Origin of the sequence: Micromonospora sp. AMSO12t (assembly GCF_008806585.1) — a bacterium.
Classification (GTDB): domain Bacteria; phylum Actinomycetota; class Actinomycetes; order Mycobacteriales; family Micromonosporaceae; genus Micromonospora; species Micromonospora reichwaldensis.
The window spans coordinates 1-53,321 of sequence record NZ_WAAS01000015.1 but is presented as its reverse complement, the minus strand read 5'-3'; the positions used below and the strand labels follow the sequence as shown (position 1 = coordinate 53,321).

The following is a 53,321-nucleotide window of genomic DNA, read 5'->3' as shown; positions in this document are numbered from 1 at the left end:
ACCGGCGGCGGCGGGCGAAGCCCACCCCCGTAGGCGTCGCCCGCTCGCGCCGCCGGTCCAAACAGGTGGCCACCGTCCCCCAACGGTGTTGTTCCACCCGTCCCCCGCGCCTCACTCGGTGCACGGATCTGATCGATCCACCGCTCCCCCGAACGGTTCCAAGCGTGGCGCGGTGCAATAAAGTTAGTTCGCCCGGGATTACGAAGACAACCTGGACGGGCTGTCTCGCCGGTCACAGCTCCGATTCCCACCGGGAGTACCGTCACTTCGGGCCTCGGTGGTGGCCAACAGCGGTTACCCGTCGACCATTCCCCCAAACACGTCAGGCGTCCTCACGATCGGGCGATTCCGTACGGAAGAAGTTGCTCGGCCGGCCGTCACGGAGCTGCTCCTGGTAGATCAGGTTCAGCTTCCGCTCGTCGAAGGTCCGGAACCACTCGTCCCAGGTGATCTCACGTACCCGGCTGCTCTCGCGGTAACCGGGCATGTTGAAGGTGAGTACGCCGGGCCGCCCCTCCCGCTCGGTTCCCGCGATCGTCGCCGGTGCGGCGCCGCGCTCCCGCGCCCAGTTGCGGATCACGTCGTGGTTGGTGGTCACCAGGCTTCGGCCGGGGCGCTCCGGCCGGTCGGCGGTGGACGAGATGAGCTGCGAGGAGCGCACCGACCGCGAGGTGCTCCGCCCGGTCCGGACACCGGTCGCCGTACCGCCGCGCGCCGTGCCCGCCCGCGACGACGCCGACGCGGACGTACGGGCCGCCGTGGACTTCCGGGCCGCCGACGTGGTCTTCTTCGCCGGGGCGGCCTTCCTGGCCGGAGCCCGCTTCGCCGCCGCCTTCGCCGGCGGAGCGGTCTTCCTCGCCGCCGCCTTCTTCGCCGCCGGAGCTCTCTTCGCAGCCGGTGCCTTCTTCGCAGCCGCCGTCTTCTTCGCCGCAGCCTTCTTCGCCGCCGGGGCCGTCTTCTTCGCCGCAGCCTTCTTCGCCGGAGCGGCCTTGTTCGCCGCCTGTGCCCGGCCCGGGGCTGCCTTGTTCGCCGCCCGGCCCGACGCCGCCTTCTTCGTGGCGGCGGCCCGTCCGGCGGACGCCCGCGTCCCCGTCGCCCGACCGGCGGGCCCGGTGCTGCGACGCGCGGCACCGCCCGAGGGACGCTCCGCCCGCAGGGTCTTCGCCAGCGTCTTCACCAGTTCCGGCTTGCGCAGGGCGGAGATGCCGGAGACCCCGCGCTTGCGCAGCTGCCCCCGGATCTCGTCCACCTTCATCCCGGAGATCTCGGATTCGGAGATCGACGGGGTGTTCGGGGTCTGGTTGCCCGGCTGCCGTTTCGTCCTGGTCGCAGTCCCGCCGCGACCTGAGCTGTTCCGCTGAGCCATGGGACGCTCACGCTCCTCGACAGTTGGTCCTCGGCGCGCGGCGGGTCCCAGTGCCGCACCGCGCAGTGCGGCATACCCGTCAGGACCGGTCCGAACCTCCGACCGGGGCACCCGTGGTCCAGGCCGGTCGACGAGCGCGGCCAGGACCCTCCCGGCGAGCACGACCCGAGGCGGTCGTCGGCGGCACCCCCGATCGGCCCGGCGACACCGGTACGGCCCGACGGCATCCGACTGCCCGGCGGGCACCAGGCTGCCCAACGGCACAGGGCTGCCCGACGACGCCCGACCTACCCTGCCGTGCCCGGCTGCCCGGCCGCGCCCGGGGAGGGCTCGAAGAGGTGGGCGAACGCCGCGAGGTTGGCGGTGGACTCGCCCCGCTTGACCCGCCACTCCCACTCCCGCCGGATCGAGCTGCCGAAGCCGATCTCCAGCATCGTGTCGAAGGACTCGTCGGCGTACGTCAGCACCGCGCCCAGGAGCCGGTCCAGCTCGTCGGCGTCGATCCCGGCCGGGTTGACGCGACCGGTCAGGTAGACGTCGCCGACCGCGTCGACGGAGAAGGACACGCCGTACATGCGGGCGTTGCGCTGCAACAGCCAGGCCCACAGCTCCTCGCGCCGCTCGTCCGGCTGGCGCATCACGAACGCCTCGATGCGCAGCGCGTGCTCGCCGAGGATGAGGTTGCAGACCGTCTTCAGCTTGTGGGTGCCCGGCAGCGTGACCGCGTACGAGCCCGGGCCGGTCGACTCCCAGGCCAGCTCCCGCTCGTCGCAGACCGACTCGATCAGGGCCGCAAGATCACTCTTCCCGCTCATCGGATCCACTCTACGGCCGGCACCGCCCCGGCACCGGACGACGACGGCCGGCACGACAGCAGCCGGCACCAGGCGACGACGGCCGGCGACGACGGCCAACGCGACAGCGGCGGGCGCCAGGCGACGACGGCCGGCACGAGAGCGGCCGGCCCAGGCAACGACGGTCGGCATCAGCGACGGGGGTCGGCGCGCGACCGTAGGCCGGCAGGCAGGCGCGCGAGCGGTCACCAGGAGCAGGACATCGCCGGGCCGCAGGCCAGCTCGGAGGCGAGCCGGGCCCGGTGTGCGGCGATCGCCTCGCCGTAGACGGTGAGCAGCCCGGAGGCGGTGCGGTGCCAGGAGAAGTTGCGGGCGTGCCGCGCGGCGCCCCGGGCCAGCTCGGCGCGGTGGGGCCGGTCCGGCAGCAGGCGGCCGAGCGTACGGGCCCAGTCGGCCGGGTCGTGGCCGTCGATCAGCACGCCGCTGACCTGGTCCCGCACGGCGGTCACGAGGCCGCCGACGGCGGCGGCCACCACCGGCGTACCGCAGGCCTGTGCCTCCAGCGCGACCAGGCCGAAGGACTCGTTGTACGACGGCACCGCGACCAGGTCGGCGGCCCGGTACAGGGCGGGCAGGTCGTCACCGGTCTGCGGGGGCAGGAAACACACCCGGTCGGCGACGCCGAGCGTGCCGGCCAGCTCCATCAGGGCGGTCGGCCGGTCCAGCCCGCTGCCGCTGGGGCCCCCGCAGATCACCACGGTCACCTCGTCGGCGAGAACCGGGTCGCGCTCGCGCAGCGCGGCCACCGCGCGGATGAGCACGTCCGGGGCCTTCAGCGGCTGGATGCGGCCGACGAAGGCCACCACGTACCCGGTGGCGGGCAGCCCGAGCCGGCGGCGGGCCTCGACGGCGACGCGGTCGCGGCTGCCCGGGGCCGGGCGGAACCGGTCCAGGTCCACGCCGGGCTCGACCACGGCGACGCGGGCCGGATCGGCGTCGTACCGGTCGATGAGGTCACGGGCCTCGACCGTCGTGTTCGCGACCAGCCGGTCGGCCTCGGTGACCACCTGTTCCTCGCCGATGACGCGGGCCTTCGGTTCGGGCCGGTCCCCGGCGGCGAGCTGGGCGTTCTTGACCTTCGCCAGCGTGTGCGCGGTGTGCACCAGCGGCACCCCCCAGCGCTCCTTGGCCAGCCAGCCGACCTGGCCGGAGAGCCAGTAGTGGGAGTGGATCAGGTCGTAGTGGCCCGGGGGCCGGGACGCCTCGGCGCGGAGCACGCCGGCCGTGAAGGCGCAGAGCTGCCCCGGCAGCTCCTCCTTGGTGAGCCCTTCGAGGGGGCCGGAGGTGACGTGCCGGACGTGCACGCCGGGCGCCGTCTCGACCACCGGGGGCAGGTCGCCGGAGGTGGCCCGGGTGAAGATCTCCACCTCGACGCCCGCCTCGGCCAGCCGCCGGGCGACCTCCAGGATGTAGACGTTCATGCCGCCGGCGTCGCCGGTGCCCGGCTGGTGCAGGGGTGAGGTGTGCACCGAGAGCGTCGCGATCCGTCGGGGGCGGGGCCACGGGCGCGCACCGCGCTGTCGACCCACACCGGTGTGCAACTCCGCCACGTCCGCTCCCCTTTGTCACGGTTGATGCCGTCCGCACGCCCGGCGCCCTTCGGACAACGTCCCCGGCCGATGTCATCTTCCCCATCGGGCACCTGTAATGCGCCGGGGCGGCGCCCGGGCGTGACGGACCTCATCACCACGCCGCCGGCACCCGCCCCGGTGGCCCGGGGGAGAATGGCCGGATGACCTCTGTCGCCGTCGTCACCGGAGCCTCCAGCGGAATCGGGGCGGCCACCGCCCGCCGGCTCGCCGCCGAGGGGTTCCACGTCCTCGCCGCCGCGCGGCGTACCGACCGGTTGGCCGCCCTGGTGGCCGAGATCGAGGCCGCGGGGGGCGCGGCCACCGCCGTGGCCTGCGACGTCACCTCCGACGAGTCGGTGGCCGGCCTGGCCGGGGCGGCGACGGCCCTGGGCCCGGTCACCCTCCTGGTCAACAACGCGGGCGGCGCGCGCGGCCTGGACCCGGTCGAGTCCGGGTCGGTCGGCGACTGGCAGTGGATGTACGACGTCAACGTGCTCGGCACGCTGCGTGTCACCCAGGCGCTGCTGCCCGCGCTGGAGGCGTCCGGGGCCGGCACCATCGTGGTCGTCTCCTCGACCGCCGGCTTCACCGTGTACGAGGGCGGGGGCGGCTACGCCGCCGCGAAGCACGCGCAGACGGCGATCGCCGGCACGCTGCGGCTGGAACTCTGCGGCCGACCGGTGCGCGTGATCGAGATCGACCCGGGCATGGTCCGGACCGACGAGTTCGGGCTGGTCCGCTTCGCGGGGGACGCCGAGCGGGCGGCGGCCGTCTACGCCGGGGTCGCCGAGCCGCTGGTCGCCGAGGACGTCGCCGACTGCGTCGCCTGGTGCGCGACGCGCCCGCAGCACGTCAACGTGGACCGCCTCGTCGTACGGCCGCTGGCCCAGGCCGCCCAGCACAAGGTGCACCGGGTCGGCTGAGCCGGCCCGGACGGTCGCGGACGATGACGGGCACGGCGCGGCACCGGCCGCTCGGCGTGGTGACCCGGGGGACGACGAACCCGAACCGGCTCCGCCGGGTGGACAACTGGATCGTCGAGACCTGCCGGGAGGCGCTGCGCGAGGCGGCCGACCCGCTGGTGGTGGACCTCGGCTACGGCGCCAGCCCGGTGACCGCCGTCGAACTGCGCGCCCGGCTCGCCACCGCGGTCCGCCCCGACGTGCGGGTCGTCGGGCTGGAGATCGATCCGGTACGCGTCGCCGCCGCCCAGCCGTCCGCCGACCCGCCCCGGCTCACCTTCGCCCGGGGCGGCTTCGAGCTGGCCGGGCTGCGGCCCGCCCTGGTCCGCGCGTTCAACGTCCTGCGCCAGTACGACGAGCGCGAGGTCGCCGATGCCTGGCGCACCATGACCGCCGGGCTGGCCCCGGGCGGGCTGCTGGTCGAGGGCACCTGCGACGAGTTGGGGCGGCTCGGCGGCTGGCTGCTGATCGACGCCGACGGCCCCCGTACGCTCACCCTCGCCGCGAAGCTCACCACCCTCGACACCCCGGCGGAGCTGGCCGAGCGGCTGCCCAAGGCGCTGATCCACCGCAACGTCCCCGGCGAGCGGATCCACGACCTGATCCGCGCGCTCGACGACGCCTGGCACGCCGCCGCCGGCTACGCCCCGTACGGCCCGCGCCAACGCTGGCTGCGCGCGGTCGCCACGGTACGGGCGGCGGGCTGGCCGGTCCTGGACGGCCCCCGCCGCTGGCGCCACGGCGAACTCACCCTCCCCTGGCCCGAGATCGCCCCCGCCTGACGGCTGCCCGGCGGCGGGTCAGATGGTGCAGTTGATGAGGATCGGTTCGGGGTGCAGGGTCACGCCGAAGTGGTCGTGGACGCCGTCGCGGATCTCCCGGGCCAGCTCGACCAGGGACGCGGTGCTGGCGGTGCCGCTGCGGTTGGTCAGGGCGAGGGTGTGCTTGCTGGAGATGGCGACGCCCTCCGGCCCCGGGTGGCCCTTGCCGAAGCCGGCCCGGTCGATGAGCCAGGCGGCGCTGACCTTGACCATGTCCCCGGGGCAGGGCCAGGACGGCGGCTCGCCGATGTCGGCGGCGCGCTCGCGCAGCAGCTCGTACGCGGCGGCGTCGAGCACCGGGTTGGTGAAGAACGAGCCGACCGAGCGGGTGTCCGGGTCGGTGGCGTCGAGCACCATGCCCTTGCCGGCGCGCAGCCGCAGGACCGTGGCCCGGGCGTCGGCCAGCGGCACCCGGTCCCCCACCTGCACGCCGAGCGCCCGGGCCAGTTCCGCGTAGCGCACGGGGCCGGACAGCGGCGAGCGGGCGAGCCGGAAGTCGACGGAGAGCACCACCCAGCGGTCGCTGTACTTGAAGATGCTGGACCGGTACGCGAACCCGCAGTCGGCGGCGTCGATCCGCCCGACGGTCCCCTCGACCCGGTCGTGGACTCCGACGCCGACGATGGTCTCGGCGACCTCCTGGCCGTACGCGCCGACGTTCTGGATGGGGGTGGCGCCGGTCGAGCCGGGGATGCCGGAGAGGCACTCCAGGCCGGACCAGCCGTTGGCGACGGTGGTGGCGACCAGCTCGTCCCAGGGCTCGCCGGCCTCGACGCGTACGGTGACGGTGTCGGCGTCCTCGGCGACCACCCGCACGCCCCGGGAGCGCACCAGGACGACGGTGCCGGGGAAGCCGGCGTCCCCGATCACGACGTTGCTGCCCCCGGCGAGGAGCAGGACCTGCTCGTCGCGTCCAGCCGCCTCCCGTACGGCCCGCACGATCGCGTCGGCGTCGGTGCCGGCGACGACACGGGCGGCGGGACCGCCCAGGCGTAGGGTGGTGTATCGCGCCAGGTCGCACGTCGTGGCGGGTTCGGTTCCGGTTGTCGGCTGGGCGTAGACGTCTGACACGCCTTTCACCCTAGGCTGAGGGGTAGCCGCGGCGCCCACTGGTGGCCCGGTCACCCCCGGGAGGATGGCGATGAGCAGACTGCACGCAACGAAGGACTTCTGGTTGGGAGCGCTCCGGGCGGAGGGCCCGGCGTTCGCCGCCGCCGTGGCGGAAGCCCCGCCGGAGACACCGGTGCTGTCCTGTCCCGGCTGGACAGTCGCTGATCTGACCCTGCACCTCACCTCCCTCTACCGCTGGGTGCACGCGTTCGCGGGCACCGGCGCGGCCACCCCCTCGCCCGGCGGGTCCGAGCCGGTCGAGCTGGAGCCGGGCGTCGCCCCGCTCCAGCTCTGGCAGCAGGCGTACGACCGGCTGATGACCCTCTTCGACGGCCTCGACCCGGAGGCCCCGGCGTGGAACTGGGCGCCGCAGCCGAAGAAGGCGGGCTTCTGGCCGCGCCGGATGGCGCACGAGACCGCGGTGCACCGGTGGGACGCCCAGCTCGCCATCGCGGCGGGCGAGCCGGTCGAGGCGAAGCTCGCCGCCGACGGGGTGAGCGAGATCCTGGACACCTGGCTGCCGGCCGGCCGGCGCCGCACGGCCGGCCAGTGGCGCGGGGTGGTGCAGATCTCCGCCGTCGACGCCGGTCAGGAGTGGTTCCTGCGGCTGCGCGGCGAGGGCGTGGCGCTGCTCGACACGGCCACCATCTTCGACCACGACGACCACCACGCGCGGGCGCAGGTCAGCGGCACCGCGAGCGACCTGCTGCTGGCGCTCTGGGGCCGGGTCGGCCTCGACACGCTGGACGTGGCCGGCGACCGGGCCCTGCTGGAGGGCCTCCGCGTCGGCTGATCCACCGCCGCGCGGAGCCGGGCCCCGAGGGCTCCGCGCAGTTCCCACCGCACGTACGACGAGAGTGGCCGCCCGGCACAGGCGGCCACTCTCTTTGCGTCCGGTCTCGATCCGCAACCAGCGGAGAGCGCTCTCTTGACACCGGACCGGACCAACCACCACCCTGTCGTGAGAGCGCTCTCTCAGCTCTGCTCCACCACCTGCCTCACCACCTCAGACGACCTGAGAGGGGTCCGACCGATATGGGTGTCTTTCCGCGCCGCCGCCTGGCGGCGGTGGCCCTCGTCGCCGCCACCGCGCTGTTCGCCACCGCCGGCTGCGCCGGCGACGAACCCGCCAAGGACGGCAAGATCACGTTGACCGTGGACGTGTTCAGCCAGTTCGGCTATGAAGAGCTCTACAAGGAGTACATGGCCAGCCACCCGAACGTGAAGATCGTCGAGCGTGGCACCGGCACCAACCTCGACGACTACTCGCCGAAGCTGACCCAGTGGCTCGCCGCCGGCAAGGGCGCGGGCGATGTCGTCGCCATCGAAGAGGGGTTGATGGTCGAGTACAAGGCCAACCCCGACAACTTCGTCAACCTGCTCGACCACGGCGGGGCCGAGCTCCAGGGCAACTTCCTGGAGTGGAAGTGGAAGGGCGGGATGACCCAGGACGGCAAGCTGATCGGTCTGGGCACCGACGTCGGCGGCATGGCCATGTGCTACCGCACGGACCTGTTCGCCAAGGCCGGCCTGCCCACCGACCGCGAGGCCGTGTCGAAGCTCTGGCCGACCTGGCAGGACTACGTCAAGGTCGGTGAGCAGTTCAAGGCGAAGAACACCGGCGCCTCGTTCCTGGACGCCGCGACCAACATCTTCAACACGATCGTGCTCCAGTCGGCCGGCAACGCGCAGGGCTACCACTACTACGACACCAGCGGAAACCTGGTGGTGGACAGCAACCCGGCGGTACGGCAGGCCTGGGACACCACCATGGACATCATCGACTCCGGCCTCTCCGGCAAGTACGGCTCCTGGTCCGAGGAGTGGGTGTCGGCCTTCAAGCAGGCCAAGTTCGCCACCATCGCCTGCCCGGCCTGGATGACGGGCGTCATCGAGGGCAACGCCGGCGCCGAGGCCAAGGGCAAGTGGGACATCGCCCGGGTGCCCGGCAACGGCGGCAACTGGGGCGGCTCGTGGCTCGCCGTGCCGACCCAGAGCAAGCACCGCGCCGAGGCGATCGAGCTGGCGAAGTTCCTGACCAGCGCCAAGGGCCAGATCGGGGCGTTCAAGGCCAAGGGCCCGCTGCCCTCCTCGCCGCAGGCGCTGGCCGACCCCGCGATCGTCGACGCCAAGAACGCGTACTTCTCCGACGCCCCCGTCGGGCAGATCTTCGGCGAGGGCGCCAAGACGCTGAAGCCCGTCTACATGGGGCCGAAGAACCAGGCCGTCCGCACCGAGGTCGAGAACGCCGTCCGGACGGTGGAACTGGGTCAGCGCAAGCCCGACCAGGGCTGGACGGACGCGGTCAACAACGCGAAGAAGGCCGCCGCCAAGTAGCCCGAGCCGGAGTGCGGGCGGGAGGGCGCCGGGGGCGCCGGTCCCGCCCGCACCCGGGAAAGGAGTGGTCCGGGCATGACCGTCCAGCTCGACCCGCGCCCGCCGGTCGCACCGGCGCCCCGCACCGGTCGACGCACACCGGCGATGCGGTTCAGCCGCCTCGACACGAAGTACTCGCCCTACCTGTTCATCGCCCCGTTCTTCGTGCTCTTCGGGGTGTTCGGGGCGTACCCGCTGATCTACACGTTCTGGGTCTCCCTGCACGACTGGGACCTGCTCGGCAGCAACCACCCGTTCGTCGGGCTGGAGAACTACAGCCGGCTGCTGGAGGACCCCGACTTCTGGCACGCCGTCGTCAACACCCTCGGCATCTTCGTCATCTCCACCGTCCCGCAGCTGCTGGCCGCGCTCTGGCTGGCCAACCTGCTCAACCGGCAGCTGCGGGCCCGGACGACGTTCCGGATGGCGGTGCTGATCCCGAACATCACGTCGACGGCGGCGGTCGCGATCGTCTTCGGGGTGCTCTTCGGCCGCGAGTTCGGCATGGTCAACTGGCTGCTCGACCTGGTCGGGATCGACGCGATCGAGTGGAAGTCGAACCGGTTCGCGTCCTGGGTGGCCATCTCCACCATGGTCGACTGGCGGTGGACCGGCTACAACGCGCTGATCTTCCTGGCCGCGATGCAGGCCATCCCGCGCGACCTCTACGAGTCGGCCGCCATCGACGGGGCCGGCCGGGCCCGTCAGTTCTGGTCGATCACCGTGCCGCTGCTCAAGCCGACGATCATCTTCACCGTCATCATCTCCACCATCGGCGGGCTCCAGCTCTTCACCGAGCCCCGGCTGTTCCACTCCGGAACCAACCCGATCCGGGGCGGAACGCTACGGGAGTCGCAGACCGTGACCATGTACATGTTCGAGAACGCCTTCGCGCCCCACTACAACTTCGGCTACGGCTCGGCGGTGGCGTGGCTGCTCTTCGCCCTGATCGCGGTCGTCGCGGCGATCAACGTGCTGCTCCTGCGCCGGCTCGGCGGCGCGAAGCCCCCGAAGGATCACGCGAAGTCGAAGGAGGGAGCGCGATGACCCGCCTCTGGGCCGCCAGCCGGCTCACCTACGCCGCGCTGATCGCCGCCGGGGTCCTGTCGATCTTCCCGATCTACTGGATGTTCGTGGTGGCGAGCCGCTCCAACGACGCGATGGGCCAGCTGCCACCACCGGTCACCCCCGGCGGCAACTTCGGCGCGAACGTGTCCCGGCTGCTGAACAACACCGACGCGTACTTCGTCGCCGGCCTGGTCAACTCGGCGATCGTGGCGGTCACGGTCACCGTCTCGGTGGTCTTCTTCTCCACGCTGGCCGGGTTCGCCTTCGCCAAGCTGCGGTTCCGGGGGCGCAACGCGCTGCTCATGGTGATCATCGCGACGATGATGGTGCCCACCCAGCTCGGCGTCATCCCGCTCTACCTGCTGATGACGAAGCTGAACTGGAACGACCGGCTGCCGGCGGTGATCGTACCGGCCCTGGTCACCGGCTTCGGGGTGTTCATGATGCGGCAGTACGCGGGCCAGGCGGTCAGCAACGAGCTGATCGAGGCGGCCCGGGTGGACGGCTGCAACACCGCACGGATCTACTGGAACGTCGTGCTGCCGGCACTGCGCCCGGCCGCCGCCGTGCTGGGGCTGCTCACGTTCATGACCACCTGGAACGACTTCCTGTGGCCGTACGCTGTCCTCAACGACCCGGAGAACCCCACCGTGCAGCTCGCCCTGCGCACGCTGTCCGACGGGTACTACACGGACATGTCCCAGGTGTTCACGGGAACGGCCATCGCCACCCTCCCGCTGTTGCTGGTCTTCGTCCTGTTCGGCCGCCAGATCATCGGCGGCATCATGGAAGGTGCGGTCAAGGCGTGAGCACTCTGCGATTCCCCGACAACTTCGTCTGGGGGGCGGCCACCGCCGCGTACCAGATCGAGGGGGCGGCCACCGACGACGGTCGCGGCCCGTCGATCTGGGACACCTTCAGCCGTACGCCGGGAAAGGTCCACCACGGCCACACCGGCGACGTCGCCTGCGACCACTACCACCGCTACGTCGACGACGTGGCGCTGATGGCGGAGCTGGGGCTGAAGGCGTACCGCTTCTCGGTGGCCTGGCCCCGGATCCAGCCGGACGGCACCGGCCCGGTCAACCCGCGCGGCCTGGACTTCTACGACCGGCTGACCGACACGCTGCTGGCCCGGGGCATCGACCCGATCGTCACCCTCTACCACTGGGACCTGCCGCAGGCCCTCCAGGACCGGGGCGGCTGGACCAACCGCGAGACCGCTGAGCACTTCGCCACGTACGCCACGGCGGTGCACACGCGGCTCGGCGACCGGATCCGCACCTGGACGACCCTCAACGAGCCGTGGTGCTCGGCCTACCTCGGCTACGGCAACGGGGTGCACGCCCCCGGCGAGCAGGACGCGGGCGCGGCCTTCACCGCCGTACACCATCTGCTGCTCGGGCACGGCCTGGCGGCCCGCGCGCTGCGCGCGGCCGGCGCGCAGACCGTCGGGATCACGGTCAACCCGGCCGACGTACGCGCGGCCGACCCGGACAGCGCCGCGGACGCGGCGGCGGTCCGCCTCGTCGACGGCCTGCACAACCGGATCTTCCTCGACCCCCTGCTGCGCGCGGCCTACCCCGACGACGTGCTGGAGCACGTGGCCCGCATCGTCGAGCCGACGTTCATCCGCGACGGCGACGAGAAGCTGATCGCCGCCCCGATCGACCTGCTCGGCGTCAACTACTACGCCCCCACCTACGTCGCCGGCCGGCCGGACGGCGCGGGCGGCAGCGCCTACCCGGGCACCGACGGCGCGGTGGAGTTCCTCCCGCCGACCGGGCCGCTGACCGACATGGGGTGGATGATCGAACCGGCCGGGCTGACCCGGCTGCTGGAACGCATCGCCACGGACTACCCCGGCGTGCCGCTGATGGTCACCGAGAACGGCGCGGCGTTCCCCGACAAGGCCGACGCCGACGGTGCCGGGCAGGTGACGGACGCGGACCGCATCGCCTACCTCGACGGGCACCTGCGCGCCGTGCACGAGGCGATCTCCCGGGGCGTGGACCTCCGGGGCTATCTCGTATGGTCGTTACTCGACAACTTCGAGTGGGCCGAGGGCTACCGTCGACGGTTCGGCATCATCCACGTCGACTACCTGACGCAGCGACGCACACCGAAGTCCAGCGCCCGGTGGTACCAGGAGGTGATCTCCCGGAACGGGCTGTGACGAGGGTGGTAACGGGGATGACGACGGCGCAGCGGCCGACACTGGAGGCGGTGGCCCGGCGGGCGGGCGTCTCGCGGGCAACCGTGTCCCGGGTGGTGAACGGCTCCACGACGGTCGCCGAGCCCATCCGGGACGCGGTCCGCCGGGCGGTGGCCGAGCTGGGGTACGTGCCGAACCTGGCCGCCCGCAGCCTGGTCACCCAGCGGACCGACTCGATCGCCCTGGTGCTGCCGGAGGCCGCCACCCGGGTCTTCTCCGACGACCAGGTCTTCCCCGGGATCATCCGGGGCGCGGCGCAGGAGCTGGAGGCGGCCGACAAGCAGCTCGTGCTGATGCTGGCCGGCTCGCCCGCCGGCCACGACCGGGTCGAGCGCTACACGACCGGGCGACACGTCGACGGGGTGCTCTTCGCCTCGCTGCACGGCGAGGACCCGCTGCCCGGCCGGCTCGCCCGGCTGGGCATCCCGGTCGTGTGCAGCGGCCGGCCGCTCGACGGCGCCGACGTGCCCTACGTCGACGTCGACCACGTCGGCGGGGTGGCCACGGCGGTGCGGCACCTGCTCGACAGCGGACGCCGCCGCATCGCCACCATCGCCGGCCCGCAGGACATGGTGGCCGGCATCGAGCGCCTCGCCGGCTACCGGAACACGGTCGCCGAGGCCGGCCTGCCGGAACTGGTGGCGACCGGCGACTTCACCCGCGAGTCCGGGGCGACGGCCATGCGGCAGCTCCTCGCCGAGCACCCCGACCTGGACGCCGTCTTCGCCGCCTCCGACCTGATGGCGCACGCCGCCCTGCGGGCGCTGCGCGAGGCGGGGCGGCGGGTGCCGGACGACGTGGCGGTGATCGGCTTCGACGACATCGAGACGGCGGCGTACACCGAGCCGCCGCTGACCACCGTCCGGCAGCCCATCGTGCAGCTGGGCCGGCAGATGACCCGGCTGCTGCTGCGGCTGGCCGCCGGCGAGGCCATCGAATCCGTGGTGCTCCCCACCGAGCTGATCCTCCGCGAGTCGGCCTGAGGGGCCGGCGGATAACCGGTCGAGCCGCGCGGGGGTCCGGCGGTAGCGTCACCGCCGTGACCCCACCGACCCGGCTGATCCGCGTACCCGCCCTCTCCGACGTCGCCGAGTACGCGTACGCGGCCACGGTCGAGCCACCGGCCCGGCTGGTGTTCACCGCCGGCGCCTGCCCGCTCGACGCCGAGGGCCGGACCGTCGCGCCCGGCGACCCCGTCGGCCAGGCCCGGCAGGTGATGGCCAACCTGGAGACCGCCCTCGCGGCGGCCGGGGCCCGACTCACCGACGTCGTCAAGACCACCGTGTACGTGGCGTCGTCCCGCCAGGAGGACCTGGTGGCCGTGTGGGAGGTGGTCCGGGACGCGTTCGGCGACCACGAGCCGCCCAGCACCCTGCTCGGGGTGGCCGTGCTCGGCTACTCCGACCAGCTCGTCGAGGTCGAGGCCGTCGCCGCCGTACGCGGGGAGGGCTGACATGCGGATCCGGACCGCCCGCCCCGACGACGCGCCCGCCGTGGTGGCGCTGCGCACGCTCGTGTACCCCTACCTGGTGCGCGGCGTCGAGTCGACCCGGAAGATGATCGCCCAGCCCCCGCCCGGCGAGCAGTGGACCGCGTACGTCGTCGAGGTGGACGACACCGTGGTCGGCTGGGTGTCGGCGTACCGCAACGACCGGACCTCGGAGCCGGACGTCGGCGAGATCTCCACCCTGCACGTCCACCCGGAGCACCGGGGCCGGGGCGCCGGCACCGCGTTGCTGACCGCCGCGCTCGGGCACCTGCGGGACATCGGGGCGCGCCGGATCCGCACCTGGGCGCTGCCGGAGTCGCTGCCGTTCGCCCGCCGGCACGGCTTCACGCCGAGCCGGGAGATGCGCTACTCGGCCCTCGACCTGCGGCCGGCCCCGCCGATGCCGGAGTCGCCGCCGGGCGTACGGCTGCTTGCGCTGACCGACGTCGAGCCGCGTCGGGTCTACCTGGCCGAGGTGGCCGCGGCGGCCGACGAGCCGGAGGACGTGCCCGCCGACGCGATCAGCTACGAGAGCTGGCGCTCCGAGATCTGGGACAGCCCGGGCCTGGACCGCGCGGCCAGCACGGTGGCGGAAATCGGCGGCGAGGTGGCGTCCTTCAGCCTCGTCCAGCGCGACGGCGACCGGATGTGGTCGGACTACACCGGCACGCTGCCGGCGCACCGGGGGCGCGGGCTGGCCCGCCTGGTCAAGACGGCGGCGCTGCACCGCGCCGCCGCCGGCGGCGTACGCACCGCCTACACCTCGAACGACGAGGCGAACGCGCCGATGCTGGCGGTCAACGTCGGGCTCGGCTACCGCCCGGTCGGGTCGAGTTGGTCCTGCCTGCGCGAGCTTTCCTGACGGTCCGATTCAGCCGACGGCCCGCACCAAGGTCCAGGGTCAGCCGGCGGCCCGCCCCGAGGGCTGGGGTCAGCCGGCGGCCCGCACCCGCTGGGCGACCGCCAGGGTCTCGGCGCCGAAGAGCACCAGCCGGGCCTCGGTGACGTGCGCCGGGGTGGCCGAGTTGAGCACGGACAGGGCCTGCCGGACGGCGTCCTCGACCGGCCAGCCGTAGACGCCGGCCGAGATCAGCGGGAACGCCACGGTGCCCGCGCCCATCTCGTCGGCGACCTGCAGGCTGTTCGTGTAGCAGTCGCGCAGCAGCGGCGAGCGGTCCTCGTCGGCCGACCAGACCGGCCCGACCGTGTGCACCACCCAGCGGGCCGGCAGGTCGCCCGCGGTGGTGGCCACCGCCCGGCCGGTCGGCAGGCCCCGGCCGTACCGGGAGGCGCGCAGCGCCCGGCACTCGTCGAGGATGGCCGGCCCGCCCCGCCGGTGGATGGCGCCGTCCACTCCCCCGCCGCCGAGCAGCGACGAGTTGGCGGCGTTGACGATCACGTCCACCCGCTGCGTCGTGATGTCGCCCCCGACCAGGGTGATCTCCACGTCAGCCCTCCGTGACGGACTGGCCGAGCGAGCGGCGGGCCAGCAGGGTCGCCCCGGCGACGGCGGCCGGCATGACGAGCACCGCGCCGAGCGGGATCAGGAAGCAGACGAAGACCGCCACGCCGAAGCCGAGCGTGGTCGGCCGGTCCGCCTTGAGGTGCGCCCGCCGCTCCGGCAGCCGCATCCCGCGCCGGTAGAAGGGGGCTCCGACCAGCTCCACGGCGAGCAGCCAGCCGCCGACCGCCGCCCCGATCACCGGCACCACGGTCTGGCCGACCACCGGGATGAAGCCGGCGGCGAAGAGCGGGATGCCGAAGAGGATCGACAGGCCCACCAGCCGCACCGAGTCGGCGATGCTGCGCCGCAGCGACGGCCAGAACGGCACGTCGACCGCGCCGGGCGTGCCGCCGAGGCGCTCCTCGACGCGTTCGGAGATCTTCTCGTAGAACGGGTCGCCGATGACCAGGGTGACGGCGGTGAAGGTGACCACCGCGAGCAGGCCGCCGAGGCCGAGGAAGGCCAGCCCGGCGATCACCCGGACGAGGCTGCGCCCGGTGGTCGACCAGTCGTCGGCGAACGGCGTGACCAGCGCGGCCAGGTCCTCGACGAAGTACGCCAGGGTGGCGAACGCGGCCACGAAGATCGCGCCCGAGATCAACGCCGGGATGACGCCGAGCAGCATCAGCCCGGGGCTGCGGACGTAGAGGCCGAGGCCGCGCAGGAGCAGGCCCACGCCGGTGAAGAACCGGCCGGCGGCGCCGGTCACGGGCGCGGCGATGCGGGGTGCGTTCACGACCGCAGAGCCTAGTTGTACCCGGTCATGAGGGTCATCGCAGCCAGCCGACTGACGGCGGGCCTCCGGACCCGCGCTCTACTGCCAGGTGGCGGTGTCGGGGTCGATGTCGTGGGCGCGTGCGCTGGCGTCGATGCTCTGCCGGAACCACGTGGTGAGGCCGGCACGGATGCCGTCGTAGTGGGCGGCGAATGCCGGATCGGCCTCGTACCTGCGGCCGAGACAGACCTGCATCTGCCTGGTGAGGGGAAAGTACGAGGAAAAGACCTCGCGGTGCCGCTCGACGAGTCGATTCGCCTCCGGGCTGCCAGGGGTGACCCCGGCGTCCATCGCGTCGCCGAGGGCACGGTCGAGGTCGGCAACGGTGTCGGCGACGGCCTGCCATTCCTCCGGGCTGCGAGAGGCTGCGCGTTCGGCGTACTGCTGCCACTGCGTCGTGTCTCCGTAGCGGTGACGGGCCTGGGCGTGCCGGTCCGGGTCCCACTGGGGGCCGAAGATCGCGGCCTGCTGCTCGACGGTCAGCAGCAGGCCGCGCTCGTGGGCGTCGATCATGCGATCCAGTCCGGCGCTGAGCTGCTGGAGACGGTCGATCCGCTGGGCGACCTGGATGCGCTGCGCGCGCAGTGCGCCGGGCACGTCCGCGGTCGAGTCGTCCAGGATGGCCCGGATGCTGTCCAGACCGAGGCCGATCTCCCGGTAGACGACGATGCGGTGCAGGCGTTCCAGGTCGCCGGCGGTGTAGAGCCGGTAGCCGGCGGTCGTGCGCAGCGACGGTCGCGCCAGACCGATGTCATCCCAGTGGTGCAGCGCGCGGACCGTCACGCCCAGCCGCGTCGAGACCTGGCCGACGGTCAGGCCATCGGCGTCGGTGGCATCAGGCATGCTCCTCATTGTCGCCGCGACCGCCGCCCGGTGGGGTGATCCCGATGGCTTCAAGGTTCCGCGCCTCCTGGCTGGCCGGATCGAAGGGCTTCGCCGCCGTGAAGACGATCCGTGCGTTCTCGGGGGTGATCACCTCCACGTCGCGGGTGTTCCAGGGGGTGTCCCGGGGGCCGTCGACCGAGTCCGGGTTCAACGCGCGACAGGCCTCGACAAGGGGATCGATCTGGCTGAGCACGCCCGAGAAGCTGAAGCTCATCGCTGGTGGCTGCGCCGGGACGCTCTCCGCCGAGCGGAGGAGCACGTCCTGGAACGCCCACCGGCGCAGGTGCACGAGCGTGCCGGGGATGCTGAACAGCTCGAAGAACCCGAGCCCACGAGTCCAGAAATCCACCGACGCCGCCAGGTCGCTCGTGGGGATCGTCACGAACGCGGGCATCCCGTAGATGCCCCGGAACGGCTCAGGCGCAACCGCGTCCGGGCCGGGATCGGGCACGGGACTCATCTCGAAAGCGTCGTAGTAGTCACTCATGTACCCCACCCTGGGGCCTTACGCAGCGTGAGGGTCAAGCCGCATCGGTGCCGGTCCTACCGTTGGCCGCGGCCAACGTCGTGGCCGCCGTACACCCGGTAGGCGGACCGCCGGCTGGGGACGTCGAGCGGGCACGGCAGGATGGATACGTGCGGGCGGCCCGGTTGATCTCGTTGGTCCTGCTGCTCCAGGCGCGGGAGACGATGACCGCGGCGGAGCTGGCGCGGGAGTTGGAGGTCTCCGAGCGGACCGTCTACCGGGACGTGCTGGCGCTCTCCGCCGCCGGGGTGCCGGTCTACGCCGACCGGGGCCGGGCCGGCGGCTACCGGCTGCTCGGCGGCTACCGGACCCGGTTGACCGGGCTGACCCGGGACGAGGCGGAGGCGCTCTTCCTGGCCGGGTTGCCCGGACCGGCGGGCGACATGGGGCTCGCCGACGCGGTGGCCTCGGCCGAGCTGAAGGTGCTCGCCGCGCTTCCACCGAGCCTGCGCGACGCACCGGTGCGCACCGGTCAGCGCTTCCACCTGGACGTGCCGGGCTGGTTCCGGGAGGCCGGGCCACCGCCGTGGCTGACCGAGCTGGCCGGCGCGGTCTGGCGGGACCGGGTGGTCGAGCTGCGCTACCGGCGCGGCGACCGCGAGGTCGAACGCGAGGCGCACCCGTACGGGCTGGTCCTCAAGAGCGGGGTCTGGTATCTCGTCGGCCGGGTCGGCGGCGCGTACCGCACGTACCGGGTGGACCGGGTCACCCACGTCGGGGTCCAGACCGCGACCTTCGACCGGGACGCCGGCTTCGACCTGGCCGGATACTGGCGGGAGCAGGCCGAGGAGTTCCTGCGCGGCATGCTCCGGGCCGAGGTCACGATGCGGCTGAGCCCCGTCGGCCTGCGCCGGCTCCGCTTCGTCGCCGACGCCCCCTTCGCGTACGACGAGGCGCTCGCCGCGGCCGGCGAGCCCGACGGGCAGGGGTGGGTGGTGACCCGCCTGCCCGTCGAGTCCGTCGACGTCGCGTACCCCCAGTTGCTGTCCCTGGGGCCGGAGGTGGAGGTGCTCGGCCCGCCGGACCTGCGGGAGCTGATGGTCGACGCCGCCAGGCGGTCCGCCGCGGTCTACCGGGTGGCGCCCGGTCAGCGGTAGCCGGTCACGTCGGCCGGTCTGTCCGTCTCCACCACCTCTGTGATGTAGCGGAACCCGTCCGGCCGGCTGCCGTCGACGTCGGTGAACCCGTACACCTGGGACAGCTCGCCGGCTGAGACGGACGCCTGGTTCCAGCGGGCCCGGTCCTCGTCGGCGGCGAGCGCGGCGACCGCGCGCCCGACGAAGGCCGGGGTCTCCGAGATGAGGAAGTGCGGATCCTTGGCGGCGCCGTCCCGCCAGTTCTCCTCGGTGACCCCGAAGTGCTCCAGCATCGCCTCGGACCGGATCCAGCCCGGTGTCAGCGCCACGGCGGTGCCGCCGTGCGGCTTCAGCTCGTGCCCCCAGACGTACGCGAGCCGGTTGACCGACGTCTTCGCCAGGTCGTAGAAGACCGACAGCCGGTAGTGGTCGTCGTTGTACGCCTTCGTGCCGTCGCCGACCTCCACCACCAGGCCGCCGGGGCGGCGGATCAGCAGCGGCAGGGCGAAGTGGGCGGTCACGACGTGCGTGTCGATCGCCAGGCGCAGGCTGCGGAAGCCGGCCTCCAGCGGCTGCTCCCAGACCGGCTTCTCCCAGGTGGTCAGGGGATCGCCGCCCCAGATGTCGTTGACCAGCACGTCGAGGCGGCCCTGCTCGGCGTCGATCCTGGCGACGAGGTCGCGGACCTGCTCGGGGACGAGGTGGTCGACCCGGACCGCGATGCCGGTGCCGCCGGCGGCGGTGACCAGCTCGGCGGTCTCCTCGATGGTCTCCGGGCGGTCCATCTCGGAGCGGCCGGCCCGGCTACTGCGGCCGGTGGCGTAGACCGTGGCACCGGCGGCGCCGAGCTGCACCGCGATCTGCCGGCCGGCGCCCCGTGTCGCCCCGGCGACGAGCGCGATCTTTCCTGTCAGCGGTTTCGTCATGCGGCGAGCCTGTCAGCGATACCTGACAGCCGAAGTCCGGTTTCGCGAAGCCGTGTCGTCCGGCATGCTCGCCGGCATGCACCTGCTGCTCTCCGGGATCGTCGGCTCGGTCGCGTACGGGCTGGCCGGGCCGGGCTCCGACGTCGACCGGATCGGCGTCTTCGCCGCGCCCACCGTCGCCTTCCACGGGCTGCGCCCGCCCCGCGAGTCGGTGGTGACCACCGATCCCGACATCACCCTGCACGAGGCGGCGAAGTGGTGCCGCCTGGCGCTGAGCGGCAACCCGACCGCCACCGAGCTGGCCTGGTTGCCGGAGGACTGCTACGAGACCCGTACGGAGTTCGGCGACCGGCTGGTCGCCATCCGCTCGGCGTTCCTCAGCGCGCCCCGCGTCCGCGACGCCTACCTGGGCTACGCCGGCCAGCAGTTCCGCAAGCTGGAGTCCCGGGGCGACGGCACGTTCTCCGCCGACACCCGGCGGCGCACCGCCAAGCACGCCCGGCACCTGGCCCGGCTGGTGCACCAGGGCCGGCTGCTCTACGCCACCGGCGTGCTGGAGATCCGGCTCGCCGACCCGCAGTGGTTCCGCAGCTTCGGCGAGCGGGTGGCCGGCGGCGCGTTGGCCGAGGCCCGGACGCTGATCGCCGAGGCGGAGCGGGACTTCGACCGGATCCGCACCCCGCTGCCGGACCGCCCGGACGAGGCGGCCGTGGAACGCTGGCTGCTCGACGTGCGCGCCGCCCACCTGCCGCCGGGTCCCGCCACGCCCTGACCCCCCGGGCCGATCCTGGCGGGGCGGCGCGGCGGACAGCCGCTGGCCAGCATCGCCCGAGACGCGGTGGACCTGTTCACCGGCCCGTACCGCGACCGCATCCGCGAGTGCGCCACGCACGACTGCTACCTCGTCTTCGTGGACACCTCGCGCCCCGGCCGGCGACGCTGGTGCGCGATGGAGCGCTGCGGCAACCGGCACAAGGTCCGCTCGCTGCGCGCCCGCCGCGCCGAGTAAACCCGTTGCCCGGCGGCCGCGGTCCGCTGTTAGGGTTCCGGCACGCCCTCGTCGAGGAAAGGGAGGTGAGCGCCGTGTCCACGACATCGCTGTGCTCCCGCCCGGCCACGAGGGCACCACGGTTCTGAGCCGGGGGCACGAAACCCGGAAGGACCTCATGACCGACCTGGTCATCCGCCCGCTCACCGCGGGCGAGGAAGCACTGTTCGACTCCCTGCCCCACACCAGGCTGGTGGGGCGCGCCGCCTTCGGCGACAACTACTCCGACATGGCCGCCGACGGCCAGTACCGTCCCGAGTGGAGCTGGGTCGCCCTGCGCGCCGGCACCGTGGTGGCCCGCGCCGCCTGGTGGGGTGGGCCGGACGACGAGTCTCCGCTGGCCCTCGACTGGCTCGACTTCACCGACCACGAGGCCGCGGTCCGGCTACTGCGCGCCGCGCCGCTGCGGGCCGAGTACTCCCTCTCGTTGCCATCCGGCTGGCGGAACGACCCGGCCGTCCGGGCGGAGGCGCAGGCCCGGATCGACGCGGCGACCGCCGCCGGCATGTCCCCGCTGGTCGCGCGGTACCGGTACCGGTGGACGCGAGAGCACGGGCTGCCCGCCCGGCCCGGCCGGTTGGAGTTCCGCCCGGAACCCGACGACGCCGTGATCCTCGACGTGCTGCGCCGCATCGGCGAGGGGAGTCTCGACGCCCACACCCGCCGCGCCGCCGCCGAGCACGGGCCGGAGGCGGCGGCGCGGGAGGAGCTCGACCTGTTGCGCTGGCTGCCGAGCCCGCGCGACTGGTGGCGGCTGGCCTGGACGCCGGCCGGTGAACTGGTCGGCGTCACCGTGCCGGCCCGCAACCACAGCGATCCCGTCGTCGGCTTCGTCGGCGTGGTGCCCGAGCAGCGCGGGCACGGCTACGCGTACGACCTACTGGTCGAGGCCACCCACCTGCTCATCGAGGCGGGAGTGACCGAGATCGTGGCGGCCACCGACCAGACGAACCACCCGATGGCCGCCGCCTTCGCCCGGGCGGGCTACCCGATCGAGCGGGAACGCATCGATCTCGTGTGACGGCCCGGCTCCCGGCGCCGACGACCGGCGCCGGGAGCCACCCGGTTCAGTCGGCCAGGCGTACGCGGACCCGACGGTTGGCCCGCCCCTTGCTCTCCACCTTGACCACCTGCACCTTGCCGATCTGCGCGGTGGAGGCGACGTGCGTGCCGCCGTCGGCCTGGACGTCCAGCCCGACGATGTCGACGATCCGCACCTCCTGCTCCTCCGGCGGGATCAGGTTCGACTGGGTACGGATGATGTCGGGCAGGGCGAGCGCCTCGTCGCGGGGCAGCACCCGCACGGCCACCGCCCGGTCGGCGGCGACCTCGGCGTTGACCAGCTCCTCGATGCGGCTCTTGAAGTCGGACGGCACCTCGGGCAGGTTGAAGTCCATCCTGGCCTCGCCCGGCTCCATGTTGCCGCCCGTGACGAGCGCGCCGAAGTCGCGGAACACCACCCCGCAGAGCACGTGCAGCCCGGAGTGGGTCCGCATCAGCCGGGTGCGCCGGTCGTCCTCGACCGCGCCGGTGACCGCCGTGCCGGCCGGCGGCAACGGGTCGCCCTCGACCGGGATCAGCCAGAGGTCGTCGCCCTTGCGGGTGCCGGCGATGCGGGTCTGCACCCCCTGCCAGAGCAGTACGCCGTGGTCCGGCGGCTGCCCGCCGCCGCCCGGATAGAACGCCGACCGGTCCAGCACGATGCCCTGCTCGGGATCGGCGTGCAGCACCGTGCACTCCCACTCCCGCAGTGTCGGATCGGCGAGGTCCAGCCGGTGCGTACGGCCGTGGTGTGTGACGCCCATGTCAGGGCACGTTACTCGTTGAGGAAGGCGGATATCCGGCTTCGCAGGTCGGCGCGTTCCGTCCAGAGGACGCCGGGCCGGTCGTACACGTGCAGGGTGGCCCGGGGCAGCGCGGCGGCGAGCTGCTCGGCGACCTCGACCGGGTGCAGGTCGTCACCGGCACAGCCGATCACCAGGGCCGGCGCGGTGACGGCGGCCAGCGAACCGGCGTCGCGCAGGGGTGCCTGCTCGGGCAGGCTCGCCAGCCCCGGGGCGAGCCCGTCGCGCAGGAGCTGGTCGAGGCGTTGGCGCAGGTAGGCCCAGCCGGCCGGGGTGTTGCGTACGGCGGGCGGCAGCTCGGCCTGGACCACGTCGGCCACGGCGGCGGCGTCGCCGCTCTCCACGGCCTCGAACAGCGCGGTCAGCCGGGCCCGGGCGACCTCGCCGCGCGGCCGGTCGAGCGCCGCGGGCAGGAAGACGACGAGTCGCTCGAAGCGTTCGGGGCTCTCGGCGAGCAGCCGGCAGAGCGCGCCCGCGCCGAGGCTGGCGCCGAAGGCCCGGGTGGCGCCGCCGAGGTCGGCGACCGCGCGCAGGTCGCGGGCGAGGTCCAGGTAGCTCCACGGGCCGGGCGGCGCGTCGGAGCGGCCGTGCCCGCGGAACTGGAAGAACAGCTTGCGGCCCGTCACCCCGCTGCCGAAGGGCCGGGTGGTGGCGATGCCGTTGCCCAACCCGTGGGCGAACACCGTGACCGGGTCACCCGCGCCGGTGACGAGCTGCTCCAGGTGTACGCCGTGCGGCGTGGCGACCAGCTCGGTGTCCGGCTCCGGCAGGGCCGGTCGGCCGGTACGCGGGCCACCCGGGCCCGGCCCCCAGGTGCGGGGCCCGCCGTCCGGCGGGGGCGGCCAGCGGAAACCCCTCACCAGAAGCCTTTGCCGTCGCTCAGGTCGCGCAGCCCCACCCGGACGTCGAGCAGGTAGATCAGGCCGGCGGCGATGCCGACGAGCCCGAAGAGGCTGATCGGGCCGAAGCCGAGCAGGGTCAGCACCAGGCAGACGGCGAGGATGGCGATCCAGCCGCCCTTGGGCAGGGTGCCGATGGCGGAGAAGGCGTCGGAACGCTGGGTGATGGCGTGCACCAGGGCGATGCCCTGCACGACCAACGCGAAGACGAGCAGGATCAGCTCGATCACGTAGCGAACATCGAAGGCGAAGAGCGGCGCGGCGTAGGCCATGTCGGCAAGCTTATGCCGGTGACCCCGGATCGTCCGACAGGACGCATCCGGGGTCACCGGCGGAACGATCTACTCGGCGGCCGGGCGGGTCCGCTTGGTGGCCCGGGGCAGCTTCGCCGACGGGGTGGCGGCCGGCTCGGCGGCGGCCTTGGCGGCCTTGGTGGCCCGGGTCGTCGCCTTCTTCGCGGCGGCCGGCTTGGCCTCCAGCACCTCGGCCACGTCGGCCGGGGTCGGCACCTCGTCGGTCGCGGCCGGGGTCGGCACGTCGGTGGTCACGGCCTGGGTCGGCACGTCGGCGGTGACGGACCGCACGGTGGCCGGCTTCGCGACGGCCTCGGCCCGCTCGGTCTCGGCCCCGGTCGCCTCGATGTCGGCGTTCACGGTCTCGGCGGCCTCCAGCACGCCGGCCCCGACGACCCGCTCACCCCGGGCGACCAGCGCGACGTACGCGGCCTGCGCCCGCTCCTGCGCGGCCTGGGCGCCGGCGACCACCACGGCGGCGTTGCGGGTGGCCAGCGCACGGAGCCGGTCGAGGTCGGCGACCTCGCGCAGCCGCTCCAGGTCGGCGACCTCACGCAGCTTGTTCAGGTCGGCGGCCTCACGCAGGCGCTTCAGGTCCAGCTCGGCCGGGACGGCCTTCTCGCGCAGTCCCTCGGCGGTCAGGTTCGCCGTACGCAGCGTGTCGTTGGCCTTCTGGCGCAGCTCGACGCCGGTGACGACGGCCTTGCCACCCAGGTCGGCGACGACCTTGGTGCCGAGGTCGGTCACCACGGCGGGGAGCTTGCGCAGCTGCTGGAGGGCGAGCTCGCCCGCGCCCGCGGCGGCGTAGATCGGGGCCGGGATGCGGCTGGTCTTCGGCTGGGTCATCACTTCTCCTCTTCGGCCGCGTCGGCGGCCTTCCGGGCCGCGTCGCGGGCGGCCTTCTTCTCGGGGGTGTCGATCGGTGCGGGGGCGGGGCCGGCCTCGGTGACGGCGACCGACTCCAGCACGGCCTCGGTCGGGGTGCCCTCCGGTGTGGTGGGGCCCGTGGCGGCGAGGTTGGCCAGGTCGGGCGCGGCCCCGACGGGATCCGGCGTGCCCGTGCCGGCGGCCTCGGCCCCGGCGGTGGGCGTCGCGCCGGTGGCCGCCGCGGTCGCCTCGGCAAGCCGCGCGTTCTCCCGGCGGAACGTCTCGTAGATCTGGGTGAGCGACTGCTTCTGCGCCATGGTCAGGTCGGGGTCGACGGAGATGGCCGCGAGCACGCCCTGGCCCTCCTTGTCGTCGAGCAGCCCCGCCCGCAGGTACATCGCGGGGGTGGAGACGCGCAGCGCGCTGGCGAGCTGCTGGAGCACCTCCGCGCTCGGCTTGCGCAGACCGCGCTCGATCTGACTGAGGTACGGGTTGCTGACCCCCGCCTGCTCGGCGAGCTGCCGCAGCGAGATCTTCGCGTTGCGGCGCAGGTCGCGAATGAACCCGCCGACGTCGGGAAGGTCCTTACCAGTGGCCATGGCCCGACGCTAACGCGCCCTGCTAGCTCCTGCAAGCAGAATGCTAACCAGAGTTAGCGACGTCTCATCCCGCCGCCCCGGCCACGCCCGCGCTGGGTGCGGCGGGTCGGTCGCCGTCGGTAAACCGGTGGCGTCACGGCGGTCCCGATCGTCACGATCAAGCCGTGCTCGCCGACCTGTGGCCCCTCTACGGCCTCACCATCTCCACGCCACGACTTGAGCTTCGCCTGCCCCGCGAGGAGGAGCTGGCGGCACTCGCGAATCTCGCGGGCCGGGGCGTGCACCGTCCGGACGAGCGCCCGTTCCTGACGCCGTGGACCGACGGCGGCCCGGAGGAGCGGGCGCGCGCCGTGTTGCAGGGGCACTGGGGCCGGCTCGCCGAGTGGAGCGACTCGGCGTGGCGGCTCGGGCTCGGCGTCTTCCGGCTCGGGAATCCGCTCGGCGTGGTCACGCTCGGCGCGCGCGACTTCCGGGTCGTCCGGCAGGTCACGACGTCGGCGTGGCTCGGGATCGAACACCAGGGCAGGGGCTACGGAACCGAGGCCCGCGCCGGCCTGCTCACGCTGGCCTTCGACCACCTCGGCGCCGATGCCGCGCTCACCGAGGTCTTCCAGGACAACCACTCGTCCCAGGGGGTGTCCCGCAAGCTCGGCTACGAGCACGACGGCATCTCCGTCGACGCCCGCGGTGACGAGGCCCTGGTGTCCGATCGCCTACGGCTCACCCGCGCGAAGTGGCGCCGACAGGAGCGGCCGGCGGCGACGGTCCACGCCGTGGCGGCCTGCCTGCCGATGTTCGGCCTCTGACGGGGATCCCCGCACCACCCGGCAGTCGCGCCTGGGGCCGCTCGCCCGACGCCCGCGCCGGCACAAGGCGGTTGCGCCCCGGTCTCCCGGTGCGTACCTTGCCGCAGTGACCAAGATCGAGGTGAACGGCGCCCTGCTCGCGTACGACGACACCGGCAGCGGCACGCCCGTCGTCCTGCTGCACGCCGGCATCGCGGACCGGCGGATGTGGCGGGAGCAGGTCGGCCCGCTGGCCGCGCGGCACCGGGTGATCGCCCTCGACCTGCGCGGGTACGGGGACTCCGAGCTGCCGCCGACCCCGTTCGCCCACCACGACGACGTGGCCGGACTGCTCGACGCGCTCGACCTCCCCCGGGCCGCCCTGGTCGGCTGCTCGTTCGGCGGCGCCGTCGCCATCGACACCGCGCTGGCCCACCCGGAGCGGGTGAGCGCGCTCGCCCTCCTCGGCACCGCCGCCTCGGGCCACGAATGGTCGGACGAGGCGAACGACCTCTGGGAGAGCCTGGTGGGCGAGGTCGACCCGGAGGACTTCGCCGCCAGCGCCGCCGGCGAGGTGCGCTTCTGGGTGGTCGGCCCGGGCCGCGAGCCCGCCGACGTCGACCCGGAACTGCTCGCCTTCGCCCGCGAGATGGACCAGCGGGCGCTCGCCGCCGAGTTGGCGCTCAGCGCGGTCGACGTCGCCGAACTCGACCCGCCCGCGATCGGCCGCCTCCACGAGCTGCGGATGCCCGTCCTGGTCGGCGCCGGCGCGGCCGACGTGCCCGACATCAGCCGGCTCGCCGACCGGATCGCCGCCGAGGCGCCCGACGCTGTCCGCCTGCCCGACGTGCCCGACGCCGGACACCTGCTGCCGCTGGAGCGACCCGCCCCGGTCAACGCCGCCCTGCTCGACTTCCTGCCCTGACACCCGCACCGTCGTCGACGACGGTGCGGTACGGCCCGTCGTCCGCCTCCGCGGGGTGCGGAGGTGGGCGGTCGTGGCGGTCCTTGCCGATCAGCCCGCCAGCCTCTCGGCCCGCACTCAACGGTTGAAGGGGATAAATGGATTGCACGGGCGCCGGGCTGGGAGTTTGACTGCTCGCCATGTCTCCTTCCCCCTCACCCGTCTTCGTTGCGGGTACGGGTCGTTCGGGAACGTCACGGCTCGCCGACATCATCGGCGAACATCCGCTGATCCACCGGATTCCCATGGAGACCAGGTTCCTCGTCGACCCGGGCGGCCTGCGGGACCTGGCCGACGCGCTCACCGGTCGATACGACCCCACCGTCGGTGAGGACGCTCTGCACCGGCTGAGCGACTTCCTCACCGTACGAGTGCCCGGCCGGCGCGACGATCGCGGCAAGACCGTTCCCGAACTGGTCGGCGAGCGGCGCTACCGGGACGCGGTGGAACAGCTCTGGCCTCAGTTGATCGCGTACACCTTCGACGAACCCGCGCCCGCCGAAGGCTTCGGCAACGCCGACCGTCCTGCCGGACCGTTCGAGCCGCTGAGCCGCCGGCGGGTGGTTTCCCGGTACTTCAGCGACCGGAGCGAACTACTCGGAATCCTGCGGGGCCTGGTCGACACCATCTTCGGCGGAGCAGCCGCCGACGCGGGCAAGCCGACCTGGTGCGAGAAGACGCCGTTCAACCTGCTGTGCATGGAGTTCCTCTGGGAACTGGTCCCCGAGGCGACCATCGTGCACATCAAGCGTCACCCGGTCTCAGTGCTCGCATCCCACCTGGCCCAGCCATGGGCGCCGGCCACGGTCGACGGCGCGCTCGCCTACCTCAAGCCGATCTACGATCGGTGGCTCACCTGGAAGGACACGGCCGGCCTGACGGGCAGGCGATACGTCGAGGTGAAGGCGGAAGATCTCGCAGCCGACTGGCCCGGGCAGCGCCGCGCCCTGTTCGAACGGCTCGACGTCGACGACTTCGAAACCCGTTCGGCGTTCCAGTCGCACAAGCTGGCGCAGCGCAACAACCAGTTCGACGACGAAACCCGCGAGTTCATCGAGGAAGCACTCGGCAAGGTCATCCCGGCCATGGGATACGAGTGACGACCATGACCCTCCACCCTGACGACGCCGCGTCGCGCCCCTCGAACGCCCGGTGAACGTCGCGACGAGGCGGGAAACGGCTACCAGAGCGGCCGGACGGCGCCGACCGGCAGGCCGCCGCCGAAGAGCGGCAGTTCGGCGTACTCGGTCAGCACCGGCGCGTCCAGCCCGAGGCGGCGCAGGGCGGAGACCAGCACCGGCATCCGGGCGCGGCCCGCGCCGTCGTCGATCTTGAGGGCGACCGCGCCGACCCCGGGCACCGCCGCCGCGACGACCCCCTCGGCGCCGATCTTGGCGAGCAGCCCGGGCACGCCCCGCATCAGCCGGCTGTCCTCGGCCCGGGTGCCGCCGACCAGATCCGGGTGGGCGCGCATCGCGTCGGCCACCGTCCGTGGCACGGAGCCGGGCTCCGCCGAGACGAGCCGGAGGTACGCCCCGGCCAGGCCGGTCAGCGAGACGGCGAGCACCGGGGCGCCGCAGCCGTCCACCCCGACCGCCGCAGCCGGCTCGCCCGTGAACTCCTCCACCGCGTCCCGGAGCCGCTGCTGCAACGGGTGCTCCGGACGCCAGTACCCGTCGAGCGGCCAGCCGGCGGCCAGGCAGGTCAGCAGCATCCCGCTGTGCTTGCCGGAGCAGTTCATCTGCGTACGGGTGGGGCCGCCGCCGGCCCGCAGCACGGCCGTCCGCGCCTCGTCGCCCACGGGCAGGTCCGGCGGGCAGTGCAGGGCCGACTCGTCCAGCCCGGCGCGGGCGAGCAACGCGCCCACCCGGGCCAGGTGGAACTCCTCGCCGGCGTGGCTGGCCGAGACCAGCGCCACGTCGGCGGGGTCGGCCAGCGTCAGCCCGGCGCGGAGCATCCCGACCGTCTGCATCGGCTTGTTGGACGAGCGCGGGAAGACCGGGGAGGTCACGTCCCCGGCGCCGGCCACCGTCTGACCCGAGGCGTCGAGCACCACCACCGAGCCCCGGTGCACGCCCTCGACGAACCCCGACCGGACCACCTCGGCGAGCGGCGCGCCGCCCTCGTACGTCTTTCCCACAGGGTGGACGGTACCGGCAGCTCCGGCAGCGGTCGGCGGGCGGGTGAGCAGGTCGTCGGCGACCCGGTGTACAGCAGTGCCGGCCCGGGTCGCCGCTTACCGCCCGGTGGCCGGCACGCCGAGCAGCCCGCGCGCCTCGGCGGTGGTCAGCGGCGGCCGCTGGGCGAGCTGGGCGAAGCCGACCGCCCGGGCGACGAGCTGCATGTTGGACTCGACCGGGCGGCCCTTGGCGTAGTTCACCGTGTCCTCCATGCCGACCCGCAGGTGCCCGCCGGCCGAGAGCGAGGCCAGCATGACCGGGATGGTGCTGCGGCCGATGCCGGTGGCGGAGAAGGTGGTGCCCTCGGGCAGGTCGCGCAGTGCCTGGTGGGCGGCGACCAGGGCCGGGGTGGTGCCCGGCATGCCGCCCGGCACGCCCATCACGAAGTCGACGTGCACGTGCCCACCGGCCGGCAGGCCGTACTTGCCGAGCAGCCGTTGCAGGGCCGTCAGGTGGCCGAGGTCGAAGATCTCGTACTCGGGCACGATGCCGCGCTCCTGCATGCGGGTGTGCAGGTCGACGATGAACTCCCACCGGTTGAGGAAGACGTCGTCACCGAAGTTGAGCGTGCCCATGGTGCAGGAGGCCATGTCCGGCCCGGCGTCGAGCACGGCGAGCCGGTCGGCCTCCGGGTCGGTCACCGCGCCGCCCGAGGAGAGCTGCACGACGAGGTCGGTGCTCTCCCGCAGCGCCGTCACGGTCTCCCGCAGCCGCCCCTGGTCCAGGGTGGGCCTGGCCTCGTCGTCGCGGATGTGGACGTGGATCACGGCGGCGCCGAGCGCCTCGCACTCCTTGGCGGTCAGCAGCAGCTCGTCGAGCGTCACCGGCAGCGCCGGCACCTCGGCCTTGGCCGACTCCGCGCCGGTGGGGGCAACCGTGATCAACGTCCCTGTCGTCATGCCCGGATCCTAGACCGAGGTCAGCGAGCCAGTCGACCGGAACTTTTCCGGCCTCAGCGCCACGAAGCAGAGATTCTTTCGCCGATCGGCGGTCAGGCCGGATCGATCGCGGCGGCGGTCTCCCCGATCAGGAGGCGGGCGTCGTCGGCGACGTTGCGCTTGACCACGGCCAGGGCGACCTGGCCCAGCTCGTGGTGGTGCACGGCCGTGCCGACGAAGCCGACCGCCCGGCCGTCGAGGGTCACCGGCGTGCCGGCGACCGGCGGCTGGTCGGTGGTCACCCCGTCCAGGTGCAGGAGTACGAGCCGACGCGGCGGCCGGCCCATGTTGTGCACCCGGGCCACGGTCTCCTGGCCCCGGTAGCAGCCCTTGTCCAGGTGCACGGCCGGGGCGACCAGGTCCACCTCGGCGGGGATGGTCCGGTGGTCGGTGTCCACCCCGACCCGGGCCCGCCGGGCGGCCACCCGCACCGCCTCGTACGCCCACAGCCCGGCGACCGGCACCCCGTTGCCCCGCAGCTGGGTGACCACCTGCTCCATCGCGGCCCGGGGCACCAGCAGGTCCACGCCGAGCGGGCCCCGGCGGGCCCAGCCGCCCACGGGCAGCGGGCGTACGTCGTACAGCGCGGTCGGCCGTGGCGGCAGCTCGCCGGAGCGGAACTTCGGGCCCGGCACCGCGACCACGTCGGGCGCGGCCAGCCCGGTCGCGCCGAGCGTCTCCACCGCGGCGGGCGCCTCCGGCCCGACCAGGGAGAGCAGCGCGTGCTCGGGCGTCACGTCGCGCGGCTCGACCTTGCTGAAGAACCGCATCCGCTCCAGGTACGACAGCAGGCCGGCGGTGGCGCCCGGCTCGGTGTCGAGCCAGGTGGTGATGCCGTCCTCGGCGACCATGGCGTGCTGCTCGACGTGCCCGTGCGGGGAGAGCACCAGCAGCTCGGTGCCCTGGCCGGCACCGAGCTGCGCGAGGTGCTGGCTGGTGAGGGTGTGCAGCCAGCCGATCCGTTCCTCGCCCGGCACCGCGACGACGCCCCGGTGCGACCGGTCGACGAGGCCGACCGCCGTGTCGAGGGTGCGCTGCTCGCGCATCGGGTCGCCGTAGTGCGCCGCCACGCCCCGCACGCCGGCCGCCGCGTGCGCCGGCTCGGGCTGGTCGCGGCTGGCCTCGTCGATGCTCTCGACGCTCACCGCGCCCGCGATGTCGATCATTTCCGGTCCCCGTTCTCGCAGCGGACGCAGAGGCCGAAGAACGAGACGTGGCCGATGTCCACCCGGAACCCGCGCTGGCTCGCCAACTGGTCGGCCAGCGGGCGTAGCAGCTCCGGATCGATCTCGTCGATCGCGCCACAGCCCCGGCAGACGAGGTGGACGTGCTGGTCCTCGCCGGCCGCGTGATAGGTCGGCGAGCCGTGCGAGAGGTGGGTGTGGGTGACCAGGCCGAGCCGTTCCAGCAGCTCCAGCGTGCGGTAGATGGTGGTGATGTTGACCCCTGCGGCCACCTCCCGGACGGCGGTGTGCACCTGCTCCGGGGTGGCGTGCCCAAGGTCCAGCACGGCCTGGAGGATCAACTGCCGTTGCGCCGTCAGCCGTAGCCCACGGGCGCGGAGCATTTCCGCGAGGGAGGATTCGGACACCGTCCGATCATAGTTCGCCCCGCCACGCGCGCCGCCGGTGTCGACCGGTCCGCGGCTAGGCTCGGCGGTCATGGTGGCGTCGAGGATCGCCGTGCCGGGCCGCGGGCTGGTGCCGCCCGGCGAGCCGGTGCTGCGCGGCGACGACCGGGGCGTGCTGCACGGCGACGGGCTCTTCGAGACGATGCACCTGCGGGACGGGCGGCCGTGGCTGCGCGACGCGCACCTGGCCCGGCTCGCCCGGGCGGCGGCGGCCGTCGACCTGACGCTGCCCGCCGCCGACGTGCTGGACGAACTGCTGGACGCCGTCCGCGCCGGCTGGCCCGCCGAGGTGGAGGGGGCGCTGCGCCTGGTCTGCACCCGGGGCCCGGAGGGCGGCACCTCGCCCACCGGCTACGCCACGCTGGGCGAGGTGCCGGCGGCGACCCGGGCGGCGCGCCGGCACGGGATCACCGTGGCGACCCTGCCGCTCGGCGTCGCGGCGCGGGCCCGCGCCGAACTCGACTGGCTGCCGGCCGGGGTCAAGTCCATCTCGTACGCGGTGAGCACCGCCGCCCGCCGGTGGACCGCCCGCGCCGGCGTGGACGACGCGCTCTGGGTCTCCTCCGACGGGTACGCGCTGGAGGGGCCGACGGCCAACCTGGTCTGGCTGGCCGGTGACACCCTCTGCACGGTGCCCGCCGCCGAGACCGGCATCCTGCCGGGCGTGACCGCCGCCTGGCTGCTCGGGCACGCCCACGCACTCGGCCTGCGCGCCGAGGAGCGCCTGGTCACCCCGGCCGAGCTGCGTACCGCCGACGGCGTCTGGCTCAGCTCGTCCGTCCGTGGCCTCGCGGAGATCCGCACCCTGGACGCCGTCCCGCTGCGCCGCTGCGCGCACACCCCCGCCCTCCAGGCGCTCCTGGGCTTTCCCCGCCCGTGACCCGCGGGAGGAGGGTCAGCCGGCCACCCGGGTGAGGCGGGCGGAGAGGTGGGGGGAGAGGGAGTGGCCCAGGGCCGCCATCTCCTGGGCGTAGAGCAGCGCGCCCTCGACGATGCCGAAGAGGCGGTGACCGGCGGTGACCTCCTTGGCGGTCGCCGTACGGACCACCGCGTCGGTGACGAACTCGATCTGGGTGCCCTTGCGCTTGCCGATGTGCAGCTCCATCACGCCGGTGGGGACGCTCATCAGCGCCTCCAGCTCGTCGGTGGCCCGGTCGCCGTCCATCACCGGCCGCCACCAGCCGACCTCGCGACCCGCCGGGCGGACCGGGCGGCTCTGCTCGTCGAGCAGCCAGGCGCGCGACTCGTAGGACAGGAACGGCCGGCCGTCGTGGCTGATCCGGATCTCCTGCGCGAAGTCGAAGTCCTCGATGGTGGGGAAGCCACCCCGCCCCCGGCCGCGCCACACCCCGACGTACGGCAGCAGGCCGTCCAGCGCGGGATGCAGCTTCGGGCCGACGCGCAGGTCGTGGCTCTCCTCGTAGGGGTACGGGTCGACCGGCGGCGCGTTCAGCCACGGCGGCGGCTGCAGGGGGTTCTCGTCGCTCACCGGTTCACTCCGCCTCTCCGCCGGCGGCCACGACAGCTCACCAGCGCCCTCTTGACATGCGTACGGCCAGGTAGACCAGGCCACCGGCGAGCGCGCCCAGGCCGGCGACCAGCAGGCTGACGAACCCGATCTCGGTAACCATCGTGACCATCCTATGCTGGGCCCCATGGCCCGCACTCTCGTCGTCAAGGCCACCGCCGGCGCGGACGCCCCGGAGCGGTGCGCCCAGGCATTCACCGTCGCCGCCACCGCAGCCGCCGCCGGGGTGCACGTGTCGCTCTGGCTGACCGGGGAGTCGACCTGGTTCGCGCTGCCGGGCAAGGCACAGGAGTTCGAGCTGCCGCACTCGGCCCCGCTGGCCGAGCTGCTGCACGTGATCCTCACCACCGGAACGGTGACCGCCTGCACGCAGTGCGCCGCCCGGCGGGACATCGGGCCGGACGACGTGCTGCCGGGTGTCCGCATCGCCGGCGCGGCGGTGTTCGTCGAGGAGACGATGGCCGAGGGGGCCCAGGCCCTGGTCTACTGACCGCCGCCCGCCGATACCGGCCCGACAGGTCGGACAGATGCCTACGATTCGGGTGTGACCGAGGCGACGGAGCGATTCTTCGAATCACTGCCGGCGCGCGCCCCCAAGGTGCTGGTCAGCCCGGTCAGCGGAACGATGCAGATCGACCTCGCGGAGGGCGGTCAGACGGTGCACTGGCTGGTCCGCCTTCGTCCGGGCGAGATCGAGGTGAGCCGCGACCGGGGGCCCGCCGACGCGATCTGGTACACCAGCGCGGACCTGTTCGACCGGCTCGTCACCGGCCGGGCCCAGGCGATCTCGTCGGTGCTGCGCAACGAGAGCAGCTTCAGCGGCGACATCGTGCTCTTCCTGCTGTTCCACCGGTTCTTCCCCGACCCGCCCGGCACCCGGGACCCCCGCACGGTCGCCCGCAAACAGGCCGGGCGGCTGCCGTGAAGGAACTGGTCAGCATCCTGGACGGCAACACCTTCCTGGTCAGCGACAGCCGCGGCGACATCGAGCCGTCCCTCGACTTCCCGACCGGGCTCTTCTCGTTCGACACCCGGCACCTCTCCACCTGGTTGCTGACCCTCGACGGCGAACGGCTGCACGCCCTCTCCGTCGACACCGCGGAGTCCTTCCGCACCCGCTTCTTCCTCGTGCCCGGCGAACCGACGCACTACCTGGACGCGAAGGTCTCGATGATCCGGAGCCGGGCCATCGGCGGCAGCTTCGAGGAGGAGCTGACGCTGCTCAACCACTCCGGCGAGGACATGGAGTTCGTCGTCCACCTCGCCATGGGCGCCGACTTCGCGGACCTGTTCGAGATCAAGCATGTCCGGCGCAAGGAGGGCCACTCCACCGCCACCGTCGGCGAGAACGAGCTGCGCCTGACCTACCGCCGGGAGAGGTTCCACCGCGAGACGGTCATCCGCACCAGCATGCCCGCGCACATCGAGGTCTCCGGCATGACCTACCGGGTCCGGGTCGGCCCGCGCGGCGAGTGGACGACGCGGCTGCACGTGTCCACAGTCGTCTACGGCGCGCGCGGCGAGGACATCCGGGCCAACCTCCCGCAGTACGGGGGCAGCCGCAGCCCGGACGCGATCCGGGCCGAGCAGGACGAGCTCGTCGCCCGGGCGCCCAAGCTCGGCTGCGACTGCCAGCCGCTGGCCGGGGCGTACCGGCAGAGCCTCCACGACCTGGCGGCGCTGCGCTACGAGTCGATCACCCTCGGCGTACGCCTGGTGGCCGCCGGCCTGCCGTGGTTCATGACGCTGTTCGGCCGGGACAGCATCATCACCTCGCTCCAGGTTCTGCCCTTCCTGCCGGAGCTGATCCCGCCGACCCTCATGATGCTGGCCGGCCTCCAGGGGCACCGGATCGACGACTTCCGGGACGAGGAGCCGGGCAAGATCCTGCACGAGCTGCGCTACGGCGAGACGGCGGGCTTCGAGGAACAGCCGCACTCGCCGTACTACGGCTCGGCCGACTCGACGCCGCTGTTCATCATCCTGCTCGACGAGTACGAGCGGTGGACCGGCAACGACAAGCTGGTACGGGGCCTGGAGGCCCAGGCCCGGGCCGCTCTCGCCTGGATCGACACGTACGGGGACCTGCTCGGCACCGGCTACCTCTGGTACCAGACCCGCAACCCGGACACCGGATTGGCGAACCAGTGCTGGAAGGACTCCTGGGACGCGATCTCGTACCGCGACGGCCGGTTCCCCGGCTTCCCCCGCGCCACCTGCGAGCTCCAGGGCTACGCGTACGACGCGAAGATCCGCGGCGCCCGACTGGCCCGGGAGTTCTGGGGCGACCCCGCGTACGCCGACCGGCTGGAGCGGGAGGCGGCCGAGCTGAAGATCCGGTTCAACCGGGACTTCTGGATCCCGGAACGGGAGTACTACGCGCTCGCCCTGGACGCCGACGGCCGGCAGGTGGACGCGCTCACCTCCAACATCGGGCACCTGCTGTGGAGCGGCATCGTCGACGAGTCGCGGGCCGGCCGGATCGCCGAGCACCTGATGGGGCCGCGGCTCTACTCCGGTTGGGGCGTCCGGACCCTCGCCGACGACCAGGGGCGCTACAACCCCGTCGGCTACCACGTCGGGACGGTGTGGCCGTTCGACAACTCGATCATCGCCTGGGGGCTGTGGCGGTACGGCTTCCGCCGGGAGGCCGGGCAGATCTGCGAGGCCATGCTGGCCGCGTCCCCGTTCTTCGACGGACGACTGCCGGAGGCCTTCGCCGGCTACGAGCGGGACCTCACCGACTACCCGGTGGAGTACCCCACCGCGTGCAGCCCGCAGGCCTGGTCGGCGGGCACGCCGCTGCTGCTGCTCCGGGTGATGCTGGGCCTGGAGCCGCAGGGCGACCACCTGATCATCGACCCCGCCGTGCCCGAGGGGATGGGGCGGATCGAGCTGCTCGACATCCCCGGCCGCTGGGGCCACGTCGACGCCCTGGGCCGCAGCCGCGCCCCGCACGACCACCCGCGCGGCCGCTGACCACCTCCTCAGGCGGGGCAGCCGGTGTTGACGGAGACGACGACCTGGTCGCCCGAGAGGTCGGCGACGACCATGGCGGCGCCGCGCCGGTAGGCGTACGCCTGCGCGGTGTCCAGCATCGGGACGCGGGCCACGGAGGCGAGCGCGTCGGCCGGCGACGGCGGGGCCGGGATGGCGGCGGCGCGGGCGGTGCGGGCCGTGCCGCCGGTGGGGCACGGCGCGACGACCACCTCGGCGGCCGACCCGGGCGGGCCGCCGAGCGCCCGCAGCGCCGCGGCCAGGGCCTCGGCCTCGGCGCCGTCGGCGCCGACCGCCGGCGCGGTGTAGCCCTCGCCGACCGGCCGGCAGCCCGTGTCGGCGGTCAGCCGGACGAGGCCGTCCGCCTCGACCCCGCCGGAGACGGTGACGAACTCGCCCGCGTCGGCGCGCAGCCGGGGGCCGTCCTCCGCCGTCACCCGGACCCCGGCCCGCCAGCCCTCGGGGAGTCGGTCGGCGACCCGCTCCAGCAGCGACCGCTCCAGGCCGCTGGGAACGAACACGTCCACCCCGCGGGTCAGGGTGGCGCCCTCGGCGAACGGGGTGACGCGGCAGCCCCGGTCGACCACGGGCGGGGTCAGCACGGCGGTGTCGCCGGCCGCCGCGACCAGTGCGCCGACCGCGCGGTCGACGAGCGGGCCGGCCTCGGTCAGGGTGCGCTGCTCCCGGACGGTCGGCGGATCGTTGCGCACCGAGAGCCAGGTCAGCGCCGCCAGCAGCACCGCCCACGCCACCGTGCCGGCGAGCAGCCAGGGCAGCCACCGTCGGGGGGCCGCCGGCCGATCGGGACCGGTAGGCGGGGCCTGCCCCGCCGCTTCCACGCCGTTCACGGGGGCAATCGTGTCACGCCGGTCGACCGTGCCCGGAGACGGTCGCGGCCCGCCACCTGCGAAGGCGACGGGCCACGGACCGATCAGAGCGTGGAAGGGTCAGGAGGCGACCGTGACGGCGACCTCGTTGATGCCCCGGGCGGCGGTCACGGCGGTGTCGCCGTTGCCGTGCCGGGAGAGCGCCCGCAGGGTCCAGGCACCCGGCGCGGCGAAGAACCGGAACTGGCCGGCCGGCGAGGTCACCACCTCGGCGGTGAACTCACCGGTCGAGTCGAGCAGCCGGACGTACGCGCCCGGGACGGCCTCGCCCGAGTCGGAGCGGACGACGCCGGTGATCACGGTTTCCTTCTCCAGGTCCAGGCTCGCGGGCAGCGGGGCGGCCTGGTCGGGCGCGGCGCAGCCGGCAGCGGTGGGTGCGGTCATGGCTCAGGCCTCCCCGGGCTCGTCGCCGAGCGCGACCGGCACGCCGACCAGCGAGCCGTACTCGGTCCAGGATCCGTCGTAGTTCTTCACGTTGCGGTGGCCGAGCAGCTCCTGGAGCACGAACCAGGAGTGCGAGGAGCGCTCGCCGATCCGGCAGTACGCGATGGTCTCGCGGCTGTCGTCCAGCCCGGCGTCGGCGTAGATCTTGCGCAGCTCGTCGTCGGACTTGAAGGTGCCGTCCTCGTTGGCCGCCTTGGACCACGGCACGCTGATCGCCGTGGGGATGTGCCCGGCCCGCTGCGCCTGCTCCTGCGGCAGGTGGGCGGGGGCGAGCAGCCGGCCGGCGAACTCGTCGGGGCTGCGCACGTCGACCAGGTTCTTGGTGCCGATGGCGGCCACCACCTCGTCACGGAAGGCCCGGATCGAGGTGTCCGGCTCCTGCGCCACGTACTGCGTCGCCGGGCGGGTCACCGCGTCCCCCACCAGCGGACGGGCGTCCAGCTCCCACTTCTTGCGACCGCCGTCGAGCAGCTTCACGTCGCGGTGGCCGTAGAGCTTGAAGTACCAGTACGCGTACGCGGCGAACCAGTTGTTGTTGCCGCCGTAGAGGATGACGGTGTCGTCGTTGCTGATGCCCCGCTCGGAGAGCAGCGCCTCGAACTGGCTCTTGTTGACGAAGTCCCGGCGCACCTGGTCCTGGAGGTCGGTCTTCCAGTCCAGCTTGATCGCGCCGGCGATGTGGCCGGTGTCGTAGGCCGAGGTGTCCTCGTCGACCTCGACGAAGACGACGCCCGGGGCGTCGAGGTTCTTCTCGGCCCATTCGGCCGAGACGAGTGCGGTGTCGCGACTCATCAGATCACTCCCTGGTGAGGATGGATGGTGAACCAGCACGAGGGCATCGAAAGTCGTGACGATCGCACCACGCGCGGGATCCACCGTATGGACGGATCACAGGTTCGTGCGACGGCGCCGCTGCCGGGCGTTGAAAGAGAGCACGGGAGAAGAAAAAATCCCTGTGTGCCGATGGCCGCTAGGCGGCCGAGGACAGCCCCGCCGTCAGATGACGGGGCGACACAGGCAGGTGGCCACGCGGCACAGGTCGACCGCGCGCCGTTTGGTGAGGAGCGTCCCCATGAGCAGGGAGCCTACCAGCCGGACCCGGCCACACCAGGGGGCCGACCAGCATCCGGGACGCACGTACTGGTAGCCCGGGGCGCAGGGAAGTGCGCCTTCCTGTCGCAATCGGTGGAGGAAGGGCCCTTCCTGACCGGCGGGCGGACGCGGGCGCAAGCGCGGGCGGCTCGGGGCCGGGGCCGGAGGCGGTGGATCGGTCGGGTCGGTCAGCCGGCGGCGGAGTTGATCGGCACGTTCCTGGCGTCCGCGGTGACGGTCAGCCCCTCGGGCAGCGGCCGGACCTCCCGGACGGCGAGCTGGAACGGCAGCTCGGGCAGGGGCACGTCGATGGAGATGCTGCGGGCGTAGTTGCTGAGCAGCGTCCGGGCCAGCGGCAGGTTCGGCAGGCCGTCGGCGCTCAGGTCGTTGAACTTCAGCGCCACCTGCCCCTCCTTGCCGACCGTGATGTCGGCGGTGCCGGTCACGGTGAGACGCTGGCCGAGGATGTCGACCGGGGCGGTGACGGCCAGCCGGCCGTTCTGCTCGCCGAGGGTCAGCCCCGGCCGGTCGAGCAGCTTGGCGAGGCTGTCGTAGCTGATGGTGCCCGTCCCGTCGACGGTCTCGGCGACCACGTCGCCCTGCCCCGAGCGGATGGTGTCGAGCGAGGCGCGCACGTTGCGGGCGTCCACGTCGAGCTTCGGCAGCGCGACCGCGTCGCCGCGCACCGAGCCCTGCACGTCGCGCAGCGCGATGGAGATGCGCTCGTACCGGCCGTCGAGCACCTGGGTGAGGAACGGGACCCCGCCGACCTCCACCTCCGGCGGCGAGGACTGCGCCCCCTGCTTGGCGATCTCCTGTCGGACCTGGTCGGCGATGGCCCGCTCGGCCACCCCCACGGCGACCCGGTCGGCCACCACGATCAGTCCGCCCAGGACCAGCAGCAGCACGACGAGGGTGATGAGCACCTTGCGCCCGCGTCGCCGGGGCCGCTTTTCGTACGTGTCGTCGTGCGCCACGCCGCCTCCTGTCGTCAGTGCCGAGGGTGCCGCGGAGCGGCCCACCGGTGGTACCCGATCGGGGAAAAGCTCAACCGCCGCGTCAGAGAACGAGCTTGCACATGGCGTACGCGGCCGGCGCGGCCAGGGCGAAGCCACCGAGGGGCCCCTGCATGTGCCGGGCCACCCACATGGTCGGCGGCTCCCCCGCCATCAGCCGGCCCGCCTCGGCGTAGCCCACGGCAAGGTCGGCCAGCACGGCGGTGACCGCCGCGACCAGCCCGATGATCGCGGCCCGGGTCGGGGTGAAGGGCGTCACCAGGTAGCTGCCGAGGACGGCGCTGACCAGCGTGCCGACCATCGCGCCGGCGACCACGCCGGCCGCGCCCCGGGGCACCTGGGGGGCCAGCCGCGGCCACGGCGCGACCGCGTCGGTCAGCCGGGCGACGGTGAGCGCGACCGCGCTGGCGGTGAGGCACACCGTGATGGCCTGGGTGCCCGCCGGGATCCGGCTGAGCACGATCAGGGTGGCGAAGGCGACGACGCCGACCACGATCAGCAGGGTGCTGCCGAGCGAGTCGGTCACCCGCACCCGGTCGACCCGCCGGACGAGCTGGCCGAGCACCCCGAGGGCGAAGCCGCCCGCCGCGACGTAGCCCAGCGGCGCCAGGCCGGCGACGTCCGTCTGCACGGCCGCGGTGTCGGCCGCCACCGCGGCGGCGGCGCTGACGGCGGCCACCAGCAGCAGCGCGGGCGGTCGCATGGCCATCGTCCAGGCCAGCACGAAGAGCAACTGCACGCCGAAGACGACGAACGCGAAGGGCAGGCGGTGCCCCGGGCCGGCGGTCTGCGCCCCGAGCACCAGACCCACCCCGAGCAGCGCGGCGAACCCGGCGACGGTCAGCGCGAGCGGGCGGCGCACCTCGACCGGCTCCACCAGCTCCTCGTCCGGCTCGTCGTCCGGCTCGTCGTCGGGTCGCCGGGCCGGCTCACCGGCCCGCCGGGCGCGGCGCGGGCCGCTGCGCTCCCGGCGCTCGCCGTCGTCGTCGGGGGCCGGCCCGGTGCGCGGCGCCGGCGGCTGGCCACGGGACGGGCCGGACGGCCCGGGGCGGGGCCCGTCGGGCCACTGGTCGCGGCCGGTCTCGGGCGAGCTGGAGGGAAACACGCCCCGATCGTGCCAGACCCGCCGGCCGATGCGGGGGCCACGGTTTCGGCAACGTTAAAACCTGGGGTCACGATCAGGGGCAAGCCGGGCAAACGGGAAAGGACGTGGAGGCGCGACCGGGGCCTTCGGTTACGCTCAAGCCGTTACCCGCCCGTCAGCGACGCCGGGACCCACGCAAGTTCATCAGCGTCACGCCCCGCCACGGAGTGCGCTGGTCGCGCGCGGCCGACGGCCGCCGGGACGGAGGTGATCGTGGAGATCCTGCTGCTGGTGACCGCGCGCGCAGGCGAACCATCCGCTGTGCTGCCGGCGCTCGACCTGCTGCCGCACTCGGTCCGCACCGCGCCACGCGACGTCCGCACCCTGGTCGCCGGCCCCAGTCCGGACGCGGTGCTGGTCGACGCCCGCTCCGAGCTGAGCGAGGCGCGGGCGACCTGCCGGATGCTGCACGCCACCGGGCTCGGAGTGCCCCTGGTCGCGGTGGTCACCGAGGCCGGCCTGATCGCGCTCAACGCCGACTGGGGCGTCGACGACGTCATCCTCGCCGCCGCCGGGCCGGCCGAGGTGGAGGCCCGGCTGCGGCTCGCCGTCGGGCGGCTGAACAACGCCACCTCCGGGGCTGGCGGCTCGATCCGCGCCGGCGAGCTGACGATCGACCCGGACACCTACGCCGCGAAGCTCAAGGGCCGGCCGCTCGACCTCACCTACAAGGAGTTCGAGCTGCTGAAGTTCCTGGCCCAGCACCCGGGCCGGGTGTTCACCCGGGACCAGCTCCTGCGCGAGGTGTGGGGCTACGACTACTTCGGCGGCACGCGCACCGTCGACGTGCACGTCCGGCGGCTGCGCGCCAAGCTCGGCTCCGAGTACGAGTCGATGATCGGCACGGTGCGGCAGGTGGGCTACAAGTTCGTCGTACCGCCCTCGCGGTCCCTGCCGGAGAGCGAGCACGCGCCCCTGCCGGTCTGACCTCCCCGTCCCTTTCAGGGACGGTTTCGCATATGCCCTTTTTGCGCTGCTAGCCGGTTCTATTCTGACTGCCGGGTTTGCGACAAAAAGGGGGCGGCGGAGTGCGCATCGACCACGGGGGCGGCGGCGGATCGACGCGATGGGGCCCACTGATCCGGGACCCCTCGGCCGCGCGCACCATCGGGCTCGTCACGCTGGTGGTCGCCGCGCTGCTCGGTTCCGCGTACGCCCTCGGGCGCAGCCTGGTCCCCGACCCGCCGACGTCCCGGTCCAGCGTGACCACCAGCGCCACCGGCCCGCACTACGCCGACCAGCCGCCGACGAAGGACACCCCGCGCCGGACCCCGGAGGGTGCGCCGAGCACCAGCCCGACGGAGGCCGGGCAGGACGGCGGCGCCAGCCCCCAGGGCACGCCGTCGCCGGTACCGGCCGACGGGCCGTTCGGCGCGCAGACCACCAGCGGCACCTCGCTGGTCGCGCTGACCTTCGACGACGGACCGGACCCGCGGTACACGCCGCAGGTGCTCGCCCTGCTCCGCGAGCACCAGGTGCGGGCCACCTTCTGCGTGGTCGGCGAGAACGCCCAGCGCCACCCGGACCTGATCCGGGCCATCGCGGCCGACGGGCACACCCTGTGCAACCACAGCTGGAACCACGACGTCGACCTCGGCCGCCGGTCGCCGGCCGCCATCCGGGCGGACCTGCTGCGCACCAGCGAGGCGATCCGGGCGGCGGTGCCCGACGCGCCGATCGCGTACTACCGGCAGCCCGGCGGCGCCTGGACGGGCCAGGTGGTGTCGGTGTCCCACGAACTCGGCATGACGCCGCTGCACTGGACCGTGGACCCGGCGGACTGGGAGCTGCCGGGAGCCAGCCGGATCGCGGCGACGGTCGTGGCGGACGTCGTACCCGGCTCGGTCGTGCTGTTGCACGACGCCGGCGGCGACCGGCAGGGCACGGTGGACGCCCTGCACCGCATCCTGCCCGACCTGACCAGCCGGTTCGAGGTGGAGGCGCTGCCCGACGGGGGGACGTGAGCCGGCCGGCGGACGGCCCGACCACGGGCGGTCCGGCCGGGCGACCGCCGCACCGCCCCGGCGGCCGGCCGAGCGCGGCGGCGCGGGGATCGACCGGACTACGGTGACGACATGAGCAACCCCGAAGCGAGCAGCGGCCGGGTGACCCGGTCCGACCGCCTCAGCCCCACGGAGATCGCCGACGTGACGACCCTCGCCCGGGTCGCCGGCGACGCGGACGGGGCGGACCCGTTCGACGAGCACGTCCTGCTCCGGCTGCGCGACCCGGACGCGCCCGCCGTGCACCTGACCACCCGGGCGGACGACGGCACCCTGACCGGGTACGCGCACCTGGACACCACCGACCCGGGCGCGGGGATCGGCGTGGAACTGGTGGTGCACCCGGCGTACCGGCGGCGCGGGACGGGCCGCGCGCTGGCCCGGGGCGTCCTGGCGGCGGCCGACGGCCCGCTGCGGGTCTGGGCGCACGGCGACCACCCCTCCGCCGCCGCGCTCGGCGTCGACCTGGGCCTGCGCCGGGCCCGGGTGCTCTGGCAGCTGCGCCGGCCGCTGACCGCCCCGATCCCCGACCACCCGCTGCCGGACGGGGTGACGCTGCGCGCGTACCGGCCCGGCGCCGACGACGAGGAGTGGCTGGCGCTCAACGCGCGGGCCTTCGCGGAGCACCCGGAACAGGGCCGCTGGTCCCCCACCGACCTGCGGGTACGCCTCGACGAGCCGTGGTTCGACCCGGAGGGTTTCCTGCTCGCCGTCGACGGGTCCACCGGCCGGCTGCTCGGCTTCCACTGGACGAAGGTCCACGAACGACCCGGCTCGGCCCGGATCGGCGAGGTCTACGTCCTCGGCGTGGACCCGTCGGCCCACCGCGGCGGGCTCGGCCGGGCGCTGACCGCGGCCGGCCTGGCGTACCTGCGGGACCGGCGGGACCTGGACCGGGTGATGCTCTACGTCGACGAGTCGAACGCCGCCGCCGTCGCGCTCTACGAACGGCTCGGCTTCGCCCGCTGGTCGGCGCACGTCAACTACCAGTCGGCCTGACGTCGGCACGGGCCCGGGTCGCGACGGCCCGGGCCCGTGCCGCGCGCGCCGCCGCCGCGGAAGATCCCCATACTTCCGACAGCGGCAGCCGAGTTCACACAACGGACAACCCGCCCTCAGCGAGCGGTCATCTGCCCTGTCGCACCTGTTCACTCCCCGTTCACTTCCGACCGGCGAACCGGCTACCTGGCGCTCCTAACTTTTGGATCAGCCGGTGAGCGCCGGTATACCGGCCCCCCAATCCGGGGGCGAAGTCAGACGTGAAGGGAAACCCCTCAGGTGAAGCTCCAGCGGCACGGCACCCTCGCCTGCCTCGCTCTTACCGCGACGCTCGCTCTCAGCGCATGCGGCTCGGACAACAACGAGCCCGCGAGCAGCGCCTCCGCCTCCGGGTCGGCCGGCGCCGACTGCGCCACCGGCACGCTGAACACCCAGGGCTCGTCGGCGCAGAAGAACGCCATGGACGAGTGGATCAAGGCTTACCAGCAGAAGTGCTCCGGTGCCAAGATCAACTACGAGCCGTCCGGCTCGGGCGCCGGCATCCAGGCCTTCATCGCCGGCACCGCCGACTTCGCCGGCTCGGACTCCGCCCTCAAGGAGGAGGAGCAGCCGCAGGCCGACGCCAAGTGCGTCGGCGGCGCCGCGATCAACCTCCCGATGGTCATCGGCCCGGTCGCCATCGCCTACAACGTCAACGGCGTGGACAACCTCCAGCTCAAGCCGGCCACCCTGGCGAAGATCTTCGCCGGCAAGGTGACCAAGTGGGACGACCCGGCGATCAAGGCCGACAACCCGGACGCCAAGCTGCCGTCGACCGCCATCAACGCGGTGCACCGCTCGGACTCCTCCGGCACCACCGACAACTTCACCGACTTCCTGACCAAGACCGCCGCGTCCGACTGGACGTTCGGCAAGGCCAAGGAGTGGAAGGCCCCCGGCGGCACCGGCGCGGCGAAGTCCGACGGCATGGCCAGCGCCATCAAGGGCCAGGACGGCACCATCGGCTACGTCGAGTGGTCGTACGCCGAGAACGGCGGCCTGAAGACCGCCAAGGTCGGCAACGGCGCGGGCGAGTTCGCCGAGTTGACCGCCGAGTCGGCCGGCAAGACCATCGCCGGCGCCGAGGTGGTCGGCCAGGGCGACGACCTCAAGATGAAGATCGACTACAACACCAAGGAGGCCGGGGCCTACCCGATCGTCCTGGTGACCTACGAGATCGTCTGCTCCAAGGGCCTCGCCGCCGACAAGCTCCCGCTGGTCAAGGGCTTCCTCGGCCACGCCGCGAGCACCGCAGGCCAGGCCGACCTGACCGAGCTGGGCTACGCCCCGCTGCCCGAGACGGTCCGCGCCAAGGTCGAGGCCGCGGTCAAGAACCTCGCCTGAGCCGCCCGCACCGACACCGTCACCACCACCTCAACCCGAAGCGAGCGAGCAGATGGGTGAAACCCCCCACCGCTCGGCCCACGCCGGCACCGGCGGGACGCGCGTGACCGAAGGTCACGACCGGCCCGCCGGTGCCTCGGCGCGTCCGGCCGAGGCACCAGTCAGCACCCGTACCCCGGGCGGAGCCGGATTGGGCGGCGGCGGCGCGCTGCCCCGGGCCCGGGCGTTCGGCGCCGAACGGGCGTTCCGCGCCCTCACCCTGGGCGCCGGCGCCACAGTCCTGGTCGTCATCGCCGCGATCGCGGTCTTCCTCGTCGCCAAGGCGGTACCGGCGCTGGGAGCCAACACCGAGAGCTTCTGGACCTTCGAGGGCTGGTTCCCGAACGACGCGGAGCCGAAGTTCGGCATCGGGGCGCTCGCCTTCGGCACCGTGTTCAGCTCCGCGCTGGCCCTGCTGATCGCGGTGCCGGTGGCCCTGGGCATCGCGCTCTACCTGTCCCACTACGCGCCGCGCCGGCTCGGCACCACGCTGGGCTTCCTGATCGACCTGCTGGCCGCGGTGCCGAGCGTGGTCTTCGGCCTCTGGGGCCGCGACGTCTTCATCAATCCGGTGCGCGACTTCTCCGCCTGGCTGAACACGTACTTCGGCTGGATCCCGATCTTCGGCGGCGACGGCCCGTTCGGGAAGTCCATCATGCTGGGCGCGCTGGTCCTGGCGATCATGGTGCTGCCGATCATCACCTCGCTCTCCCGCGAGGTGTTCCTGCAGACCCCGACCGCCAACGAGGAGGCGGCCCTCGCCCTCGGCGCCACCCGCTGGGAGATGATCCGCACCGCCGTGCTGCCGTACGGCCGCCCCGGCATCGTCGCCGCGGTGATGCTCGGCCTGGGCCGGGCGCTCGGCGAGACCATCGCCCTGGCGATGACCCTCGGCATCACCTTCGGCATCTCGTTCAACCTCATCGAGAGTGGCGGCAACACCATCGCCGCCAACATCGCCAACACGTTCGGCGAGGCGAACGACACGGGGCGGGGCGCGCTGATCGCCTCGGGCCTGGTGCTCTTCGCCATCACGCTGATCGTCAACATCACGGCGCGGGCGATCATCCACCGCCGCCGGGAGTTCACGGAGTCGGCCGCATGAGCGAGCGTCAGCGAGCGAATCATCGTCACAGTGCGGCGGAGCCTCATGCCGCCACGGGAGCGAAGCGGAGTGGCGGCATGAGCGAGCGTCAGCGAGCGAATCATCGTCACAGTGCGTCACACGGCGCCGCGCAGCGGAGCGGAGTGGCGGCATGAGCGAGCGTCAGCGAGCGAATCATCGACACAAGTCACATGGCGCCGCGCAGCGGAGCGGAGTGGCGGCATGACCACCACCGTCGCACCGCACCGGACCCGTCCGCCCGCCCAGCCGCCCACCCTCAAGGCCCGGCGCCTGCCGAGGTACGCCGCGCCGGCCATCGCCGCGGCCGCCCTGCTGGTCGCCGCCGCGTTCGTGTACGGCACCGGCACCGGCGGCCCGGTGCTGGTCGTGGTGGTCGCCGCGCTGCTCTACCTGGCCGGCCTGTTCGCCGCCGCGAACCGGGTCGAGGGGCGGCGGTCGGCCCGCAACCGCACCTGGAGCGCGCTGATCCACTCCGCGTTCGTGCTGGCCGTCCTGCCGCTGGCCTCGGTGGTCTGGACGCTGGTCAGCAAGGGCGCCGAGCGCCTGGACGGCGACTTCTTCCTCACCTCGATGAACAACATCGGCGCGCGGGACCCGAACGGCGGCGCCTACCACGCGATCGTCGGCACGCTCCAGCAGGTCGGCATCGCCGCCCTGATCACCGTCCCGCTCGGCATCCTCTGCGCGATCTACATCGTCGAGTACGGCCGGGGCCGGTTCGCCGCCGCGATCCGGTTCTTCGTGGACGTGATGACGGGCATCCCGTCGATCGTCGCCGGCCTGTTCGTGCTGGCGTTCTGGGTGCTGATCGTCTCGCCGTGGTTCAACGACGGGCGGCCCAGCTTCTCCGGCTTCGCCGCCGCGCTCGCGCTGAGCGTGCTGATGCTGCCCACCGTGGTCCGCTCCACCGAGGAGATGCTGCGTCTCGTCCCGGCGCCGCTGCGCGAGGGGGCGTACGCCCTCGGCGTGCCGAAGTGGAAGACCATCCTGCGGGTCGTGCTGCCGACCGCCCTGCCGGGCATCGTCACCGGCGTCATGCTCGCCATCGCGCGCGCGGCCGGCGAGACCGCCCCGGTGCTGCTGGTCGCCGGCGGCGGCGCGGCGATCAACTTCAACCCGTTCGAGAACAACCAGTCGTCGCTGGCGCTCTTCGTCTACCAGCAGGCCGGTGACGCGTCCCGGTACGCGCCGGCACGGGCGTGGACCGCGGCACTCACCCTGGTCTCCCTCGTGCTGATCCTGACCGTCGCGGCGAAGCTGCTGGCCCGTCGCAACCGGCTCGGCCGATGAACCCCGGAGGTACCACCACCATGGCCAAGCGCATCGAAGCCTCGGGCGTCACCGCCTACTACGGCGCCTTCAAGGCGATCGAGAACATCAACCTGACGGTCGAGCCGAAGACGGTGACCGCCCTGATCGGCCCGTCCGGCTGCGGCAAGTCCACCTTCCTGCGGTCGATCAACCGGATGCACGAGGTGCTGCCCGGCGCCCGGGTCGAGGGCAGCCTCACCATCGACGACCAGGACATCTACGACCGGGACGTGGACGTCACCGCCGTCCGGCGCATGATCGGCATGGTCTTCCAGCGGCCGAACCCGTTCCCCACCATGAGCATCTTCGAGAACGTGGTGGCCGGGCTGCGGCTCAACGGGGTCCGCAGGAAGTCGATCCTGGAGGAGGCGGCGGAGAAGGCGCTCCGCTCGGCCAACCTCTGGGACGAGGTCAAGGACCGGCTGGGCAAGCCCGGCGCCGGCCTCTCCGGCGGCCAGCAGCAGCGGCTCTGCATCGCCCGGACCATCGCCGTCGAGCCGCAGGTGGTGCTGATGGACGAGCCCTGCTCGGCGCTCGACCCGATCTCCACGCTGGCCATCGAGGACCTGATGTTCCAGCTCAAGGACAAGTTCACCATCATCATCGTCACGCACAACATGCAGCAGGCCGCCCGTGTCTCGGACCGGACCGCCTTCTTCTCCATCGAGAAGACCGGCGACCCGGGCCGCCTCATCGAGTACGACAACACGCAGAAGATCTTCAGCAACCCCGGCGTGAAGAAGACCGAGGACTACATCACCGGCCGCTTCGGCTGAGCCGTGGGGCGGTGGACCCCTTCTCTCGCTGCGGGGAAGGGGTCCTTCCCTCTCCGCGCCCGCGCCGGCACACCCGGCGGCACCGGAGGATCTGCTCTAGGGTCGGGTCGGAAACGCCCACCGGTCGCTGCGGAGGACGGGCATGTCTGGATATCCCCGGTTGCTGCACACCGTGCTCGACAGCACGAACCCACGGGAGCTCGCCGAGTTCTACCGGCAGCTGCTCGGGCTGCGGTACCGGCCCGGTGACGAACCGCCGACGGACGGGACGGCCGACGACCGGGACTGGCTCGTGCTCAGAGACTCCGACGGGGCGGCCCAGCTCGCCTTCCAACTCGTCGACCGCCTGCCTCGGACCACCTGGCCCCGGCACGACGTGCCGATGCAGTTGCACCTCGACTTCACGGTCCCGGACGCGTCCGAGCTGGAGAGGCAGCGTGCGCGGGCGGAGGCCCTGGGCGCGGAACTCCTGATCGACCGGACCGACGACCCCGACGAGCCGCTGTACGTCTTCGCGGACCCGTCCGGTCACCCGTTCTGCATCTTCGTGGCCTAGCGCCGCCGCCCTCCCCGGCCCTGGTCCGCTGAGAGATCCTGGCAGGAACCGGCCCTTCCCGGGGCCGCTTCCTGCCAAGATCCGTAACGGGTCAGGCCAGCACGAAGCGGGGCTCGCCGTCGTCGGGCACGTCGAGGCGCGGGGTGACCGGGGTCGACGCGTCCCGGGTCGCCGCCGCGCGGGCCACGCCGGCCAGGTCGCCGCCGGCCGCCACCTGGGCCAGGTTCACCAGGGTGGGCGGGAGCATGGTCAGCTCACCGGCCTCCGCCCTGGCCAGGGCGTCCGCCGGGCGGGCCCACAGGGTGTGGTCGGCCTCCCCGGAGACGTCCCGGGTCCGCTGCCCCTCTGGCAGCAGTGCCACGAAGAAGTACGTGTCGAAGCGGCGCGGCTCGAACTCCGGCGTGATCCACCGGCTCCACGGCAGCAGCAGGTCCGACCGGAGGGTGAGCCCGCGCCGGGCGAGCAGGTCCGCGAAGCCGCCCCGGCGCTGCTCCAGCGCCACCCGGTCGGCCTCCCAGTCGTCGCCGCTCACGTCGCCGACCACGGTCTGCGTGTCGGGGCCCGCGAGCAGGACCCCGGCCTCCTCGAAGACCTCCCGGGCGGCGGCGCAGACGACCGCCTGGGCGGCCTCCGGGGTCAGCCCCAGCCGCTCGCCCCAGCCGGCGGGCGTCGGACCGGCCCAGTCCAGGTGCGCCTGCGAATCCGAGGGGTCGACCCCGCCGCCGGGGAAGGCGTACATCCCGCCGAAGGCCATCGCGGCGACCCGCCGGATCAGGTAGACCTCGAAGTCGTCGCCGGCGGGCCGGAGCAGCAGGACGGTCGCCGCGACCCGGGGCGGGGCCGGGGTGCCGCCCTCGGCGTGGAACCGGCGGGCGTGCGCCACGAGCGCCGGGGGTGCGGGGAAGCCGTCGGCGTCGATCGTCATGCGCCGAGCCTAGTTCCCGACGGGTGGATGACCACGCCGACGTCCGGTGATCTTCGCTAGCGTGGCCGCCATGACTCGTTGGGGCATCCTGTCCACCGGCCAGATCGCCGCCCGCTTCGCCGAGGACCTCCGGCTGGTGCCGGGCGCCGAACTGGTGGCGGTCGGCTCACGTACCGCCGAGAGCGCGCGACGGTTCGCGGCCCGGCACGGCGTGCCGCGCGCGTACGCCTCCTGGGCGGAACTCGCCGCGGACGACGAGCTGGACGTCGTCTACGTCGCCACCCCGCACGCCGCGCACCACCAGGCGGCCCTGACCTGCCTCGCGGCCGGCCGCGCGGTGCTGCTGGAGAAGCCGTTCACCCTCGACCTGGCGACCAGCGTGGAGCTGGTCGACACCGCCCGCGCGGCCGGGGTCTTCCTCATGGAGGCCATGTGGATGCGGACGAATCCACTGATCCGCCGGGTCTGCGAGCTGGTCGCGGACGGGGCGATCGGCACGGTGACGAACGTGCGGGCCGACTTCGGGTTGGCGGGGCCGTTCCCGCCGGAGCACCGGCTGCGGGCCCGTACGCTCGGCGGCGGCGCCCTGCTCGACCTCGGCGTCTACCCGGTCAGCCTGGCCCACCTGCTGCTCGGCGTGCCCGACCACGTCCGCTCCTGGGCGAAGCTCAGCCCCGAGAGGGTCGACGAGAACACCGGGATCGTCCTCGGCTACGACTCGGGGGCGGTGGCCGCGCTGACCTGCGGCCTGGTCGGGGCGACCCCGGTGACCGCCGCCGTCACCGGCACCGCCGGCCGGATCGAGCTGCTCGAGCTGTTCTTCCGCCCCGGTTCGGTGACCCTGCACCGGGCTGGCGCCGAGCCGGAGACGATCACCGGTGAGCTGGTCGGCGGCGGCTACCAGTACGAGGCAGCCGAGGTCCAGCGCTGCCTCGCCGAGGGCCTCCTGGAGAGCCCTCTGGTCCCCCACGCCGCCACGCTGGAGGTGATGGCGCTCCTCGACACCATCCGGGCCCAGATCGGCGTCGACTACTCCTGACGGGGAAGGGGCCCCTCGTCGACGAGGGGCCCCTTCGCGTACGTCAGCTGAAGAGCGGGCGGACCAGGAAGTACATCAGGGCGCCGATCGAGCCGGCGGCCGGGAAGGTGAGGATCCACGCCCCGACGATGTTGCCGGCCACGCCCCACCGGACGGCGGAGAGCCGCTTGGTGGCGCCGACGCCCATGATCGCCGAGGTGATCGTGTGGGTCGTCGAGATCGGCGCGCCGAGGACCAGCGCGTTGAAGTAGAGCACCCCGCTGGCGACGGTCTCGGCGGCGAAGCCCTCCGGCGGCCGGAGGTCGATGATCTTCCGGCCCAGGGTCCGGATGATCCGCCAACCACCGGCGTACGTGCCGGCGGCCAGCACGGCGGCCGACGTCCAGAACGCCCACTCCGGAATGAAGCTGGGGTCGTCCTGGTAGCCGCCGACGTAGAGGGCGAGCACCACGATGCCGATGGTCTTGGCGGCGTCCTGCATGCCGTGGCCGACCGACATGGCGGCGGCGGACGCGGTCTGCGCCCAGCGGAAGCCGCGGTTGAGCCGGCCCGGATGCCCCTTCCGGAAGATCCACTGCACGGCGATCATGACGATGTAGCCGAGCACGAAGCCGACCATCGGCGAGAGGACCATCGGGATGATCACGCTCTCCCCGATGCCGGTCCAGAGCACCGTGCCGGACGCGGCGACGGTCGAGCCGACCAGGCCGCCGATCAGCGCGTGCGACGAGGACGACGGCAGGCCGAAGTACCAGGTGACCAGGTTCCACACGATCGCGCCGATCACGCCGGCGAAGACGATGCCGAGGCTCGCCGTGCCGGTGGGCAGTTTCACCAGCCCGCTGCCGACGGTCTTGGCGACCTCGGCGCCGAAGTGGGCGCCGATGAAGTTGCCGACCGCCGCCATGGCCAGGGCCACCCGGGGTGTGAGCGCCCGGGTGGAGATGCTGGTCGCGATCGCGTTGGCGGCGTCGTGGAAGCCGTTGGTGTAGTCGAACGCCAACGCCACCGCGATCACCGCCAGCACGGCGATGAGTTCGGGACTCACAGGATCAGGACTCCTTGACCGCGATGGTCTCGACGGTGTTGGCCACGTGCTCGAAGGCGTCGCAGGCGGCCTCCAGCTCGTCGGCGACCTCCTTCATCTTCAGCACGGTCAGCGCGTCGTACTCGCCGGAGAAGAGGCGGACCAGCAGCATCCGGTACACCTGGTCGCCGTCGTTCTCCAGCCGGTTGCACTCGATCCAGTAGTCCTCGAGATCCTTCATCGACTTCAGGCGCGGCATCGCGTCGGCGGTCAGCTTCGCCTGCGCGTCCAGGACGTTGACCATCTCGTGCATCTCGCGGGGCAGCGAGGGGAGCTTGGTCAGGCCGTAGAGGTAGAGCAGGTTGCCGACCGCTTCGAGGTGGTCCATCACGTCGTCGAGCAGCGACCCGAGCCGGTAGATGTCCTCCCGGTCGAACGGCGTGATGAAGGTTGAGTTGATCTTCTTGTACAGCTCGTGGGTGATCTGGTCGCTGTCGTGCTCCACCTCGGTGAGCCGCTCGCTGACCGACTGCACCTCCACCCCGGGCAGGGCCAGCTCGTTGAGCAACTCGGTGCCCTTCACCAGGTTCTGCGCGGCCCTGGTGAAGAGCTCGTAGAAGGCGCCCTCGTTCGGGCGGAAGGAAAACTTCACAGCACGGACCTCGTCGTGTCGGTGGAAGGGTGGCGGTCGCCCGGAGGGTGCCCGCCTGGGAATGCTAGAAAACGACGGAACCGGGAATCGCGCGGCCTCCCCCAGGTCAGGCCACATTCACCGGTCGTTCACCTGCTGTTCACCTACGCCGTTCTCTCCGATCCCAGCAGCCGCTCCCGTTCGCGCCGGACGTCGAAACCGGCAGGCGGATACCCGAGATCGAGGGTGTCGAACGTCTCGCGGAGCAGGTGCGCGACGGCCCAGTCGCGGTACCACTTGCGGTCCGCCGGCACCACGTACCAGGGTGCGGCGTCCGTGCCGCACCGGCCCAGGGCCTCGGCGTACGCGGCCTGGTAGTCGTCCCAGCGGGCGCGGGCGTCGACGTCCGAGGGGTCGTACTTCCAGTGCTTGCGCGGCTCGTCCAGCCGCTCCAGCAGCCGCCGGCCCTGCTCGGCGTACGAGATGTGCAGGAACACCTTCACCAGGGCCACCCCGGCCTCGGCCTGCTCCCGCTCGAACGCGTTGATCTCGTCGTACCGGGCCTGCCAGATCGACTCGGGCACCAGCGACTCGACCCGCGCCACGAGCACGTCCTCGTAGTGCGAGCGGTTGAAGACCCCGACGTACCCGGGCGGCGGCAGCGCCCGCCGGATCCGCCACAGGAAGTCGTGCCGCAACTCCTCGGGAGTGGGCGGGCCGAACGAGCGGAGGTGCAGGCCCAGCGGGTTCATCGCGCCGGCCACCCGCTTGACGGTGCCGTCCTTGCCCCCGCTGTCCATCGCCTGGAGCACCAGCAGCACCCGGCG

Annotated in this window: 60 protein-coding genes; 30 read left to right on the top strand and 30 right to left on the bottom strand. The window is 73.2% G+C overall.

Going from position 1 to position 53,321, the window contains the following annotated elements:
• Positions 1-322: 322 nt before the first annotated feature.
• From F6X68_RS34790 to mshA, 3 genes are all read right to left on the bottom strand, one after another.
• The gene (locus F6X68_RS34790) at positions 323-1,255 is read right to left on the bottom strand and encodes a hypothetical protein (RefSeq protein ID WP_358120747.1); all 933 of its coding nucleotides are present in this window, start codon (positions 1,253-1,255) and stop codon (positions 323-325) included.
• A 398-nt stretch (positions 1,256-1,653) separates the two neighbouring features.
• Entirely contained in the window at positions 1,654-2,181 is a 528-nt protein-coding gene (locus tag F6X68_RS04170) for a YbjN domain-containing protein (RefSeq protein ID WP_151453002.1), read from the bottom strand.
• Positions 2,182-2,405: 224 nt separating this feature from the next.
• Positions 2,406-3,770, bottom strand: coding sequence for a D-inositol-3-phosphate glycosyltransferase (gene mshA / locus F6X68_RS04165; protein ID WP_151453001.1), 1,365 nt, complete (start codon positions 3,768-3,770; stop codon positions 2,406-2,408).
• Positions 3,771-3,952: 182 nt separating this feature from the next.
• On the opposite strand from mshA, the gene F6X68_RS04160 reads away from it, so the two are divergent.
• Both F6X68_RS04160 and F6X68_RS04155 read left to right on the top strand, forming a co-directional pair.
• A complete protein-coding gene (locus tag F6X68_RS04160; RefSeq protein WP_151453000.1) occupies positions 3,953-4,714 on the top strand; it encodes an SDR family NAD(P)-dependent oxidoreductase in 762 nt (253 codons plus the stop codon).
• 23 nt (positions 4,715-4,737) lie between these two features.
• The gene (locus F6X68_RS04155) at positions 4,738-5,535 is read left to right on the top strand and encodes a class I SAM-dependent methyltransferase (protein ID WP_151452999.1); all 798 of its coding nucleotides are present in this window, start codon (positions 4,738-4,740) and stop codon (positions 5,533-5,535) included.
• Positions 5,536-5,553: 18 nt separating this feature from the next.
• Here the strand turns inward: F6X68_RS04155 and F6X68_RS04150 are convergent, their stop codons facing one another.
• Positions 5,554-6,645, bottom strand: a complete 1,092-nt coding sequence (locus tag F6X68_RS04150; protein WP_151452998.1) for a UDP-N-acetylmuramate dehydrogenase — start codon at positions 6,643-6,645, stop codon at positions 5,554-5,556.
• 70 nt (positions 6,646-6,715) lie between these two features.
• Here F6X68_RS04150 and F6X68_RS04145 point away from each other — a divergent pair, with 70 nt between their 5' ends.
• The 8 genes from F6X68_RS04145 (at position 6,716) to F6X68_RS04110 (ending at position 14,694) form a co-directional block, all read left to right on the top strand.
• Complete coding sequence (locus F6X68_RS04145; RefSeq protein WP_151452997.1) at positions 6,716-7,477, top strand: maleylpyruvate isomerase family mycothiol-dependent enzyme; 762 nt, start codon at positions 6,716-6,718, stop codon at positions 7,475-7,477.
• 242 nt (positions 7,478-7,719) lie between these two features.
• Positions 7,720-9,021, top strand: coding sequence for an ABC transporter substrate-binding protein (locus tag F6X68_RS04140; protein WP_151452996.1), 1,302 nt, complete (start codon positions 7,720-7,722; stop codon positions 9,019-9,021).
• Between the two features lie 75 nt (positions 9,022-9,096).
• Positions 9,097-10,107, top strand: coding sequence for a carbohydrate ABC transporter permease (locus tag F6X68_RS04135; protein WP_151452995.1), 1,011 nt, complete (start codon positions 9,097-9,099; stop codon positions 10,105-10,107).
• The gene (locus F6X68_RS04130) at positions 10,104-10,937 is read left to right on the top strand and encodes a carbohydrate ABC transporter permease (RefSeq protein WP_132230775.1); all 834 of its coding nucleotides are present in this window, start codon (positions 10,104-10,106) and stop codon (positions 10,935-10,937) included. Before F6X68_RS04135 ends, F6X68_RS04130 begins: the two co-directional genes overlap by 4 nt.
• Positions 10,934-12,304, top strand: coding sequence for a GH1 family beta-glucosidase (locus F6X68_RS04125; RefSeq protein WP_151452994.1), 1,371 nt, complete (start codon positions 10,934-10,936; stop codon positions 12,302-12,304). The genes F6X68_RS04130 and F6X68_RS04125 overlap by 4 nt, the downstream gene beginning before the upstream one ends.
• 17 nt (positions 12,305-12,321) lie before the next feature.
• On the top strand, positions 12,322-13,326 hold the full coding sequence (locus F6X68_RS04120) for a LacI family DNA-binding transcriptional regulator (RefSeq protein WP_132230773.1): 1,005 nt from the start codon (positions 12,322-12,324) through the stop codon (positions 13,324-13,326).
• A gap of 56 nt (positions 13,327-13,382) precedes the next feature.
• Positions 13,383-13,796 carry a RidA family protein gene (locus F6X68_RS04115; protein ID WP_151452993.1) on the top strand — a complete coding sequence of 138 codons (414 nt, stop codon included), beginning with the start codon at positions 13,383-13,385 and terminating at the stop codon, positions 13,794-13,796.
• Position 13,797: 1 nt separating this feature from the next.
• Entirely contained in the window at positions 13,798-14,694 is an 897-nt protein-coding gene (locus tag F6X68_RS04110; protein WP_151452992.1) for a GNAT family N-acetyltransferase, read from the top strand.
• A 69-nt stretch (positions 14,695-14,763) separates the two neighbouring features.
• On the opposite strand, the gene F6X68_RS04105 is transcribed toward F6X68_RS04110, so the two are convergent.
• From F6X68_RS04105 to F6X68_RS04090, 4 genes are all read right to left on the bottom strand, one after another.
• Positions 14,764-15,279: an O-acetyl-ADP-ribose deacetylase gene (locus tag F6X68_RS04105; protein WP_151452991.1), complete on the bottom strand. Its 516-nt coding sequence runs from the start codon at positions 15,277-15,279 to the stop codon at positions 14,764-14,766.
• A gap of 1 nt (position 15,280) precedes the next feature.
• Positions 15,281-16,072, bottom strand: a complete 792-nt coding sequence (locus F6X68_RS04100) for an EI24 domain-containing protein (RefSeq protein WP_151452990.1) — start codon at positions 16,070-16,072, stop codon at positions 15,281-15,283.
• A 78-nt stretch (positions 16,073-16,150) separates the two neighbouring features.
• Positions 16,151-16,954: a MerR family transcriptional regulator gene (locus F6X68_RS04095; protein WP_151452989.1), complete on the bottom strand. Its 804-nt coding sequence runs from the start codon at positions 16,952-16,954 to the stop codon at positions 16,151-16,153.
• The gene (locus tag F6X68_RS04090) at positions 16,947-17,483 is read right to left on the bottom strand and encodes a VOC family protein (protein WP_151452988.1); all 537 of its coding nucleotides are present in this window, start codon (positions 17,481-17,483) and stop codon (positions 16,947-16,949) included. Before F6X68_RS04090 ends, F6X68_RS04095 begins: the two co-directional genes overlap by 8 nt.
• A gap of 149 nt (positions 17,484-17,632) precedes the next feature.
• Here F6X68_RS04090 and F6X68_RS04085 point away from each other — a divergent pair, with 149 nt between their 5' ends.
• Positions 17,633-18,619, top strand: a complete 987-nt coding sequence (locus F6X68_RS04085; RefSeq protein ID WP_151452987.1) for a YafY family protein — start codon at positions 17,633-17,635, stop codon at positions 18,617-18,619.
• Here F6X68_RS04085 and F6X68_RS04080 read toward each other — a convergent pair.
• Entirely contained in the window at positions 18,610-19,524 is a 915-nt protein-coding gene (locus F6X68_RS04080; RefSeq protein ID WP_151452986.1) for an SDR family oxidoreductase, read from the bottom strand. The genes F6X68_RS04085 and F6X68_RS04080 overlap by 10 nt on opposite strands.
• Positions 19,525-19,600: 76 nt before the next feature.
• Here F6X68_RS04080 and F6X68_RS04075 point away from each other — a divergent pair, with 76 nt between their 5' ends.
• The 3 genes from F6X68_RS04075 to F6X68_RS04065 all read left to right on the top strand — a co-directional run bounded on the left by F6X68_RS04075 (position 19,601) and on the right by F6X68_RS04065 (position 21,593).
• Positions 19,601-20,296, top strand: a complete 696-nt coding sequence (locus tag F6X68_RS04075) for a DNA polymerase beta superfamily protein (protein ID WP_151453005.1) — start codon at positions 19,601-19,603, stop codon at positions 20,294-20,296.
• Positions 20,297-20,362: 66 nt separating this feature from the next.
• A complete protein-coding gene (locus F6X68_RS33955; protein ID WP_370518902.1) occupies positions 20,363-20,533 on the top strand; it encodes a CGNR zinc finger domain-containing protein in 171 nt (56 codons plus the stop codon).
• 157 nt (positions 20,534-20,690) lie between these two features.
• Positions 20,691-21,593 carry a GNAT family N-acetyltransferase gene (locus tag F6X68_RS04065; RefSeq protein ID WP_151452984.1) on the top strand — a complete coding sequence of 301 codons (903 nt, stop codon included), beginning with the start codon at positions 20,691-20,693 and terminating at the stop codon, positions 21,591-21,593.
• A 46-nt stretch (positions 21,594-21,639) separates the two neighbouring features.
• Here F6X68_RS04065 and F6X68_RS04060 read toward each other — a convergent pair whose 3' ends face one another.
• From F6X68_RS04060 to F6X68_RS04040, 5 genes are all read right to left on the bottom strand, one after another.
• A complete protein-coding gene (locus F6X68_RS04060; protein WP_132230765.1) occupies positions 21,640-22,377 on the bottom strand; it encodes an alanyl-tRNA editing protein in 738 nt (245 codons plus the stop codon).
• Positions 22,378-22,388: 11 nt separating this feature from the next.
• Complete coding sequence (locus F6X68_RS04055; RefSeq protein ID WP_151452983.1) at positions 22,389-23,276, bottom strand: alpha/beta fold hydrolase; 888 nt, start codon at positions 23,274-23,276, stop codon at positions 22,389-22,391.
• Positions 23,273-23,587 carry a DUF2516 family protein gene (locus F6X68_RS04050; protein ID WP_151452982.1) on the bottom strand — a complete coding sequence of 105 codons (315 nt, stop codon included), beginning with the start codon at positions 23,585-23,587 and terminating at the stop codon, positions 23,273-23,275. Before F6X68_RS04050 ends, F6X68_RS04055 begins: the two co-directional genes overlap by 4 nt.
• Before the next feature lie 69 nt (positions 23,588-23,656).
• A complete protein-coding gene (locus F6X68_RS04045) occupies positions 23,657-24,454 on the bottom strand; it encodes a hypothetical protein (protein WP_370518901.1) in 798 nt (265 codons plus the stop codon).
• A complete protein-coding gene (locus F6X68_RS04040) occupies positions 24,454-25,074 on the bottom strand; it encodes a helix-turn-helix domain-containing protein (protein ID WP_151452980.1) in 621 nt (206 codons plus the stop codon). Before F6X68_RS04040 ends, F6X68_RS04045 begins: the two co-directional genes overlap by 1 nt.
• 164 nt (positions 25,075-25,238) lie before the next feature.
• On the opposite strand from F6X68_RS04040, the gene F6X68_RS04035 reads away from it, so the two are divergent.
• The 3 genes from F6X68_RS04035 to F6X68_RS04020 all read left to right on the top strand — a co-directional run bounded on the left by F6X68_RS04035 (position 25,239) and on the right by F6X68_RS04020 (position 27,923).
• Entirely contained in the window at positions 25,239-25,880 is a 642-nt protein-coding gene (locus tag F6X68_RS04035; protein ID WP_151452979.1) for a GNAT family N-acetyltransferase, read from the top strand.
• 106 nt (positions 25,881-25,986) lie between these two features.
• On the top strand, positions 25,987-26,784 hold the full coding sequence (locus F6X68_RS04030) for an alpha/beta fold hydrolase (RefSeq protein WP_132230759.1): 798 nt from the start codon (positions 25,987-25,989) through the stop codon (positions 26,782-26,784).
• A gap of 284 nt (positions 26,785-27,068) precedes the next feature.
• Positions 27,069-27,923, top strand: a complete 855-nt coding sequence (locus F6X68_RS04020) for a sulfotransferase (RefSeq protein ID WP_151452977.1) — start codon at positions 27,069-27,071, stop codon at positions 27,921-27,923.
• An 80-nt stretch (positions 27,924-28,003) separates the two neighbouring features.
• Here the strand turns inward: F6X68_RS04020 and F6X68_RS04015 are convergent, their stop codons facing one another.
• The 4 genes from F6X68_RS04015 to F6X68_RS04000 form a co-directional block, all read right to left on the bottom strand.
• Positions 28,004-28,963, bottom strand: coding sequence for an asparaginase (locus F6X68_RS04015; RefSeq protein ID WP_151452976.1), 960 nt, complete (start codon positions 28,961-28,963; stop codon positions 28,004-28,006).
• A gap of 96 nt (positions 28,964-29,059) precedes the next feature.
• Complete coding sequence (locus tag F6X68_RS04010) at positions 29,060-29,902, bottom strand: 3-keto-5-aminohexanoate cleavage protein (protein ID WP_151452975.1); 843 nt, start codon at positions 29,900-29,902, stop codon at positions 29,060-29,062.
• Positions 29,903-29,994: 92 nt separating this feature from the next.
• A complete protein-coding gene (locus F6X68_RS04005; RefSeq protein WP_151452974.1) occupies positions 29,995-31,107 on the bottom strand; it encodes a folate-binding protein YgfZ in 1,113 nt (370 codons plus the stop codon).
• On the bottom strand, positions 31,104-31,532 hold the full coding sequence (locus tag F6X68_RS04000) for a Fur family transcriptional regulator (RefSeq protein WP_132230754.1): 429 nt from the start codon (positions 31,530-31,532) through the stop codon (positions 31,104-31,106). The genes F6X68_RS04005 and F6X68_RS04000 overlap by 4 nt, the downstream gene beginning before the upstream one ends.
• Positions 31,533-31,602: 70 nt before the next feature.
• On the opposite strand from F6X68_RS04000, the gene F6X68_RS03995 reads away from it, so the two are divergent.
• Positions 31,603-32,451, top strand: coding sequence for an aminotransferase class IV (locus tag F6X68_RS03995; RefSeq protein ID WP_151452973.1), 849 nt, complete (start codon positions 31,603-31,605; stop codon positions 32,449-32,451).
• A 15-nt stretch (positions 32,452-32,466) separates the two neighbouring features.
• On the opposite strand, the gene F6X68_RS03990 is transcribed toward F6X68_RS03995, so the two are convergent.
• Together F6X68_RS03990 and mtfM are read right to left on the bottom strand one after the other, a co-directional pair.
• Complete coding sequence (locus F6X68_RS03990; protein ID WP_151452972.1) at positions 32,467-33,060, bottom strand: FABP family protein; 594 nt, start codon at positions 33,058-33,060, stop codon at positions 32,467-32,469.
• Between the two features lie 37 nt (positions 33,061-33,097).
• Complete coding sequence (gene mtfM / locus F6X68_RS34710) at positions 33,098-33,202, bottom strand: small membrane protein MtfM (RefSeq protein ID WP_036376929.1); 105 nt, start codon at positions 33,200-33,202, stop codon at positions 33,098-33,100.
• A gap of 12 nt (positions 33,203-33,214) precedes the next feature.
• Here mtfM and F6X68_RS03985 point away from each other — a divergent pair, with 12 nt between their 5' ends.
• Genes F6X68_RS03985 through F6X68_RS03975 form a run of 3 tightly spaced genes read left to right on the top strand, consistent with a single transcriptional unit; the run spans position 33,215 to position 36,078 of the window.
• Positions 33,215-33,589 (top strand): DsrE family protein, encoded by a 375-nt coding sequence (locus F6X68_RS03985; protein WP_132230751.1) that lies wholly within the window; start codon positions 33,215-33,217, stop codon positions 33,587-33,589.
• Between the two features lie 54 nt (positions 33,590-33,643).
• Positions 33,644-34,024: an SCP2 sterol-binding domain-containing protein gene (locus F6X68_RS03980; RefSeq protein WP_151452971.1), complete on the top strand. Its 381-nt coding sequence runs from the start codon at positions 33,644-33,646 to the stop codon at positions 34,022-34,024.
• Positions 34,021-36,078 (top strand): glycogen debranching N-terminal domain-containing protein, encoded by a 2,058-nt coding sequence (locus F6X68_RS03975; RefSeq protein ID WP_151452970.1) that lies wholly within the window; start codon positions 34,021-34,023, stop codon positions 36,076-36,078. The genes F6X68_RS03980 and F6X68_RS03975 overlap by 4 nt, the downstream gene beginning before the upstream one ends.
• A gap of 8 nt (positions 36,079-36,086) precedes the next feature.
• Here F6X68_RS03975 and F6X68_RS03970 read toward each other — a convergent pair whose 3' ends face one another.
• The 6 genes from F6X68_RS03970 to F6X68_RS03950 all read right to left on the bottom strand — a co-directional run bounded on the left by F6X68_RS03970 (position 36,087) and on the right by F6X68_RS03950 (position 40,640).
• Positions 36,087-36,944 (bottom strand): hypothetical protein, encoded by an 858-nt coding sequence (locus tag F6X68_RS03970; RefSeq protein ID WP_151452969.1) that lies wholly within the window; start codon positions 36,942-36,944, stop codon positions 36,087-36,089.
• A 99-nt stretch (positions 36,945-37,043) separates the two neighbouring features.
• Positions 37,044-37,367, bottom strand: coding sequence for a DUF1416 domain-containing protein (locus F6X68_RS03965; RefSeq protein ID WP_151452968.1), 324 nt, complete (start codon positions 37,365-37,367; stop codon positions 37,044-37,046).
• A gap of 3 nt (positions 37,368-37,370) precedes the next feature.
• Positions 37,371-38,219: a sulfurtransferase gene (locus tag F6X68_RS03960; protein ID WP_151452967.1), complete on the bottom strand. Its 849-nt coding sequence runs from the start codon at positions 38,217-38,219 to the stop codon at positions 37,371-37,373.
• 204 nt (positions 38,220-38,423) lie between these two features.
• A complete protein-coding gene (locus F6X68_RS34785) occupies positions 38,424-38,501 on the bottom strand; it encodes an Ms5788A family Cys-rich leader peptide (protein ID WP_311202345.1) in 78 nt (25 codons plus the stop codon).
• A gap of 206 nt (positions 38,502-38,707) precedes the next feature.
• On the bottom strand, positions 38,708-39,496 hold the full coding sequence (locus F6X68_RS03955) for a DUF2993 domain-containing protein (protein WP_151452966.1): 789 nt from the start codon (positions 39,494-39,496) through the stop codon (positions 38,708-38,710).
• A gap of 82 nt (positions 39,497-39,578) precedes the next feature.
• Positions 39,579-40,640: a hypothetical protein gene (locus F6X68_RS03950; RefSeq protein ID WP_151452965.1), complete on the bottom strand. Its 1,062-nt coding sequence runs from the start codon at positions 40,638-40,640 to the stop codon at positions 39,579-39,581.
• Positions 40,641-40,886: 246 nt separating this feature from the next.
• Here F6X68_RS03950 and F6X68_RS03945 point away from each other — a divergent pair, with 246 nt between their 5' ends.
• The 8 genes from F6X68_RS03945 to F6X68_RS03910 all read left to right on the top strand — a co-directional run bounded on the left by F6X68_RS03945 (position 40,887) and on the right by F6X68_RS03910 (position 48,872).
• On the top strand, positions 40,887-41,606 hold the full coding sequence (locus F6X68_RS03945) for a response regulator transcription factor (protein WP_192581269.1): 720 nt from the start codon (positions 40,887-40,889) through the stop codon (positions 41,604-41,606).
• 107 nt (positions 41,607-41,713) lie between these two features.
• The gene (locus F6X68_RS03940; RefSeq protein ID WP_370518903.1) at positions 41,714-42,643 is read left to right on the top strand and encodes a polysaccharide deacetylase family protein; all 930 of its coding nucleotides are present in this window, start codon (positions 41,714-41,716) and stop codon (positions 42,641-42,643) included.
• Between the two features lie 111 nt (positions 42,644-42,754).
• Positions 42,755-43,681, top strand: coding sequence for a mycothiol synthase (mshD, locus tag F6X68_RS03935; RefSeq protein WP_151452963.1), 927 nt, complete (start codon positions 42,755-42,757; stop codon positions 43,679-43,681).
• 279 nt (positions 43,682-43,960) lie between these two features.
• Positions 43,961-45,064: a phosphate ABC transporter substrate-binding protein PstS gene (gene pstS, locus F6X68_RS03930; protein WP_151452962.1), complete on the top strand. Its 1,104-nt coding sequence runs from the start codon at positions 43,961-43,963 to the stop codon at positions 45,062-45,064.
• A gap of 52 nt (positions 45,065-45,116) precedes the next feature.
• Positions 45,117-46,208 (top strand): phosphate ABC transporter permease subunit PstC, encoded by a 1,092-nt coding sequence (gene pstC / locus F6X68_RS03925; protein WP_151452961.1) that lies wholly within the window; start codon positions 45,117-45,119, stop codon positions 46,206-46,208.
• Between the two features lie 222 nt (positions 46,209-46,430).
• Positions 46,431-47,519 carry a phosphate ABC transporter permease PstA gene (gene pstA, locus F6X68_RS03920; RefSeq protein WP_151452960.1) on the top strand — a complete coding sequence of 363 codons (1,089 nt, stop codon included), beginning with the start codon at positions 46,431-46,433 and terminating at the stop codon, positions 47,517-47,519.
• Between the two features lie 20 nt (positions 47,520-47,539).
• Complete coding sequence (pstB, locus tag F6X68_RS03915; protein WP_132230738.1) at positions 47,540-48,316, top strand: phosphate ABC transporter ATP-binding protein PstB; 777 nt, start codon at positions 47,540-47,542, stop codon at positions 48,314-48,316.
• A gap of 142 nt (positions 48,317-48,458) precedes the next feature.
• Positions 48,459-48,872 carry a VOC family protein gene (locus tag F6X68_RS03910; RefSeq protein WP_151452959.1) on the top strand — a complete coding sequence of 138 codons (414 nt, stop codon included), beginning with the start codon at positions 48,459-48,461 and terminating at the stop codon, positions 48,870-48,872.
• A gap of 91 nt (positions 48,873-48,963) precedes the next feature.
• Here the strand turns inward: F6X68_RS03910 and F6X68_RS03905 are convergent, their stop codons facing one another.
• Complete coding sequence (locus F6X68_RS03905) at positions 48,964-49,797, bottom strand: NUDIX domain-containing protein (RefSeq protein WP_151452958.1); 834 nt, start codon at positions 49,795-49,797, stop codon at positions 48,964-48,966.
• Between the two features lie 70 nt (positions 49,798-49,867).
• Between F6X68_RS03905 and F6X68_RS03900 the strand changes: the two genes are divergently transcribed.
• A complete protein-coding gene (locus tag F6X68_RS03900; protein WP_151452957.1) occupies positions 49,868-50,836 on the top strand; it encodes a Gfo/Idh/MocA family protein in 969 nt (322 codons plus the stop codon).
• Positions 50,837-50,879: 43 nt separating this feature from the next.
• Here F6X68_RS03900 and F6X68_RS03895 read toward each other — a convergent pair whose 3' ends face one another.
• From F6X68_RS03895 to F6X68_RS03885, 3 genes are all read right to left on the bottom strand, one after another.
• Complete coding sequence (locus F6X68_RS03895; protein ID WP_132239992.1) at positions 50,880-51,884, bottom strand: inorganic phosphate transporter; 1,005 nt, start codon at positions 51,882-51,884, stop codon at positions 50,880-50,882.
• A 4-nt stretch (positions 51,885-51,888) separates the two neighbouring features.
• Entirely contained in the window at positions 51,889-52,515 is a 627-nt protein-coding gene (locus F6X68_RS03890) for a DUF47 domain-containing protein (RefSeq protein WP_088998168.1), read from the bottom strand.
• Between the two features lie 143 nt (positions 52,516-52,658).
• Positions 52,659-53,321 (bottom strand): PPK2 family polyphosphate kinase (locus tag F6X68_RS03885; protein WP_151452956.1); only part of this gene is annotated, 663 nt, incomplete at its 5' end.

Coding starts and splice junctions, on each gene's coding strand:
- F6X68_RS34790 (WP_358120747.1), bottom strand. CDS start 1,255: ATGAAGGTGGACGAGATCCGGGGGCAGCTGCGCAAGCGCGGGGTCTCC.
- F6X68_RS04170 (WP_151453002.1), bottom strand. CDS start 2,181: ATGAGCGGGAAGAGTGATCTTGCGGCCCTGATCGAGTCGGTCTGCGAC.
- F6X68_RS04160 (WP_151453000.1), top strand. CDS start 3,953: ATGACCTCTGTCGCCGTCGTCACCGGAGCCTCCAGCGGAATCGGGGCG.
- F6X68_RS04155 (WP_151452999.1), top strand. CDS start 4,738: ATGACGGGCACGGCGCGGCACCGGCCGCTCGGCGTGGTGACCCGGGGG.
- F6X68_RS04145 (WP_151452997.1), top strand. CDS start 6,716: ATGAGCAGACTGCACGCAACGAAGGACTTCTGGTTGGGAGCGCTCCGG.
- F6X68_RS04140 (WP_151452996.1), top strand. CDS start 7,720: ATGGGTGTCTTTCCGCGCCGCCGCCTGGCGGCGGTGGCCCTCGTCGCC.
- F6X68_RS04135 (WP_151452995.1), top strand. CDS start 9,097: ATGACCGTCCAGCTCGACCCGCGCCCGCCGGTCGCACCGGCGCCCCGC.
- F6X68_RS04130 (WP_132230775.1), top strand. CDS start 10,104: ATGACCCGCCTCTGGGCCGCCAGCCGGCTCACCTACGCCGCGCTGATC.
- F6X68_RS04120 (WP_132230773.1), top strand. CDS start 12,322: ATGACGACGGCGCAGCGGCCGACACTGGAGGCGGTGGCCCGGCGGGCG.
- F6X68_RS04110 (WP_151452992.1), top strand. CDS start 13,798: ATGCGGATCCGGACCGCCCGCCCCGACGACGCGCCCGCCGTGGTGGCG.
- F6X68_RS04095 (WP_151452989.1), bottom strand. CDS start 16,954: ATGCCTGATGCCACCGACGCCGATGGCCTGACCGTCGGCCAGGTCTCG.
- F6X68_RS04090 (WP_151452988.1), bottom strand. CDS start 17,483: ATGAGTGACTACTACGACGCTTTCGAGATGAGTCCCGTGCCCGATCCC.
- F6X68_RS04080 (WP_151452986.1), bottom strand. CDS start 19,524: ATGACGAAACCGCTGACAGGAAAGATCGCGCTCGTCGCCGGGGCGACA.
- F6X68_RS04075 (WP_151453005.1), top strand. CDS start 19,601: ATGCACCTGCTGCTCTCCGGGATCGTCGGCTCGGTCGCGTACGGGCTG.
- F6X68_RS04065 (WP_151452984.1), top strand. CDS start 20,691: ATGACCGACCTGGTCATCCGCCCGCTCACCGCGGGCGAGGAAGCACTG.
- F6X68_RS04060 (WP_132230765.1), bottom strand. CDS start 22,377: ATGGGCGTCACACACCACGGCCGTACGCACCGGCTGGACCTCGCCGAT.
- F6X68_RS04050 (WP_151452982.1), bottom strand. CDS start 23,587: ATGGCCTACGCCGCGCCGCTCTTCGCCTTCGATGTTCGCTACGTGATC.
- F6X68_RS04045 (WP_370518901.1), bottom strand. CDS start 24,454: ATGACCCAGCCGAAGACCAGCCGCATCCCGGCCCCGATCTACGCCGCC.
- F6X68_RS04040 (WP_151452980.1), bottom strand. CDS start 25,074: ATGGCCACTGGTAAGGACCTTCCCGACGTCGGCGGGTTCATTCGCGAC.
- F6X68_RS04020 (WP_151452977.1), top strand. CDS start 27,069: ATGGAGACCAGGTTCCTCGTCGACCCGGGCGGCCTGCGGGACCTGGCC.
- F6X68_RS04010 (WP_151452975.1), bottom strand. CDS start 29,902: ATGACGACAGGGACGTTGATCACGGTTGCCCCCACCGGCGCGGAGTCG.
- F6X68_RS04005 (WP_151452974.1), bottom strand. CDS start 31,107: ATGATCGACATCGCGGGCGCGGTGAGCGTCGAGAGCATCGACGAGGCC.
- F6X68_RS03995 (WP_151452973.1), top strand. CDS start 31,603: ATGGTGGCGTCGAGGATCGCCGTGCCGGGCCGCGGGCTGGTGCCGCCC.
- mtfM (WP_036376929.1), bottom strand. CDS start 33,202: ATGGTTACCGAGATCGGGTTCGTCAGCCTGCTGGTCGCCGGCCTGGGC.
- F6X68_RS03985 (WP_132230751.1), top strand. CDS start 33,215: ATGCTGGGCCCCATGGCCCGCACTCTCGTCGTCAAGGCCACCGCCGGC.
- F6X68_RS03965 (WP_151452968.1), bottom strand. CDS start 37,367: ATGACCGCACCCACCGCTGCCGGCTGCGCCGCGCCCGACCAGGCCGCC.
- F6X68_RS03960 (WP_151452967.1), bottom strand. CDS start 38,219: ATGAGTCGCGACACCGCACTCGTCTCGGCCGAATGGGCCGAGAAGAAC.
- F6X68_RS34785 (WP_311202345.1), bottom strand. CDS start 38,501: ATGGGGACGCTCCTCACCAAACGGCGCGCGGTCGACCTGTGCCGCGTG.
- mshD (WP_151452963.1), top strand. CDS start 42,755: ATGAGCAACCCCGAAGCGAGCAGCGGCCGGGTGACCCGGTCCGACCGC.
- pstC (WP_151452961.1), top strand. CDS start 45,117: ATGGGTGAAACCCCCCACCGCTCGGCCCACGCCGGCACCGGCGGGACG.
- pstA (WP_151452960.1), top strand. CDS start 46,431: ATGACCACCACCGTCGCACCGCACCGGACCCGTCCGCCCGCCCAGCCG.
- pstB (WP_132230738.1), top strand. CDS start 47,540: ATGGCCAAGCGCATCGAAGCCTCGGGCGTCACCGCCTACTACGGCGCC.
- F6X68_RS03910 (WP_151452959.1), top strand. CDS start 48,459: ATGTCTGGATATCCCCGGTTGCTGCACACCGTGCTCGACAGCACGAAC.
- F6X68_RS03905 (WP_151452958.1), bottom strand. CDS start 49,797: ATGACGATCGACGCCGACGGCTTCCCCGCACCCCCGGCGCTCGTGGCG.
- F6X68_RS03900 (WP_151452957.1), top strand. CDS start 49,868: ATGACTCGTTGGGGCATCCTGTCCACCGGCCAGATCGCCGCCCGCTTC.